The 51,357-nt window shown below is 39.8% G+C and carries 46 protein-coding genes; 30 read left to right on the top strand and 16 right to left on the bottom strand.

The window, feature by feature from the left end; genetic code table 11:
- Positions 1-64: 64 nt before the first annotated feature.
- Positions 65-535, bottom strand: a complete 471-nt coding sequence (locus tag FMM05_RS20335) for a hypothetical protein (RefSeq protein ID WP_143375265.1) — start codon at positions 533-535, stop codon at positions 65-67.
- Between the two features lie 344 nt (positions 536-879).
- Here FMM05_RS20335 and FMM05_RS20330 point away from each other — a divergent pair, with 344 nt between their 5' ends.
- Positions 880-1,191 (top strand): hypothetical protein, encoded by a 312-nt coding sequence (locus tag FMM05_RS20330; RefSeq protein ID WP_143375264.1) that lies wholly within the window; start codon positions 880-882, stop codon positions 1,189-1,191.
- Positions 1,192-1,634: 443 nt separating this feature from the next.
- Here FMM05_RS20330 and FMM05_RS20325 read toward each other — a convergent pair whose 3' ends face one another.
- The 3 genes from FMM05_RS20325 to FMM05_RS20315 all read right to left on the bottom strand — a co-directional run bounded on the left by FMM05_RS20325 (position 1,635) and on the right by FMM05_RS20315 (position 3,994).
- Positions 1,635-2,156 (bottom strand): hypothetical protein, encoded by a 522-nt coding sequence (locus FMM05_RS20325; RefSeq protein ID WP_143375263.1) that lies wholly within the window; start codon positions 2,154-2,156, stop codon positions 1,635-1,637.
- A 240-nt stretch (positions 2,157-2,396) separates the two neighbouring features.
- A complete protein-coding gene (locus tag FMM05_RS20320) occupies positions 2,397-2,729 on the bottom strand; it encodes a hypothetical protein (RefSeq protein ID WP_143375262.1) in 333 nt (110 codons plus the stop codon).
- An 8-nt stretch (positions 2,730-2,737) separates the two neighbouring features.
- Positions 2,738-3,994, bottom strand: coding sequence for a hypothetical protein (locus FMM05_RS20315; protein ID WP_143375261.1), 1,257 nt, complete (start codon positions 3,992-3,994; stop codon positions 2,738-2,740).
- Between the two features lie 588 nt (positions 3,995-4,582).
- Here FMM05_RS20315 and FMM05_RS20310 point away from each other — a divergent pair.
- From FMM05_RS20310 to FMM05_RS20295, 4 genes are read left to right on the top strand one after another with little or no spacing between them, the layout of a single operon-like run.
- Positions 4,583-5,488, top strand: coding sequence for a hypothetical protein (locus FMM05_RS20310; RefSeq protein ID WP_143375260.1), 906 nt, complete (start codon positions 4,583-4,585; stop codon positions 5,486-5,488).
- 1 nt (position 5,489) lies between these two features.
- Entirely contained in the window at positions 5,490-5,891 is a 402-nt protein-coding gene (locus tag FMM05_RS20305) for a hypothetical protein (RefSeq protein ID WP_143375259.1), read from the top strand.
- A 58-nt stretch (positions 5,892-5,949) separates the two neighbouring features.
- Complete coding sequence (locus FMM05_RS20300) at positions 5,950-6,765, top strand: hypothetical protein (RefSeq protein ID WP_143375258.1); 816 nt, start codon at positions 5,950-5,952, stop codon at positions 6,763-6,765.
- Between the two features lie 11 nt (positions 6,766-6,776).
- Positions 6,777-7,412 carry a hypothetical protein gene (locus FMM05_RS20295; protein WP_143375257.1) on the top strand — a complete coding sequence of 212 codons (636 nt, stop codon included), beginning with the start codon at positions 6,777-6,779 and terminating at the stop codon, positions 7,410-7,412.
- On the opposite strand, the gene FMM05_RS20290 is transcribed toward FMM05_RS20295, so the two are convergent.
- Positions 7,390-8,241, bottom strand: a complete 852-nt coding sequence (locus FMM05_RS20290) for a LytTR family transcriptional regulator DNA-binding domain-containing protein (protein WP_143375256.1) — start codon at positions 8,239-8,241, stop codon at positions 7,390-7,392. The two genes, FMM05_RS20295 and FMM05_RS20290, sit on opposite strands and share 23 nt — an antisense overlap.
- Positions 8,242-8,390: 149 nt before the next feature.
- Here FMM05_RS20290 and FMM05_RS20285 point away from each other — a divergent pair, with 149 nt between their 5' ends.
- Positions 8,391-8,771, top strand: a complete 381-nt coding sequence (locus tag FMM05_RS20285; protein WP_143375255.1) for a hypothetical protein — start codon at positions 8,391-8,393, stop codon at positions 8,769-8,771.
- Between the two features lie 116 nt (positions 8,772-8,887).
- A complete protein-coding gene (locus FMM05_RS20280) occupies positions 8,888-9,487 on the top strand; it encodes an RNA polymerase sigma factor (RefSeq protein WP_143375254.1) in 600 nt (199 codons plus the stop codon).
- 236 nt (positions 9,488-9,723) lie between these two features.
- Here the strand turns inward: FMM05_RS20280 and FMM05_RS20275 are convergent, their stop codons facing one another.
- The gene (locus tag FMM05_RS20275; protein ID WP_143375253.1) at positions 9,724-10,008 is read right to left on the bottom strand and encodes a hypothetical protein; all 285 of its coding nucleotides are present in this window, start codon (positions 10,006-10,008) and stop codon (positions 9,724-9,726) included.
- Positions 10,009-10,221: 213 nt separating this feature from the next.
- Between FMM05_RS20275 and FMM05_RS20270 the strand changes: the two genes are divergently transcribed.
- The 5 genes from FMM05_RS20270 (at position 10,222) to FMM05_RS20250 (ending at position 18,949) form a co-directional block, all read left to right on the top strand.
- The gene (locus FMM05_RS20270; protein WP_143375252.1) at positions 10,222-11,385 is read left to right on the top strand and encodes a FecR family protein; all 1,164 of its coding nucleotides are present in this window, start codon (positions 10,222-10,224) and stop codon (positions 11,383-11,385) included.
- Positions 11,386-11,723: 338 nt separating this feature from the next.
- A complete protein-coding gene (locus FMM05_RS20265; RefSeq protein ID WP_143375251.1) occupies positions 11,724-12,101 on the top strand; it encodes a hypothetical protein in 378 nt (125 codons plus the stop codon).
- 309 nt (positions 12,102-12,410) lie between these two features.
- Positions 12,411-15,872: a SusC/RagA family TonB-linked outer membrane protein gene (locus FMM05_RS20260; RefSeq protein WP_185965644.1), complete on the top strand. Its 3,462-nt coding sequence runs from the start codon at positions 12,411-12,413 to the stop codon at positions 15,870-15,872.
- 77 nt (positions 15,873-15,949) lie between these two features.
- Positions 15,950-17,332, top strand: coding sequence for a RagB/SusD family nutrient uptake outer membrane protein (locus tag FMM05_RS20255; protein ID WP_143375249.1), 1,383 nt, complete (start codon positions 15,950-15,952; stop codon positions 17,330-17,332).
- Positions 17,333-17,401: 69 nt separating this feature from the next.
- On the top strand, positions 17,402-18,949 hold the full coding sequence (locus FMM05_RS20250; protein ID WP_143375248.1) for a TlpA family protein disulfide reductase: 1,548 nt from the start codon (positions 17,402-17,404) through the stop codon (positions 18,947-18,949).
- A 48-nt stretch (positions 18,950-18,997) separates the two neighbouring features.
- On the opposite strand, the gene FMM05_RS20245 is transcribed toward FMM05_RS20250, so the two are convergent.
- The 5 genes from FMM05_RS20245 to FMM05_RS20225 all read right to left on the bottom strand — a co-directional run bounded on the left by FMM05_RS20245 (position 18,998) and on the right by FMM05_RS20225 (position 22,302).
- A complete protein-coding gene (locus FMM05_RS20245; RefSeq protein ID WP_143375247.1) occupies positions 18,998-19,360 on the bottom strand; it encodes a hypothetical protein in 363 nt (120 codons plus the stop codon).
- 12 nt (positions 19,361-19,372) lie between these two features.
- A complete protein-coding gene (locus FMM05_RS20240) occupies positions 19,373-19,828 on the bottom strand; it encodes a MauE/DoxX family redox-associated membrane protein (protein ID WP_143375246.1) in 456 nt (151 codons plus the stop codon).
- A 487-nt stretch (positions 19,829-20,315) separates the two neighbouring features.
- A complete protein-coding gene (locus tag FMM05_RS20235; RefSeq protein WP_185965643.1) occupies positions 20,316-21,068 on the bottom strand; it encodes a LytTR family transcriptional regulator DNA-binding domain-containing protein in 753 nt (250 codons plus the stop codon).
- 359 nt (positions 21,069-21,427) lie between these two features.
- A complete protein-coding gene (locus FMM05_RS20230; RefSeq protein ID WP_143375243.1) occupies positions 21,428-21,889 on the bottom strand; it encodes a hypothetical protein in 462 nt (153 codons plus the stop codon).
- A gap of 128 nt (positions 21,890-22,017) precedes the next feature.
- On the bottom strand, positions 22,018-22,302 hold the full coding sequence (locus FMM05_RS20225; protein WP_185965642.1) for a hypothetical protein: 285 nt from the start codon (positions 22,300-22,302) through the stop codon (positions 22,018-22,020).
- Positions 22,303-22,459: 157 nt separating this feature from the next.
- Between FMM05_RS20225 and FMM05_RS20220 the strand changes: the two genes are divergently transcribed.
- From FMM05_RS20220 to mobC, 4 genes are all read left to right on the top strand, one after another.
- Positions 22,460-23,398 (top strand): toprim domain-containing protein, encoded by a 939-nt coding sequence (locus FMM05_RS20220; protein ID WP_143375241.1) that lies wholly within the window; start codon positions 22,460-22,462, stop codon positions 23,396-23,398.
- Positions 23,399-23,597: 199 nt separating this feature from the next.
- The gene (locus tag FMM05_RS20215; protein WP_143375240.1) at positions 23,598-23,987 is read left to right on the top strand and encodes a plasmid mobilization protein; all 390 of its coding nucleotides are present in this window, start codon (positions 23,598-23,600) and stop codon (positions 23,985-23,987) included.
- Positions 23,975-25,261: a relaxase/mobilization nuclease domain-containing protein gene (locus tag FMM05_RS20210; RefSeq protein ID WP_143375239.1), complete on the top strand. Its 1,287-nt coding sequence runs from the start codon at positions 23,975-23,977 to the stop codon at positions 25,259-25,261. Before FMM05_RS20215 ends, FMM05_RS20210 begins: the two co-directional genes overlap by 13 nt.
- A 17-nt stretch (positions 25,262-25,278) precedes the next feature.
- Positions 25,279-27,264, top strand: coding sequence for a conjugal transfer protein MobC (gene mobC, locus FMM05_RS20205; RefSeq protein WP_143375238.1), 1,986 nt, complete (start codon positions 25,279-25,281; stop codon positions 27,262-27,264).
- Between the two features lie 11 nt (positions 27,265-27,275).
- Here the strand turns inward: mobC and FMM05_RS20200 are convergent, their stop codons facing one another.
- Positions 27,276-27,713 (bottom strand): hypothetical protein, encoded by a 438-nt coding sequence (locus FMM05_RS20200; RefSeq protein WP_143375237.1) that lies wholly within the window; start codon positions 27,711-27,713, stop codon positions 27,276-27,278.
- A 377-nt stretch (positions 27,714-28,090) separates the two neighbouring features.
- Here FMM05_RS20200 and FMM05_RS20195 point away from each other — a divergent pair, with 377 nt between their 5' ends.
- The 3 genes from FMM05_RS20195 to FMM05_RS20185 are packed head-to-tail and all read left to right on the top strand — an operon-like array spanning position 28,091 to position 37,032.
- Positions 28,091-31,453: an RHS repeat domain-containing protein gene (locus FMM05_RS20195; RefSeq protein WP_143375236.1), complete on the top strand. Its 3,363-nt coding sequence runs from the start codon at positions 28,091-28,093 to the stop codon at positions 31,451-31,453.
- A gap of 12 nt (positions 31,454-31,465) precedes the next feature.
- Entirely contained in the window at positions 31,466-36,652 is a 5,187-nt protein-coding gene (locus FMM05_RS21110) for a DUF6443 domain-containing protein (protein WP_221932291.1), read from the top strand.
- A gap of 11 nt (positions 36,653-36,663) precedes the next feature.
- Positions 36,664-37,032 (top strand): hypothetical protein, encoded by a 369-nt coding sequence (locus FMM05_RS20185; RefSeq protein ID WP_143375235.1) that lies wholly within the window; start codon positions 36,664-36,666, stop codon positions 37,030-37,032.
- 69 nt (positions 37,033-37,101) lie between these two features.
- Here the strand turns inward: FMM05_RS20185 and FMM05_RS20180 are convergent, their stop codons facing one another.
- The 3 genes from FMM05_RS20180 to FMM05_RS20170 all read right to left on the bottom strand — a co-directional run bounded on the left by FMM05_RS20180 (position 37,102) and on the right by FMM05_RS20170 (position 40,129).
- A complete protein-coding gene (locus tag FMM05_RS20180) occupies positions 37,102-37,350 on the bottom strand; it encodes a hypothetical protein (RefSeq protein WP_143375234.1) in 249 nt (82 codons plus the stop codon).
- Between the two features lie 92 nt (positions 37,351-37,442).
- Positions 37,443-38,960, bottom strand: coding sequence for a hypothetical protein (locus FMM05_RS20175; RefSeq protein ID WP_143375233.1), 1,518 nt, complete (start codon positions 38,958-38,960; stop codon positions 37,443-37,445).
- 926 nt (positions 38,961-39,886) lie between these two features.
- Positions 39,887-40,129: a helix-turn-helix domain-containing protein gene (locus FMM05_RS20170; RefSeq protein ID WP_143375232.1), complete on the bottom strand. Its 243-nt coding sequence runs from the start codon at positions 40,127-40,129 to the stop codon at positions 39,887-39,889.
- 99 nt (positions 40,130-40,228) lie between these two features.
- On the opposite strand from FMM05_RS20170, the gene FMM05_RS20165 reads away from it, so the two are divergent.
- From FMM05_RS20165 to FMM05_RS20125, 9 genes are all read left to right on the top strand, one after another.
- Entirely contained in the window at positions 40,229-40,858 is a 630-nt protein-coding gene (locus tag FMM05_RS20165) for a DUF1566 domain-containing protein (RefSeq protein WP_143375231.1), read from the top strand.
- Between the two features lie 5 nt (positions 40,859-40,863).
- Complete coding sequence (locus FMM05_RS20160) at positions 40,864-41,337, top strand: hypothetical protein (protein ID WP_143375230.1); 474 nt, start codon at positions 40,864-40,866, stop codon at positions 41,335-41,337.
- Positions 41,338-41,707: 370 nt separating this feature from the next.
- Positions 41,708-42,184: a tyrosine-type recombinase/integrase gene (locus tag FMM05_RS20155; RefSeq protein WP_235894438.1), complete on the top strand. Its 477-nt coding sequence runs from the start codon at positions 41,708-41,710 to the stop codon at positions 42,182-42,184.
- A gap of 355 nt (positions 42,185-42,539) precedes the next feature.
- Positions 42,540-43,103, top strand: a complete 564-nt coding sequence (locus tag FMM05_RS20150) for a hypothetical protein (protein WP_143375229.1) — start codon at positions 42,540-42,542, stop codon at positions 43,101-43,103.
- Between the two features lie 3 nt (positions 43,104-43,106).
- Positions 43,107-44,780: a hypothetical protein gene (locus FMM05_RS20145; protein WP_143375228.1), complete on the top strand. Its 1,674-nt coding sequence runs from the start codon at positions 43,107-43,109 to the stop codon at positions 44,778-44,780.
- 93 nt (positions 44,781-44,873) lie between these two features.
- A complete protein-coding gene (locus tag FMM05_RS20140) occupies positions 44,874-45,773 on the top strand; it encodes a tyrosine-type recombinase/integrase (protein ID WP_143375227.1) in 900 nt (299 codons plus the stop codon).
- Between the two features lie 19 nt (positions 45,774-45,792).
- A complete protein-coding gene (locus tag FMM05_RS20135; RefSeq protein WP_143375226.1) occupies positions 45,793-46,659 on the top strand; it encodes a tyrosine-type recombinase/integrase in 867 nt (288 codons plus the stop codon).
- Positions 46,660-47,167: 508 nt separating this feature from the next.
- The gene (locus FMM05_RS20130) at positions 47,168-48,016 is read left to right on the top strand and encodes an RHS repeat domain-containing protein (protein ID WP_143375225.1); all 849 of its coding nucleotides are present in this window, start codon (positions 47,168-47,170) and stop codon (positions 48,014-48,016) included.
- Positions 48,017-48,022: 6 nt separating this feature from the next.
- Positions 48,023-48,535: a hypothetical protein gene (locus FMM05_RS20125; protein ID WP_143375224.1), complete on the top strand. Its 513-nt coding sequence runs from the start codon at positions 48,023-48,025 to the stop codon at positions 48,533-48,535.
- A gap of 99 nt (positions 48,536-48,634) precedes the next feature.
- On the opposite strand, the gene FMM05_RS20120 is transcribed toward FMM05_RS20125, so the two are convergent.
- Complete coding sequence (locus FMM05_RS20120; RefSeq protein ID WP_143375223.1) at positions 48,635-48,898, bottom strand: hypothetical protein; 264 nt, start codon at positions 48,896-48,898, stop codon at positions 48,635-48,637.
- A 707-nt stretch (positions 48,899-49,605) separates the two neighbouring features.
- Here FMM05_RS20120 and FMM05_RS20115 point away from each other — a divergent pair.
- Together FMM05_RS20115 and FMM05_RS20110 are read left to right on the top strand one after the other, a co-directional pair.
- Complete coding sequence (locus FMM05_RS20115; protein ID WP_143375222.1) at positions 49,606-50,016, top strand: prepilin-type N-terminal cleavage/methylation domain-containing protein; 411 nt, start codon at positions 49,606-49,608, stop codon at positions 50,014-50,016.
- A gap of 483 nt (positions 50,017-50,499) precedes the next feature.
- Positions 50,500-51,357: GspE/PulE family protein (locus tag FMM05_RS20110; RefSeq protein ID WP_185965641.1), on the top strand; the 858-nt coding region annotated here is incomplete at its 3' end.

Genomic DNA, 51,357 nt, shown 5'->3' with positions numbered 1-51,357 from the left:
TATCCTTGTCACCTTCGCCTTTCGCACCGGGCTGGACAGGGAAGCGCACTCCGCTATAGGGCTGTTAATCTGCGTCCCACAATAGGTCCACCTCATTTTCTGTAAGGGTAACAGCGCCATATTTTTCACACTCCGATACGATCAGTTCATTGACCGAAGAGCGTAAGGGTGATTTTTTTACATTGGGGTATTCTGCCAGTACCAGGTGCAGGTACTTTTTAAATTCCTGCTTATCAGCATTTCTTTTAGAGGCATCGGCGATAATAGTATTAAGCCTGCCGATCAGGTGCTCTACCTCTGCAAATTCATCGTCGTCATCGGCCTTTTCATACGATTGGCTGGTCGTGGTTCTTTCTTGTTCAGTGGTTATTGCATGGCCCGCAGGCAATACTGGTTGAACCTGTTTTTTGACTTTGCCTGAGAGCAGGTTTTTAAGGTCACCGGTATAATACCTGATCCCGACAAAGCAGTAATAAATCCCTGATACTATGGCTGCACCACCTAGGTACTCTGCCCAAGAAATGTTGGTAAACATATGCGCTCATTTTTTATCGTTTCACAATCAACCCATTCATTAAGAGCGGGTTGTTTAACTGATTTCTGAGAGCAAAGTAAGGGCGTAAGAGAAAGCGGGGCAATTACAACTTTTTGTTGTAACCTTTTTGTAACCCTTGTAACCCGAGTGAAATCAGGGGGTTTAAGCTGGTTTTTAAAATACAAAAGGGCAGACTAAAAACTAGTCCGCCCTTTTGTACGATATAATTGTAAGGCAAGTGCCTTACAATGTACCCCGTTTCAATATGTAGATGCCAAAATAAAACCTTGCCTTTGGTAATTCATGCCCCATTTTTAAATTGCCAAAGCTCTATTTAGCTACTTTTGTCATTAATAGTAAATGATTGGGAGATGGAGCGTGCCATGATAGCAGACCTGATACTAAAGGAATTATATGAGTTTCACATGGATGAATTCTATTCCCTAACAAGAGTGCTTCTGAGCGCAAAGATCTTTACAAAAGGCTATAATGATTTATTCCTGGTAGCTAAACAGATGGAATGGGACAATTATATTGAATTGAAAGGGTCTGACTTAAACCCCCTTGCAAAGCTTTCACATAAAGGGATTTTATTCTGCGAGGTTTCTTCTTATGCCTATCCTGATTACCCTATTATTACCCATAAAGGGACATGAGTTACTTTTCTGGGTGATAAACTACAGGTTAGGGGTAAACACATAGGTTAATATATCCATTGCAAACCTGAGTAAAATTCGGAATTGTGGATAGCATTCCTGCTTAATAGTCTTTATGCCATCATTTGATTAGATCCTGCAAAAAAAACCTCCCTACGGCAGTAAGGAGGCAATAACAAGTACAGGCTAATTTTTTCTCTTCCCTGCTGCATAACACAAAATACCCAACAGTAGGCAAAAATGCATGGCAACGGGAATTACATCATAAGATACTGATAAACGCTGCGCGTCCAGATTCAGCTTAAGGTGTGTTCTAATCATAATTTGATATATTAAGTTAAATTATGCTCTGCGCAGAACAATCGTAAATTTATTCATTCTGAAGCTTTCTCAGCCCATTTAAAGCTCCCTTTTATTAACACCCTGGTTAAGTATGTAAAGTATTACGATTTATTAATGTCCCGCAGCACCCATTGGTTATCTTCATAGGTAAATTCAGCATTGTGGCGCTCCTCCTTACTGTAGTCCCTATCCCTTAGCTGAGTGAATGGGGTCGGATTTTGATACCTTGTCGTATAGTAGACCGTCGCGGCATTCCGATCACTATTCTGTGAGATGGATGTAATTTCCTTGACGATCTGGTCGAAGATGACAACACGCATGATACCATAGACCATGTAATCATCCGGGCTTTGTAGCAGGTAAGGCTCTGCTTTCTCAGTAAACCTGATATATCCCCTCCGGCCTGGCTTGTGCATACTGTCAAGATAGATGAGGCCTTGCTTTTCAAATCCCAAATCCATCAGCCTCCCTCCTTCATATTTATTCTCCAAGTAGATAGTATCTTCGATTTTCTTTGGATAGTGCTCTTTAAGTAAATGTAATGCCTCTCGCCTGGTTAATTCATCGGACGCACAAGCGATCAGGTTCATGGCCAATAGCAAAAGGAGTGATAAGTTTTTCATGGCGTTATCTTTAAAAGTTTTACAATTTTTACTCAGTACGCTTTTGCAAAATCCAGCCATTCTTATCAGAAAGGGCAAATGTTGCTGATTTCTCTTTTGCAGGCGCGTCAAGCTTCCTGGTTGATAGGACGGCAAAAGGCGTCAGGTTTGTGTAATGCGTGGTGTAGTTGACAGTTGCGGTCTTGGTGGCACTGTATGAAACAACGGAAGTTACCTTTACAATCTCCTCGTCAGCGAGTTTTACACGCTGGATTTTGTCTTTCCGGTCTTCTTCAGGTGTCGGTAACAGGTAAGGTTTTGCCTTGTCCGTGAATTCATAATTGGCTTCTTTGCTATCACATCCCGTACGGTAAGGTTCTCGTTAATAGTTACCATCCCGCTTTTTTCAAGTCCGGCAGCGAACACCTTCCTGGCATGACCCTGATCCCGGCAAAAGATGGAGCGGTCTACGGTTCTGGGATAGCCCAGCTCTTTCTTTAAAAGCTGCAAAGCTTCATCTTTGGACAATTCTTTTGAATCACAGCCGGTAAGCAGTATAGTGGCGAATAGTAAAATAAATGATAGTGTTTTCATAGTTGGTCTTATTTAACGTTAAACTCCTTAATCCTTTCAATAATACGTTCCAGCGTTTCAATAGCTATTTTTTTATCCCGCTCTTCCGCAACATACGACTGTACCCGCATGCCCTCATAGGACACTGTTTCACTATAGGGCGTGGAGAGGTGTGGTGCAATAGACCTGAACACCTCACTTAGTGAGCGTGCTACGATGATCCGAAGTTCATCCGCTGCCCGGAAGATCAGGCCAGCCTGGTCGGAAGAAAGTTGAACCAGTACTTTCTGCAATACTTTCTTTCGGTCCTTTGGTGCCTTCTTATCTTCTTCAGGTTCCTGTAAAGTTACGGAAGACCATTGAAGTTTTTTCTCAAAATACCTGATTTCCTGTATGAACCAGTTGCTTATTACGGTTTCCAGGTCATGGTAATTGGGGTTGTATTTCAGGCCAGGTTTGGGATGTAGCTGGTTAAAGGCCTTATGCCAAAAGAGCAATGTATCTATCTTATCGACGGTATTTTCACATTCGCTCACTTTTCGCTCCATTGTTTCAATAAGGAACTTGATAAATGCCTTACTGTTAAAGTTCATGCAGATCAGTAGTTCGCAAAGTTCATGCGCCAGGGCATCGGTATTTGCATCCCAATTGAGTTTAAGCAATTCCCTTACAAGCTCCCTGTGGTAAATGACCTTCCTAAATGTTGGCTCATACAGCCTCTTGGGCTGGGCGCTGAAATTATCCAGGCTCCTGAGTACCACACCGGCAACGGGTTGCAGCACGGGCCGCACATTGATTTTCCCTTTTAGTACATATAAGGCCTTGCGGACATCTTTAATTGCAGTTGATAAATAGGTCGCCGGTACCCGCTCGTCCATCCCGAGATAGTTTGCAAACCTGTTTTCAATAAACAAGAGCAGGCTGTCAAGGCAATCAGTAAGTGTGTTATAGATGCTCCGAACGTGTGCATTTTTGGGTGGGATGCTTTTTCGGTGTTGCAGGCTCTGGTCCAAAAGGCTATCCAGTTCCCCGTGGTACCGTTTGACCAGCAGCTCGACTTCGTTACGTTTAGCCATGCTGAAGACCTGGGTTTTAATAAGTAGCTGGAGCCTGTTCTTTTCTTTATCCAGTTCGTTGCAAAGGGCTTCGGCCTGCTCGGTGGTAATAGCAGCAATATTTGATTTTGCCGGGTTCAATGTTACTGCGATCATCAGGTCAAGGGCTTCTAAGGGATATTGGCGTATATCGGATAAAACCATAGCAGGTGATGTGTTGGTAGTTTCCATAAATAGTGCATTTTAAAATTTCCATAAGAAATATTAAGCCCACTGAAAATAACAAAAGCATAAACCGCCTTAAAGTCGTTGAAAACGCGGTTTTTATCGTTGGGAGTTCAGGGGATTCAATTCTTGTCAGGGGGAATTCAGCCATTTTACGGAGGAACCCAGCATCCATTTTGGTGTTGTCGGCTAATTAAAATCCTTGCAGGTATCATTCAATCAGGGCATTATTTTACCTGTCCACTTATAGATACGGGCGCTGTACCTTAGATCATACAAAAAGCACCAAATAATTAGATGGGAGTAACTGCCAGTCGGCAACTTTTCGTAATTCGGTTGATGTAATAAACCCGTGAAGCTTAAAAAGAGAAAATACCCATTAATGGGTATTTTTTAAAAATAACTATTTGTTAATTAGAAGATTAACTTTAATAATCCTATATTTATCCTACCTTACTAGAACACGTAGTTCATATACTGGTCTTTTGCGCCGGAGAGCTTTTCGTCCTTTAATCTTGATGAATCCGGTGCATTTTCAGATTGTTCTAATCTGGTTATTATGCAAAGCTTTTTAAACTAATAACCTTATATATCATGAAAAACATAACCTTATCCATTTTTCTGGTGGCCTCCCTGATCCTGCAAGGGTGCGCTAATCTGGAACATGTAAGCAGCTTCTCCACTACTGCTGTAAAAACGATCAAAGCCTATGATGATATAGGATATACCTTTACCAGTAGTTACTACGATTATTCTCTTGGGCAGAATGCCTTTGCCTTAAATGGGGATATGACCACCAACAGCCTGAGCCTACCTACTCCGTTAACCGTCCCAAATGAACCCGCAACGGCAAATGAGGCAGACAAGGCCATCACCTTCTATACAACAAGTATCGCATCATACTTTGAAGCACTGGCGAAGCTTTCAGATAAGGATCTTGTAAACTATAATTTTGATGATGTGGGTGCTAACCTTAAAGCTGATGCAACATTAAAAGCCAAGCTCGGCATTACCAGTGATGACAAGATCGACGCGGCAACTAAAATTGCCACGGTTTTTACCAATAAATTGATGGGAGCCTATAGGGAGAAGAAGATCCGTAACGTAATGATCGATTATGACACGGACGTTTCCAAAAGTATTCAGACCTTGATTGATATTATCAATAAGGCTGTCCTGCCCGCCATTAAAAATGACAACGGGCTGGTGGATGTAAAATACCAGGTGATCTTAAAGAACCCCAAAGTAGATATATCTAAAAAAGCAGAACTGACCAGTAGCTATAATGATGAAAAGATCAAACTGGATAAGTATAAGATACAGATGGAGCAACTGGTCAAAGCCCTAAGTGCCATAAAGGATGAACATACCAAAACGGCAGCATTGCTTAAGGACCGGAAACTAACGGCGCAGGATGTTAAGGACATCATTAACAAGCATGCCGCCGAGGTGTACCAATTCTATAAAAATATCAAATTACTAACCACAAAATCGAATTAAAATGGCTGATCAATACCAATTAAAAAGTTTAGCAGACACCGTTAGCGCGGCTGCTTTTGCCATCAACAAACGTATAAAAGACGAAATACAACAACTTAGTTTTGAAGAAGTCCAGGCGCTTAGTAATGAGTCAAGGGATCTGTTAATTGCCGGAAAAACATTGTATGAACTTACCGCTATTGAAATTGCGAAGAGTGGCAAGGATTCACTTAAAAAACTGGAAGATGCCACGGATACTATAAATAAGGCCATCAAAACGATCAAAACCGTCCAGACCGTCATCAACATAACCGCAAAGCTGGTCGTACTTGCCGGTTCAATTTTCGCAGGTAATTACACTGCTATACCGCAGAATGTATCAGATATTATAAGTCTTTTGTCACCGGCTGAAGAAGAAGGATAGTTTGCAGTTAGAACTACTTCCGAGAATCATCATCATTAACCTATAATAGTTTTATCAAATGGAACCTAACCTTCACATTAATGACCCGGCGGTAAAGACCGATAAGGAGAAAGAGGCAGGTAACGAGCTGGTGTTATCCTACCTTACCCTTCGTAACCTGATAGGATTCGGGGGTATGCTGCTGCCGATCGTACTTGCCGTGCTTCCTTCAAGGTCATCTGAATACAGGGGCTTTGAGCCCTCTATCAGCGATTATTACTTTACAGACCGGGGTGATATTCTGGTAGTGATGCTTTGCATCATCGGGGCTTTCCTGATCACTTACTACGGCTATAGCTTTAAAGAATGGTTACTTACTTTTATTGCCGGTATTTGTGGGATGGGTGTGGCATTCGTACCCACGAAAATGGGCTGCGATGCCTGTGACTTTACTGTTCATACCAAATTTGGCGGTGTATTTAAGACACTGGCCGGGACAGGATGGCACTTTGCCTTTGCTGCCACGTTCCTTTTTAGCCTCGCTATAATGTCACTTGTCTATTTTACCAAGGGCGCGCCCGGCGAACCGGCTATAAAGGCTGTGGGGAAACCCACACAGAAAGCCCGGCGTAACCGCATCTTTAAAATTTGCGGCTGGACGATTATAGCCTCTCTTGTTATTTTAGGGATATACTTTATCCTTAAGAATTTCATTGAATTAGACCTGCGTCCATTTCCGATAGTTTATGCATTTGAAACACTGGCCGTTGAAGCTTTCGGGTTCTCATGGTTGGTCAAAGGGCAAACACTTTGGCCAGATGGAGAGCACTATTTAGTTACCGGTTTCAAATTATTTAAGAAAGCTATGAGCGCCAAATCCGATCCGCAGATTTAATAATAGCTACTATGAAAAAGAACATTGAACTCACGTTGATCTTAATTGCGGCAATTAGTATTATACTGGCTCTTATTGCAGGGTTTTATGGCCCTTCCTGGTATGAAAGGGCGATCAAGTATGCAGCGGCAGTCGTCGTCTTTAATTTTTTCATGTACAAGCTCTTTGTTGGCTGGCTTATAATCAACCTCACCATTAAAGCTGAAGCACAGCGACTGCCTGTAAAAGATGGAACTGAAGACCACTTAACCATTAAAATAACCTTGTCAAAAGGAACCACCGACAGTTTGTGGCTGGAAGATATACAGGTAAGGATCAGCGAAGTTACACAGCCAGAAAATATACCGGTGGTAGTGGAGCCTGTTATCCATCCCGTTAATTTTAAAAAACGTACCTATCTACCGGGCGTTACACCTGAAAAGGATGATTGGTGGGGCGGCATTCCGCAAAAACATTATACCCTGTCATCAGGAGAAGAAACGTTTTTTACTGCTTACACAAGGGCAAAGCCTGATACTGTATTGTGTGCTGAAATTGTCGTGATAGGCACCAGGCCCTTTTACGCCGTCGAGCGAAAGAAAAATCCAAAAATCCAGTGGCGTGCCTCCTTAATGATACTTCCGCTTAGCGGTCCATCCACAACCTAAAGGCAGCTACCCTGTCCTCACTCACGATGGACAGCCGCTCATGTTCCGATGGCACTTTAGCACCGGCTTCGTATAGTACAGGGGATAAGACAAGCTCAAGGGTTTTGTTTTTACCCTGTTTGTACGAGTCACACGTATTAAAATTTACGATCATCCTGCGGTTGATGCGGAAGAACATTCTCTTATTCAGTAATTCTTCAAGGTTCTTTAGCGGGATGCCGATCTGGTAGCTTTGGCTAAGGGATGACATCTCGAAAGTTCGCATGAATACAGCGCCGCCCAAAATGAAAAAATAGGCTGCCGTGTCAATCTTAACCGGGATAGAACGCGTGGGCGTATCGACGATAAGTATTTCACGGGAGGGGCTTTCTGTAGCACGGTTAACATTCCGGGTTACCAGCCGGTGTAAAAGGAATGAGTGCAGGCCAAAATAATAAATATTGATCACCAATATCATCAGTACAACCAAAGTGTAATCCTGGCTGAGATAGCTTGTCTGGAAAATATTTCGGTCAAACACCCAAAAGAAAAAGGCAGCTAAAAGGAAGGCCAGTATTGAGGGAGCCCCAAATGCTACAAGCAATTGCCATAGAAGGCGAAGTAGTGTATTGTTATGCCAATCATATTTTCTGTCAAGGCGGACAGTCACGTAGTACACATATTGTATGAGTAGCATTGCAATGATCCAGCTTCCAATAAAGCCCCTCAAATAGGAAATAGTAAAAAGCGCCTCAAAAAAGCCTTTATCGATATTGTACATGACAATGATATGGGCTGCCATTGCTCCAAGAACCAACCTGAAATATCCGTCTTTATATTTTATTTCCAAATCACTACACTTTTCGCTTCGTTAAATCGATACGCACGAATTTAACACTATCATTAAAAGCAATTATAATTAAACTGTCAATTAATAAAGTGTCGCTTGACTCCGTATGGCTATTTAAGTATTATTGTTTTACATCAACATTTACACTTATGGCAAAAGCACCTTTCACTCCCGATGGCGTAGCTGCAAAAGTCGCAGAACTTTACGCCCTGAACCAGACACAATTAAATGCCCAGGCAGATTTAGTCCTTTCCAACTTCAAGGATTGGGTTGACGACAACTTTAATCTAACAAGTGCGCAAGGCACCTACGTAAATGCCCTTAACGGCACGTTTCTTAACGAATTAGCTATTGTAACTTCAGATAGCCTGCGAAAGCGGCACACCGTTAAGCTTGATGCTGAAGATGGCGGTGATGGCGGCGAAGGAAGTAAGTTCTTCAGGTTTCAAAAATGCCTTAGGGGTACCTACAGTGCCGGGGCAGTAAATGAGGTTGTTGGGGAGCTGTTGTTGACTATAACCTATGAGTAGCCCTCGCATCCATTGAAAAACCAAGATAAAGAGGCATAACACTATCGTTTATGCCTCTTTATTTTTTTTATTTACTATATTTAACAATCGCTTAATACTATTGACTTATTGACCGGATGAAATTGGTACCCCTGCATGATGAACTGGACCTGATCGTAAGATTAAGGGATGGTGACCATGCGGCCTTCGAGGAAATCTACCACCTCTATAAAGCGAAGATGATCGCCAATGCACTGCGGCTACTTAAGTCCCGGGAACTTGCCGAAGAACTCCTGCAAAACCTTTTCCTTAAAGTATGGGAACAGCGTACAAGGATCGATACCACACAACCCCTCAATGCCTTTCTTTATAAAGTTGCCCAGAATATGGCTTATGATCTTTTCCGCAAGGTTAGCCGGGATAAAAAGTTGCAGGAACATCTGATCGCTGCAACCATAACTTCATACGACCATATTGAGAAACATATTTTCAGGAAAGAGAACCTTGAAGAGTTAAACAAAGCGCTCAGCTTATTACCACCACAACAGCAAAAGGTGTTTACCTTATGCAAGCTCGAAGACAAAAGCTATGAGGAAGCGGGACGGATACTAAACATCACACCAGGTACCATCAACAACCATATGCACCGCGCCAACCTGTTCCTAAAAGAATACTTCTCCAGGCGTTCGGGTATAGCTGTTACATTCATCGCATCAGTTATTTGTGAGAGTCTATAAGATAAAAGCCCCTCGAAGAAGCTTTTACTCTACGGATATGTAAATCTCCCATAAATACTTATCAGTAATATTGTAATTGTAAAAATTTAAATAACTGGCTTGACTAAATCAGGAGTATACCATATAAAAAAAGCCTGCCCTAAGGCAGGCAAAATTTCTCCCCAAAAACAAAATTAAAAATGTGCTGATGGAAAGGTATGTCTATCCAAATGAAGTACAATATATACATCTCTTAATTAAGTATAAAATATGCGGTTCCATACTGTGAGAACCCAAGTTGTCATTTCTTTACGTGTCTCCATCGTAACAGGCATCCTTTCATTTAGCATATACTCAAGCTTGTAAAATGTATCTATACTTGTCAGGCCTTTTTGAGCGAAGAAAACGTTGATAAAATTAAGTACATGGTATCCGTTTTTTATGTCGATCATATCATCATCATCTGACGAGGTTATTTCAGTTGCTCCGCTTTCCGGCCACTTGTAGGTGTATTTTAAGGACATCTTTGTAAATACAGGCATTCTTTGGATGGATTAGGTTAATACTCAATGTTGTTATTGTTTTTGGAGGGTTACAAATTTACTTCATTACAAAATTTTTATGTTACGGATTTTCCACACATTTTTATCTGTAAGGAATTTTGGGCTTTTAAACTGAGACAATTTTCGTGGTAAAAAACATTTTTTGGCTGTATGTTTTTTTCACGCGCTGCGTATTACCAATAAAAAAGAACGTTGGAAAGAAACGAGCACATCAGGGGCCTATTTGATAAGTACCTGGCAAATCAGATATCTGAAGAAGAGCTAAATGAGTTACTTGGCCATTTTAATATATCTCAAGATAATGGTATCTTAATGGAACTGATAAGCCGGGAAATATCTAAAGAAAATACGATTGACAATCAAGAGGGCCTTATCCGTGATATTGATTCCAGCCTGCAAAATAAAATCTTTGAAAGAACAAGGCCTGTAAGCCGAATTAGAAGATTACTTCCTGCAATATCAATTGCGGCAATGATACTATTGGGGCTGTCCTTTGTTGGGATCATGTTGGTGATGCGGTCAAAAAAGCAGCAAAATGTAGTAGTTGTAAAAAATCGAAATGACATCGCTCCGGGCGGTAGTGTTGCCACTCTTATACTTAGTGATGGCAGTAAGGTTGATTTGAATAGCACAAAGGATGGCTCCATAGCACAACAATCGGGTACTACAATTTCCAAAACAGCAGATGGACAGGTAATATATACTAATACAGGTAAATCATTAGCACTTCAGTACAATACCATTGAAACGCCTAAGGGTGGCGAATACCAGGTAGTACTTCCTGACGGAACCAAGGTTTGGCTGAATGCCGCTTCCTCTTTAAAGTACCCGACTTCTTTCAGCTCACTTAAGGAGCGAGATGTCGAACTAACAGGTGAGGCCTACTTTGAAGTTACCCATAATAAAGCGCAGCCCTTTCGGGTAAAAACAACAAAGCAGACCGTGGAAGTATTGGGAACGCATTTCAATATCATGGCATACTCTAAAGAAGCAGGTACGAGTACGACATTATTGGAAGGCTCTGTAAAAGTCATCAATGGTAAAAACTTTAAGATTATTAAACCGGGACAGCAAGCTGTAGTGCAGCAGGATATAAAAGTACAGCAAGCTGACACGGATGCTGCCATAGCCTGGAAAAATGGCCGCACTTATTTTAAAAACACAGATATCCCAACTATGATGCGTACCATCAGCAGGTGGTACAATGTCGAAGTAGTTTACCAAGGCGAGGTAACCCATGAATTGTTTACGGGTGGTATTTCACGCAAATCTAATCTATCGAGCCTTTTAAAAATTCTGGCATCAAGTGGTATACATGCCAGCATTGAAGATCATAAACTGATTGTAAAACCATAACCAATTTGCCTATGCTCAAATAAAAGATCAAGTTTAGTTAATGCCCAATAAGGGCTGGGATTACTTCCAATAGTTCCGGCCCGGCACTGGGGCTCTTAAATAGGAGCAAAAATAAATCCTTCTAACAAAATACTATTAACTCTAACACGGAATGAAACCTCTCTGAACTCCAACATAAAACACCTGCGAAAGATGTCCGAAGTTTAGTAAAATAACTTTTCTCATTCGCAATTCACCACATTTTATCTATAAAATTTAGCTACAGAACCGTGGCATGCCCATGCTATGCCATTTACCCAAGTTTCAAAAATTAGAATACAAATTTAAAAATCAGAACTATGCCATTACAACCATTCACCCCGGCTGGGGTAACCGCCAAAACAACTGAATTATATGCCTTATCTACGAGCCTACTTAATGCTCAGGCGGATTTAGTAGAAGCCGATTTTAAGGATTGGATCAAAGACAATTTTTCATTGACTTCAGCCCAAAGCACTTTCGTTACTAACATTAATGACCATGCCGCAAAATACTACGGCGCACAATGCTCGGTTGCTTTCAGGTCACGACTCACAGTGAACTTAACGGTACAATCTGAACCAATTCCACCAACAGTAAAGTATGTAGTGTCGCAGGATTCCTTAGTAACATCTACTAATGCTTCCGGTGTGCTTGAAACCATCGGCTCATTGACGTTCAAAATTGAATACCGATAATTAAAAATCTTATTCACAGACCCTTCTGTAGGCTGTATGTTTTTTTTCACAGATGCGTATTACCAATATAAGGCCGTATGCAGTTTTGAACTACAGATTTATAAGGTCTATGAAGAGACAAATCACATTTATACACCCACATAAAAATGGCCGGAGAGTGCTTCCAACACTCACCGGCCTAAAGTTGGGCAACTCTGGGAAACCAGATAAAATCCTTCTAACGATTTAACTATTAACCCTAACTAAAACAAAAGTATGCAAATTTTTACGCTCTCCCACAGGGGGCGGCTTATTAAAACACTCTTGACTATGAAGCTAATTGTACTTCTTATCTTTCTGGCCTGTTTTAATGTGTCTGCTTCCGTCATTGCGCAAACCATCACCCTGCACGAAAAAAATGCGCCACTGGCTAAGGTTTTTCGGCTAATTGAGAAGCAAAGTGGTTATAGCTTTTTTTATAAGAATGAACTTTTAAAGAATGTAAATTCCATTACTATTCAAATAAAGAATGTATCTCTAACTGATGCTTTGGACCAATGCTTTTCCGGCCAGCAGTTGACCTACGAAGTGGTGGACAATACCATCATTGTAAAGCCAAGGGGCAAAAGCTTAACCCAAAAGATAAAAAGCTTCCTGAATATTCCTCAAAAAGTAAATGGTAAAGTCACCGACACTATTGGAAACCCTCTTCCGGGAGCAAGCATTCATATTAAAGGTAATGAAGCAAATTATACCTCAAACGCTGACGGGGAGTTCAGCTTTAATGCGGAACCTGGCGACGAGATTACCGTAACATTTGTTGGATATACCCCTTATATCTTTACGGTTACGGAAGGGTTATCCTACCAAAATATCGTATTACGACTGGTAAATAACGCCTTAAATGAAGTGGCTGTAGTTTCTACAGGTTACCAGGAAATTCCTAAAGAGCGGTTAACAGGTTCTTTCGCCCAGCCTATAAAGGCACAATATGACACCAGGGTTTCTACCGACGTACTATCTAAATTAAACGGCATAACAAGCGGATTGGTGTTTAACGCCAACACCTCAGCCTCCCAAAATGGGTTGGATATCAATATCCGTGGCCGCAGCACCATATTTGCAAATGACCAGCCCTTAATTGTAGTTGACAATTTCCCTTATAGCGGAGATATCAATAACATTAATCCCAATGACGTCGAGAGCGTAACAATTTTGAAAGATGCGGGCGCTGCAAGTATTTGGGGTGTGCGGGCGGGTAATGGCGTTATCGTAATTACTACCAGCAAAGGAAAATTGAATCAGCCTTTGAAAGTTGGATTTAACGCAAACCTGGCTGTTTTTAATAAGCCAGATCTCAATTATAATCCCAACCAATTAGATGCAGCAGCATACATTGAGTTAGAGCGATTCTTATTTGATAATGGCTATTATAATTCCAGTTTAACCAATACGGCTACTGGCCCGGTCATCTCACCAGCCGTACAAATATTGGCTGCTAATAGTAGCGACCTGAACAATCAATTGAACACTTTACGCAGCTATAATGTCAATGACCAGCTAAGTAAATACTTTTACCAAAAAGCGGTTAATCAGCAGTACGCCCTTAATTTGTCGGGAGGTTCCGGCAAAGCAAGGTATTATTTCTCGGCGGGATATGACCATAATTTGGCAAGCACAAAGGAAAATACTAATAAGAGGATAACCATCAATTCTCAAAACACCTTCTTCTTACTGAAGAACCTCGAACTGACGGCCGGTGTAAACGCGGTACAGGCGAACTCGCAATCCGATAATACGCTAACGGCTATCCGGGACCGCATTTTTCCCTATACACAATTTGCTGATGCCAATGGAAATCCCCTGGCAATCCCTTATCAATACAATGGATCATTTATACAAGAGCAACTTTCAAAAGGCTTTTTGGACTGGTCATATACGCCATTGAATGAACTTGGTGCATCTGATAATGCCGGTAAGCTTATGGACATACGTCTGAATGCCGGATTGAAATACACTTTTATAAAAGGATTAAGCGGGGAACTAAAATACCAATACCAGCGCAGTAACAGGCAGAACAGGTTGTATCAAAACCAGGAAACATGGTATGCACGCGATTACATTAATCAATTCTCTATTGTCAGTGATGACAGAGTAACAGGGTATAACGTACCATTGGGTGGTATTCTAAATTTATCCAATAATAACACGATATCGAATAATGCGCGCGGGACGTTGAATTACAACTATGCTTGGGGGGATCATAGCGTTGCGGCTTTGGCGGGTTACGAGCTTTCACAAACAACGGGTGATTATAACAGCTCGGTTCTTTATGGGTACGATGATAACCTTGCCACCTTTACCAATATAGATCCGATAACGGCGTTTAACACTAACCCCTCCGGCAACAATACAATAAGCAGCGGTTTAAATATCAATTCTACAATTGTACGCTTACGTTCCTCATTTGCAAACGCAGCTTATACTTATAAAGACCGTTACACGGTAACGGGAAGCGCAAGAATTGATGGGTCAAATTACTTTGGAGTAACAACTAATCAGAAGAACGTGCCATTATGGTCTACAGGAGCCAAATGGGATATAAGTAAAGAAAATTTTTATAAGGTGGATTGGCTGCCGGACCTGGCGTTGAGGGCGAGCTATGGTTATAACGGGAACCTCATACAATCTATAACAGGGGTAACAACTTTTCAATATTTGAGTAATGCACGTTATACGAATTTAAATTATGCCGTGATTTCCAATATCGGCAATCCCGACTTACGATGGGAAAAAACAGGTATAGCAAACTTCGCGATTGATTTCGGTACCAAAGGCGGTGCCATCACAGGAAACGTGGACTATTTCATTAAAAAAGGAACAGATCTCTTAGGCTTCAAAAGCTTTCCCGCAAACAGTGGCATTACGACAATGCAGGGCAATTATTCAAATATGATAGGCAAAGGTTTTGATCTTGTTATCAATACCCGGAACTTAAACGGCTCTTTTAAATGGAACACTACGTTACTTGTCAGCCATGCTACAGATAAGGTAACCCACTATGATGTTGCACCACTCGGCAATCAACTGGTCGTAAGCAGCGGGTCAGCCGTGCCAAATATTGGCAAACCGGTATTCGGTTTATATGCATTTAAATGGGGAGGCCTTGACCCATCCACTGGCAATCCAATCGGCTTTGTAAACGGCGCACCAAGCCAGGATTACGCAACAATTACCTCGGCCACACCCATAAATGATTTAGAATATATCGGTCCGGCCCGACCAACTTATTTCGGCGGTCTGAATAATCGCTTTACTTACAAGGGCTTTAGCTTATCGGTACAGATGAACTATAAGTTTGGATACTATTTTACGGCTCCTACAATATTCTATAGTGGAATGGGGTCAAACGGGAACGCTTTCTTACGGGTTCATGAAGATTACAATCGTCGCTGGCAAAAGCCCGGTGATGAACAGCGCACCACTGTTCCTTCAATTGTGTATCCTTTCAATTTAGAACGCGACCAGTTTTACCAATATAGCACTGCGAATTTTCACAATGCCAGTCACGTACGCTTACAGGATATAAGCCTGAGTTACGACTTCAACAGGTCTGTTTATCGAAAGATCCCATTCAGCAACTTACAGATTTACGCCTATGCCAATAATGTTGCTATGCTGTGGAAAGCGAACAAGGCAGGGCTTGATCCGGATGCCGTACCGGGCTTCGGGATAAGCGGTATAATGCCAACCCCGCGCTCAATAGCTTTTGGTTTAAAGGGAAGTTTCTAATGTGATAATGCCTGTAGTGGCGTTTTTCAAACCACTTTGCTGTATGGTACAGCAAGTTACTAACGAAAGGTAATGATATGAAAAAAATAAAAATTAGCGCTCTGTATATATTATTGGCTGCACTGACATTAAATAGTGCATGTAAAAAGGAATGGCTGGACGCCAAACCGGATAAATCACTCGTCGTACCGGAAAAGGTCGCGGATTACCAGGCACTGTTGGACAACATAAATTTGATGAGTGATTATTTGCCTACCATAAGTATGGTGGGTGATGGTGACTACTATGTAAACGATGCTACTTACAATTCCCTTGGTTTTATCCAGGAAAAAAGCGCCTATCTTTGGGCGCCAACACCTGAATTTTATGGTGGGCAGTCATCTAATGACTGGAGATCAGCGTATTTACGAATATTGCAAACGAATGTTGTTTTAGATGGGCTCTTAAATTTACAGGGCGACGCAACAAATGCGGAAGCTTTTAATAATGTAAAAGGCTCTGCTTTGTTTTTTCGAAGCCTCGACTTCTATAATTTATCACAAATTTATTGCAAGCCATATGATGTAGCTACGGCAAGTACAGACTTAGGATTGCCTTTGCGGATATCCTCGAATGTCAACATAAGTTTAGCCAGGTCTTCTTTGCAGCAGACCTACGACAAACCGATAAATGATTTGTTACAAGCACTTCCACTTTTGCCCGTTACACCCTTATTTCCGACCCGTCCTTCAAAACCGGCCGCATTCGGCTTATTAGCCAGAGTCTACCTTTCACAAGAAAATTACCCCAAAGCCTTACTATATGCCGACTCCTGCCTGCAATTAAAAAGTGCTTTGATGGATTATAACGAACTCTCATTAACAGTTTCAAGCCCCATAGCGAGGTTTAACAAAGAAGTGGTCTTTCATGCGAACTTAGCCAGTTATACAAGTGCGACACCCGGAATGCTTGAAGTTGATCCCGGTTTATATCAGTCCTACAGTACCAACGATTTAAGGCGGGATATCTTTTTTAGGATACTTTCCGGGGTTTTAACGATGAAGGCCAGTTATGGAGGAAGTGCTTTTTCAGCTGTGTTCGGAGGAATAGCAACTGATGAAATGTACCTTATCAGGGCCGAATGCTACGCTCGTGCAGGAAATAGTGGTGTCGCAATGAGTGATTTGAACACGTTATTGAGAAACAGGTATAGAACAGGAACATTTACTGACCTGACGGCACCTAATGCCGAAGCTGCTCTGTCACTAATTGTTAAAGAAAGGCGGAAGGAACTTTGCTTTCGAAACCTTCGTTGGCAGGACCTGCGCAGGCTAAATAAAGATTTCCGTTTCCACATAACACTTCAGCGAACAGTAAACGGCCAGACTTATACGCTGGTGCCAAACTCCCCGCGCTATGTTTTACCGCTCGACCCTATTGAAACCACGTTAGGTGGCCTGCAACAAAATCCACGGGATTAATTAGCCACAGGGTAAATAATAAATTTATGACCACGACTGGCTGTCGTTAATAATTAAATATTTAAAGCAATGAAACTACTAAAAAACATACTTTTACTAATGCTGCTCAGTAGCAGCACTGATCTTCTGCTTGCACAAGAAATTGCCGGCACGGCCAATACCCAGCGCATTACTTACATCACTGGTAAGGTTGATAAAAAAGTAAAACATGATTCGATTCTACTGGTTTTACAAGGTCCCTTTTTTTCTTATGGAACGATGCACCCGGAACAATTTTCACCGGGAACTTTAAAGACAATAGTGAATAAGGACGGCGAGTTTAAATTTAAAATTATAACCGTAAATTCACCGTTCCATATCTCATTATACATTTCCGATAAAAGAGATACAACATTTGGGCTTCTAAACAGTTGTGGCGATATCGACAAATACCTGATTGAAGCCGGGGATAGTGTCCATATCGCTTTCGCTACTTCTTCAAGAACCTTTACTGGTAAAGGGGCTGCGCTTTTTCAGACGCAATACCAGGTGGAACAAGCCGACAAAGACAGGAAAGAACTGATGAGTGACCCAACCGACGCTTTGCACCATAATGTTAAGCACTGGCTTGCCCGCAAGGACTCCCTTCTGAATGTAAAGCTCAATGTCTTGTCGCTAAATAAACTGGAATTGTCATCAACGTCCTATAATATTGTTCGTGGTGATATCATCAGCGACAATCGGTTCGCTGTATATAACTTGCTATACTCTTGCCTGCCTCTTTTTGCGACCCAAGGAAAAATACCTCCTGATTTTGCAGTGGTGTTTGACGAACTAAAGGGTCGGCCTGATTACATTGATCATGCTGACAGGGCCGCGCTTTCACCCAAATACGTCGACTATTTATACAATAAATTACGGTTCGAGGCGAAATACAAATTGCTATTAGATAGTCCGAGTACCCATTTTGACCATAATCTATGTAATGATATTAATGAGCAGTTTGATGGTTTACTTCGGGATAAACTCTTGGCATGGTGGCTCTACGACGTTAACTCCCTAAATCGCCTTCAGCCCGAGTATTTGGCAAATGCATTATCAGTTATGAAGACACCCAACTTCATAGAAATGGCCGAGGAGCTTAAAGCAGTTTTTGCTCAGGGACAGCCTATTACCGATTACGACTTTAAGGATGCGAAGGGCAGGACCGTCCATCTTGCTGATTTTAAGGGTAAGGTGGTTTTGGTTGACTTTTGGTTTTCGGGATGCGGTGGATGCATTAACGTTGCCAAAGGTTTACCGAAGGTAGAAGAAGCTTTCAAGGGTCGTAACGATGTGGTTTTTGTTTCCATGTCCATTGATAAGAATAAAAACAAATGGCTGAGAAGTATTTCCAGTAAACCCACAGGAATATATTATACGCATTATACTACACCGACCACTGTATATCTTTACACCGGTGGAACCGCAGGTAATAATCCTTTCATAAAAAAATACGTGCCGCTTGGTGCTTATCCGTTTCTGTTGTTGATTGATAAGGGCGGCAAAGTATTTTCTTCAACGCCACCAAGGCCTGTGGGTGAACAGAACCAGCTGGCCCTTATTAAGGAGATAAAGCGTGCTTTGGACACAAGGTAAAATAAACGAAACGTGAGGCCATGAGCCTCACGTTTCGTTATTTAAGTATTATTGGCCATTATATGTGCCCAGATCCGAAAGATTTGAAGAAAAACTCGGTGAGCCAGCATCACTTGGGGTTTGACCATTGGTTGGGTTACTGGTAGTTGTCCATCGCGACTTGCAAATATTATTGTTTGAAACGCAGTTTGCATCATTTGTGTTTGAGAACACATAATGTGAAGGGTTAGTGTCTGTAGCGGTACTTGCAAATGTTGCAATGCGGAAATACGTGTTGGTAACGCTTACAATTTCGCCCTTTGCATTGCGGTTAACAGTCATCTCGTTTTCAGGGCCGCTTGTAAAGGCGCTAAAAATAATTGCCATAACACCTACCATCAGGCTTACAGCGAATTTTGTTTTTGTTTTCATAAAAAAAAGTGTTTAATGATTTTTTGATTTGCTGAGTCGCACTGCTATTATCGCAAGGATAATACAGGCGAGGTTGAATAACAGGTGCTGCCCCCAGCTAAGTTTTTCAATGAACAAATTGCAGTGGCACGGGAGCTTATCCGCCCATATCATCATTCCCCCAATATAAAATGTAAAGACGATCATAAGACTTGTGAAAGCATAAAGGCCGAGCTTCTGTGTTTTAGGAATGATAAGCAGGATTCCAATGAGGATTTCCATTAGAGGAACCAGCCAGCCGACAATCGGTGCTAATAAACCAATGGATAAAACTTTTGATAGGCCATGTACAAAACGTTCGTGTTCGACGATCTTGGTATAAGCCGATGACAGGAACAAAAATATACATGCCAGGCAAATATAAAAGACTATCGCATTGTAAGTTTTAGCACGACGTACTGAAGGTGCTGGAAAAATAATAGTTCCCATGCTACAAGTTCAATTGTAAATTGCTATGAAGGATGTATGAAAACAAGGCAGGAAAAGTTATCCCCTTAGCAGGCATCACTATGTGCCCGCCTTGTTTGTTATGACCTACGATTACAAGGTGCCGTTAACTAGCATCTGCATACGTTAAGATTGTGTGGCGAACTTATTTTATCTGTCGCCGAACCAGTTGATGATGATTGCAATTATCACTTTAAACCAAGTATTGAAGACTTGAATCTGAAACCAACAACGTTGTTTACTTCATTGAGGTAAAGGTAAATACATAAGTTTATCATATGCAATAGTTAATTCTGGTTCTACCAAAAATCACCCTAAATTCCGATAAAATGCTTAATAAAATTGTTGAAATACATGATCCAGTTTTTTAACATTTCTGGTCCTTGTCTGAAACCGCCTTTTTCGTGTCTGGAACCGCCCTTTTTTTGTCTGAGATCTTCGCTGAAAAACTGGTTTTGGCTGCGCTTTTTCAATTTTCTGCGTAAAAAGTCGAAAATTGCTTTTTAAATGATTCTATATATTCATTGGTGACAGTAAAATCAGTTGCTGTGTATTGCATAAATAACTCGCTATAATTTTCATTTAAGATAAGTTCCAACGTGTGTTTGCGTTCTCCGCTTTTGTATCCCTTTACAGCTTTAAGGTTAATAATAGCTCCTCTGTTTAACTGGGCAAAACCGTGTTTGCTTAAAGTTTTTGCAAGTTCGGTAATACTATACTGGCAGGAATAATCTTTACCCGTCATTTTTACGATATGCGATTTGCGCTCGATGCGATGGATAAATAAGAACTGGTGTATTAACAGCCGTATCTGGGTATTTTGAAACTTTACAAGCAGTGTATTTGTTGCTATATCATTTTCTCCTTCGTAGTGCGTTTCTTCTTTTTGTTCAGGTGCTGTAGAAGGATGTAATTCATTTCTTTCTACCCAGGCTCGAATTATGATGCTGTAAAGTATATAAAATGCGTTCAGCAGAAGGAGCATAAACATAATAATAGGAAAATCCCTTCCCATAAACCCATTGGTAATGATGTTTTCGCTGTAAGGTAGAAAGTACAGTGATATTAAAACCAAATCGAAAATAGCAGGTGCCCCAATTCCTACTACAAGTTGTATCATGGCCTTAATGGGAAAAGATGATTTTATGGCATCTACGGTATCGATCCATACCGCTATGATATGAACTGCTTTGACCATTAAGAGCGCGATAATGAAACTCACAAAAAAGGCAATGTAAAACCTGGGATTAAACAAGGTATGTGATAAACTAAACGGTTGTTGCCTGAAAAGCAAAAATATAGTGGCGCTTAAGGCGAGAATGTAGCGCAGAAATTTGTTAGGATAAGGATTGTATGGCATGATACTATTAGTTATGTAAGGGCTGCAAAGAACCGGGCAAGTAACTAGCAATATTCTTTACTGCCAATCCATAGCATTACGCCCGGTCAAACCATTCCTGGCTCAACCAAAAAGATAATTTGAATAATAACTTATAAATTGACAACTACAGCTTCAGGTGAAATTTGCGTCGAAGGATATGATAAAATTTCTTAGGTATAAACCTGATGGAGTATGTTCAGTTAATCACTGTGTGGCTTAACACGTTTATGTTTTAAGTAGAGCAGCATATAGTGTAAACAATAATAGGCGTTCCAAATAAGTAATAAAAGGATTACTATCGGAAAATCAATCAAAAAAAAGTTATTAGTCCTAATGTCCTGACCAAGCGCGAGAAAATATATCGATATAATTACCACATCGATGAATGCCGGTGCTAATAAACCGAGGTTTATCTGATAGGATAACCTTACAATTGGATCTTCTTCCCAAGGGCACATCTTGTCAAGGTGTAATGTTACTTTGTGAATGGCATGGACCAATAAAAGTGCTACTAAAAAATTAACAATAAATGCCGGATAGAAAATTGGTACAGCAAGTGCCGCAATAAGGTCAAAAGGCCGACCATTAAATACGATTATCAGGCTACCGGCCAATGCGGCAAGCAACCTAAACCATTTGTTACGGTAAGTAGTATTTTCCATAGGTGTAGTAAATAAAGTTGGATGTATGGAAATTACTAAAGACGAAGCATTTGTGATTTTCTCATGGTTAGTTTAACAATACTTTAACCATAAACAGACTGGAGATGGTTCCCCAGTCTGTCGAGCAATCATTTTACACTGTCTAACTCACTTAGCCTTTGGCTAAGTTCTACCAAACTCGCCTTTTGGAGCGCCTCATCGGCAAGTGATTTTAGCTTCTGTAAATCATCCGCAGGAACATTTGCCAGTATGCCGGTCTTATCATCTCCTTTATCAGACAATCCCTTCTCTATAATTGCGTTAAGGAGCAATACGTCTTTTCGTGAAATCTTAAGGTCGATCTTCACCACATCATTCATTCCAGGCGTACTCAATATCGTATCGAATACCTGGGCCACTACATTTGCCGTCATAATTACACGTGTTTAATTGAACAATAAATTACTCTTGCAAAAGTAGTTTGCCTGTAAATACGCATCCTAATCGAAATTCGACCAGGATGGGTAAAATCCAAAAGGCCGCTTTACTTTTGCTTATGGGAACTGAATATGAAAGTGAAAATGTGCGGTTATGGAATTCAGGAAAAAGAGGCTTACGGTAAGTGAAGCCAAAGAAATGGACATGGTACATTGCCTGTCCCAATTAGGTTTTGAACCGGTAAATATCATCCGTAATGATCATTGGTACCCCTCCCCATTACGCGAGGAAAGGACACCATCTTTTAAGGTCAACTCGGCACTCAACAGATGGTATGACCACGGCACCGGCAAAGGTGGTAACCTTGTAGATTTTGGTGTTCTGTTTTGGGAGTGCAGTGTCGCAGACGCACTGGTAAAACTATCCGGTGATTTTTCTTTTCAACAGCAACGAATCCCGCCGGTCAGATCAGGTGTTGAGCATCATGGGAAGATCAAAATTTTAGACAGCTTTTTATTATCTTCATGGCCATTGCAACTTTATCTTCAGCAGCGCAAAATCCCTCTCGAAATTGCAACCCTGTTTTGCGGCGAAGTGCGCTACGAACTTGGCGAAAAAGTATGGTATGGCATTGGTTTTAAAAACGACCTTGGCGGTTACGAGATCCGTAACGCTTACCATAAACTAAGCAGCTCGCCAAAGGCTATTACCACAATCAAAAATGGCGCGGAAAACTTGGTAATCTTCGAGAGCTTTTTTGACTTCTTATCTTTCATAGTAATCTGCCAAAGTAATGAACAGAATTATGCCGATTACATTATCCTAAACTCCCTTGCCTTTTTAGAGGCTATCCATCCAATATTAAACAGCTATAACAATATAAGCCTCTTTCTTGATAACGATAACGCTGGCAAAAATGCGTGTAAGCTTGTATTGACTTGGGGCAAACAGTGTCAGGACGAAAGCAGACTTTATGAAGGTTATGACGATTTGAATGAATGGCTGGTTTATTCGCCGCAGGCACAAAAGTACCAGCATTCCCAAATTACAGCAGGCAACCCTATGTCTGAAAAACCTCCAAATGTACCATAGCCACAAATTGGGCTTTTACAGCTAACAGATATTTTTTAAGTTTTTCAGGATTACCTGGAAGCAATCAGTTTGCCCGTACCAGCAAACGGCAAGATGAACCGGTGTCATACACCGGATATCTTGCCGCCCTTTACTCCGGAGTCGTGGGCGGGGCTGATGAATAGATTTTTGAATTTGAAATGTGATAAATGATGATGTGATGGAAAATGAAAATTTAAACAGGACAAAGCGTATTATCTTCCGAATGAGCCCGGAGGAATACCAAAAGATCGAGCGCAGGTCAAGTGCCTCCACCTGCAAAAACCTCAGTGATTATTTGAGGCACTGCTTATTTGATAAGCCTATAGTAACGATTTATCGCGACGGTTCAAAGGATGACTCCTTAACAGAAATGGGCAAGCTGCGACAGGAACTTAACGCTATTGGAAACAACTTTAACCAGGTAGTCAAGCGCCTCCACACTATAGACGAGCTACCGGAATTCAGGAGTTGGTTGATGGTCTTTGAGGTGGAAAAACGTACACTTTCCAATAAGATAGACAGCATAAAAGAGCACGTCCAAAAACTATCTGAATCATGGTTACGGTAGTAAAAACAGGCCGCTCGATCCACCGCGTTCTCAATTACAATGAGAACAAGGTTAAGGAAGGAAAAGCAGAAATAATCGGCGCGGGAAACTATCCCTTTGACCCTGAGAAAACAAGTGTCACTATGCGGCTGAACAGGCTGCTCAGGCAGGTGGAATTACGGCCTGATGTTAAGGTGAACAGCGTGCATATCTCACTCAATTTTGACCCTTCGGAAATCAACTTGCCTAAAGAAAAACTGATGCAGGTTGCAGAGGCTTATATGGAAAAATTGGGCTTTGGGAACCAGCCTTTTTTAGTATACCAGCACCATGATGCCGGGCATCCACACCTGCACCTGGTTACCACGAATATTACATCGGATAGTAAACGCATCAGCCTGCACCATATAGGTATAGAAAAATCGGAACCGGCACGTAAGGAAGTTGAGGAGATCTTCGGCCTTGTTGCAGCCCAGGGACAGAAGAATAGTGATGGAATTAAGCTCCAGCCTGTTTTGATGGGAAAGGTTAATTACGGGCGCGTGGAATCAAAAAAAGCGCTTCAATTGATCCTGGAAAATATTGTAGCAGATTACAAATATACCAGCCTTGCAGAACTCAATGCAGTGCTTCGACAATATAATGTTCAGGCTGACCGGGGCACTGAAGGATCAAGGATATACAAGACCGGCGGATTAGTCTACCATATCCTGGATTCGGGTGGAAAACCCATCGGCGTTCCCATCAAAGCAAGCGCTTTTTATAATAAGCCAACTCTTAAAAGCCTGGAGGAAAAATACAACAGCAATGAAGTAAAGCGCATCCCCCACAAAGGAAGGGTTAAGAATGCTGTTGACGTTGCCTTACTCGGCGGTAAAACCCGCCTCAAGGACTTTGTTAATGCCCTTGAAAAGCAGGGCATCCATGTTGCCATACGCCAAAATGAATCCGGGCTGATCTACGGTATTACTTATATTGACCATACGACTAAATGTGTATTCAATGGCAGCGCGCTCGGAAAGCAATACAGTGCTAAAGCTATTCAGGAAAGATGCCTGCAAGAAGTACTGCCGGGACAGCAATTGCCGGGGCAAGCAGTCCCTACACAAACTGGGTTACAGCCACACGCTGGCGCCGGTGCGGCAGAAACCAAAGATGAAGCAATTTCATCCAGTGCTGTTAACATTTTAGATGCATTAATGCGACCTGAGTTTACCCCTGACTACCTGCCACACCAATTAAAAGGCAAGAAGAAAAAGCGAAGGAAAAATAACCGAAACAATAACAACCTGTAAAATCTAAAGCTATGGCCATGCAAACCGGAGAAAACGAACAGGCGCTGAGGAAAATACTGGATATGACCCGCCTGATAAGCATTGTGATCTTAGTGATCCATTGCTACTACTTTTGCTATGCAGCCTTTTACTACTGGGGGCTGACCAGTACTTTTAGCGACCGCCTGCTCGGCAACGTCTATAGGACGGGCTTGCTTTCCAATTTTTATAAATCCAAGCTCATCGCCCTGGGCTTTTTGTGCATTTCCTTAATGGGTGCCAAAGGTCGTAAGGATGAAAAGCTGAACCATAAAACGGCATTTGCCTATGTGATCACTGGCCTGCTTTTATACTTTGCCAGTTACCTTGCCTTGGAGATGGTTCTCGAAGTGGACTATCTTGCTATCGTATATATAGGTGTTACCGGCATTGGTTACCTGCTTGTTCTTACTGGGGGTACCTTGCTTTCACGCATTATTAAGAACAGGCTGAACAATAAGGATATTTTCAACAAGGAAAATGAAACGTTCCCACAGGAAGAGCGCCTCTTGGAAAATGAATATTCAATCAACCTCCCGGCCCAGTACATGCTAAAGGACAAACAGAGAAAAAGCTGGATAAACATCGTCAATCCATTCAGGGGAATTTTGGTATCGGGCACCCCAGGTTCGGGAAAATCCTATTTTGTGATCAGGCACATCATTACCCAGCACATTCGCAAGGGATTTACCATGTTTATTTATGATTTTAAGTTCGATGACCTTTCGCGGATTGCCTATAATACCTGGTTGAACAATAAAGACAAGTACAAGAAAGCACCGTCGTTTTATGTTATCAATTTTGATGACCTCTCACGTACCCATCGGTGTAACCCCTTAGAGCCTTCGGACATGACCGATATCACCGATGCAGCTGAATCAGCGCGTACAATATTAATGGGCCTGAACCGCGAATGGATAAAGAAACAGGGCGACTTCTTTGTGGAATCTCCCATCAACTTTCTAACCGCTATAATCTGGTACCTAAAGCGCTACAAAGATGGCGAGTTCTGTACCCTTCCCCATGTGATTGAACTGATGCAGGTGGATTACGATAGCCTCTTTACACTTCTCAGGACAGAGAAGGAAATCGAAGTACTAATCAATCCGTTTGTCAACGCTTACCTTGCAGATGTGATGGAGCAATTAGAGGGGCAAATAGCCTCAGCCAAAGTAGCAATGGCGCGGCTTTCTTCGCCTCAATTATATTATGTATTATCAGGCAATGATTTTTCTTTAGATATTAATAACCCTGATGACCCCAAGATAGTCTGCATGGGTAACAACCCGCAGAAAATACAGATTTATGGTGCGGTGCTATCACTTTATGTAACCCGTTTAGTAAAGCTTGTTAACAAAAAAGGCAGGCAGAAAAGCAGCCTGATATTCGATGAGTTTCCGACCATTTACCTTAATAATATGGACAGCCTGATAGCTACTGCGAGGAGCAATAAAGTTTCTACTTGTTTAGGCATCCAGGACTTTAGCCAGCTTCGCAAGGATTACGGACGTGAACAGGCCGATGTTATCGTAAACATTATCGGGAATATTGTCAGCGGACAGGTAACCGGCGACACGGCCAAGCAATTGTCCGAGCGCTTTGGTAAAATTATGCAGGACAGGGAGAGCCTTTCAATCAATAGCGGTGATACTTCCATCAGCCGCTCAAAGCAATTGGAATCTGCAATACCGCCTTCTAAAATATCTGCTTTAAGCTCGGGTGAATTTGTGGGTATGGTAGCTGATGACCCTGACGATAAAATAGAACTTAAAGCTTTTCATAGTGAGATATTGAATGACCACGCGGCGCTCAAAAAAGAGCAGGACAATTACAGAGAGATTGAAGTGATTCGTAAGCTGGATAATACCATTGTCCAACGTAACTATCTTCAAATCAAACAGGACATTCAGGATATTATCCGTTTTGAAATGGAGGCTTTACTTAATGATCCGGCAAAATCGCATCTTGTAATTAAGAAAAAGTAATACTGATTGACTTATTTAATGATGGTTAGATAGTCGAGCTTGTTAGATTTCCAAAGTTGTAATTCGTTCTCGTTAAGCGGAGTAATTGATATTATTTCAAAGGCTTTGTCCACTGTTCCATCATCATTCATGTTTAGTTTTCCTTTTTTAATAGGTAACTTTTTTAAACGCATTCGTACAATATCATTTTTCATCACCCTTGAAGGGAACAGCTCATTGTATGACTTTAGCTTAAAAAAGCCAGCAATTTTATGGAGAGCCCTAATATTGTATTTAACCCTCGACTTTAAATTCTCGACACTGCTAATATAACTGTCACCAAGATCTATTTCCTGAGAAAGCTTAAGCATAGACAAATACGGCTTATGCTTAATCCTCATTTCCCGAACTCTTTCAATCAAAAAATAATCAAGTTCCAATATAATAATCTCAAAAAGCTCCTCTTCCATAAAAAATTAAAAGAGGAAAGGACGCTTATATATCCTGTATAAACACACATATATATATGGTTATTTTTAATATTTAGTTTGCTTGTTTTTAATGTGCGGGCTATTATCCAACGTAGACTTATTAACAATGGATATCATCCTGCTATGCCACTTAACAACCTATAATAAATTTTTACAATATTAAATCTTAAAATCTTGATAATTTATTTATCAAAATACTGATTTTCAACATTATTTAACACTTTGTGTAATTTATTTGAGATTTATTTCTTGTTAATAACTTCTTAAAAAATAGCCATCAATAGGGATGTATAGCTTTTAATATTGTGATACTTTTCCAACAATAAATTATTAGTCCCTCACCAACCTAACTTACTATGCTATCATATTTTAAATTGCATTGTAAATACGTATTAGTATTTATCCTCATTTCATGGCCATGCCTATCTCAGGAACAACCGAATATTAACGCAGACCTGCCAAAAATTTCACCCCCTTCGCCATCGGTTGCTGCATTGATGAAATTTGAAGAAGTTCCGGTAGATAACTATAGCGGTATTCCCGACATTTCAATACCGATATACAGTATTCAGTCGCGATCAAAAGATATCGCGGTTAACTTATCTCTCAATTATCATCCCCTAAGTATTGCGGCTTCAGAAGTCGCAAGTTATGTTGGGCTTGGGTGGAATTTGATGGCGGGTGGAACAATATCTCGAACCGTTAAAGGATTTCCTGATGAAATATTGGAGTCAGGCAGGATCGGTATATACCGAGATAATAATGACGTTAATCAAAGAAATATGTATTACACAATTCGCAAAGCTGCTTTATACGGTACAACGTATGATCAGAATGCTCATAATGAATATATGTACCAGGCTAATGAAAAAGGCAAGTTTGACACCGAACAGGACTTCTATCAGTTTAACTTTATGGGGCATTCTGGGCGATTTTATATAGAAAAAGACCAAAATACTTTCAAGGTTGTACGACTTGACAATACAGACGACCTTAAAATTGAGTTTAATATTAATACATCAACTTATAAAGTAAGTTCATTTACTATTCGTGATGATAAGGGCAATCAATTTTTATTCGATATAAATGAAGAGACGAGCGAAACAGGCAATTCAGGTTCACAAGAAGGTGGGCCAAATAATCCTACACCTACATCAGTTTATTTTAGTGCATATCAGTTATCTCAAGTAAAAGATATAAATGGTAAGGTTCTTCTAACTCTTAGCTATAACCCTGACAACGAAATCCTCACAGAGGTTGTAAAAAGTACGGTTAATAAATATAATTATGCACCAAACTACAATGCGGATTTAGTAGTATTAACGCAATTTTGTGACAGAAGAACTTTAATGTTACCAACACAAGTTTGGAGCGGTTCAACACGGTCAACCAAAACCAAAAAATTAAAACAGATAATTGTTGAAGGGAAAGCAAAAATTGATTTTGAACTTGAGGGTGGAAGACAGGATAAGGATAATACCAGCGCTTATCGCCTAAAAAGCATTGCCGTTAAAGATCTTAATGATGTAGGAGTAAAACGATATGTACTTACACATGGCTATTCAACCATAGTTGACGAGAGTGTTAATTCACGTTTTGGGACGAGAATGATATTAAAAAAGGTTAGTGAAGGTAACTTTACAGATACCATCACTCAATCGCACAGATTTTACTACAAAACTAAACAGGGCTACGATGAAAGTCTTGTTTACCAGGACTATTGGGGCTACTTTAATTACAATACGAGCTGTTTAACCGGTTACTATAAAGAGCCGACCCCTGGCTTTACAACAATGGATGTGCTCCAAAAAATAAAGCTGCCAACTGGCGGTTGTAAAATCTTTAATTTTGAGTCTAATACTTACTCCTTTATAGGAAATCAGGCATTAACAAATTTTGATGATAATCCTGACAATTGGACGGATGACGCACCACCGCCATTTGTATTCACTCAGCTGGTAACGAATCAGAATAGTGCTTATACATTTACAATAAATACCCCTCAAAAGGTTTGTATCTCGGCTGGGGGCAATTGGAATAGCACTGCCATTTGGATGATTGGAGTACGTAAAGTTAACGGCAGCGGAAGTATTCCTGTTACCGGATTTAGTAATGACCCTCAGGATCCAAGTTTATACCCAAAATATGTGCAATTGGACGTTGGGACTTATTTTATAACTTTTAGCACCCAAAATATTGACTATCCAAATAACTTTTCAATGAGCGTTACCGTCGGTAGAAAAAATAAGAATTTATTTCAAAAGCAATTCCTATATGGTGGTGGAATTCGAATTAAAAATATTGGCTATTTTGATCAGGATGTAGTTGCTGACTATTATAATCTTCCAAATCAAACAATAGTTCCTGCAAAACAAAAAGACTTTAAATATCATTTTTTCGATAATAGCAGTAAAAGTAGCGGCTCACTTGTATTTGCTAAACCTGTATATACCTATAATCAAGAAGTGAATGTACTTTATGAATGTGGCGAACTTAATCCACCGCCTCCCACTTCGATTACATTGTTTTACATTGTAACGGCCGACCAAAACAATTTAATGGCACAAAAGACCCGTGGAACAGATGTCGGGTACAAAAATGTTACTGTTTCCGAAACAGGCCTTGGCTATTCAAAGTATACTTACTCTTCCCCCATCGATGTTCCTGAAGACTCTTATGAGCACTATTATCCTTTCTTTCCAACCAAAAATTATGACTACAAGAGAGGACTCCTCAAAAACGAAAAAGTATTTCACAATAATGGGAGAATTCTTACCGAGACCACTCAAGAGTACGATTTTGAAGAAGCGGAAGATTTAACAAGTATAAAGTACTGGTCTCCACAAAATTGTGTCTTTACAGGGCCGTATAGTACTTACGCAACTTATATGGATTATGTTAGTACATGTACATCGGGAGATTGTGGCTGTGGTCCGGTATATAGTTTTGTTACAATGTCAACAATATACGAAGCATTTGGATGGGCAAAATTAAAAACTATAACTAAAAAAGAGTATTTCTACAGGTCTGATAACACTCAGGATATTGTTTCAACAAAAGAAGAGTACACATATAATCCTATTAATAAAAAGATAGCTACTTATCTAAAAGAGGTTTATGGCACGGCTGAAAAATTAAAATCAGAGTATACATATTATACTGATCCAGGCGCAGCAAGTAACAATAATATTGGTCAAATCCAGGAAGTCAAACAATACGATAATAACAATTTAATATCTACTCAACATATCCTTTACGATGCATTTGCACGTCCTAACTTTATAGCCGTATCAAAAGGAAATGAGAATCTTGAGAATAAAATACAGTTCCTCTCCTATGATACTGATGATAATCCACTTGAGGTAAAACAAATAGATGGGATAACAATCTCCTATATCTGGGGCTATAATAAGACTCAGCCTATAGCAATGATCGAAAATGCTTCTTATGCTGAAATTGCAGCGGGACTCGGTGTCTCAATTGCAACTGTAAATGGTTACACACAAACTACATTACCTACTAATTTAAGGACAGCACTACCCAATGCAAAGGTCACAACGTACGAGTACAGTCCACTAATTGGAGTTACTAAAGTTACTGATCCAATGGGAACATTCACAATCTACGGCTATGATAATTTTGGACGCCTTCAATGGGTTAAGGATTCTGAGAATAACTATTTGTCCGAAAATGATTATAAATACAAAACCCAAAATTAAAAGCAACAGATCATGAAAAATTTCATACACGTATTGCTGCTTTTCCCACTACTGGTAATCGCACAAACACCTGCGACAAATTACGTAAAGACGGCAACTTATAGTGCACCAACAACATTAAGTAGTCCCAACTTGGCACAGACGGTGGTGACCTATATGGATGGTTTAGGACGTGCATTACAAACAGTTAGATCTAAAAGCGGTAGTAATGATGAGGATTTGATTACACCTATCCAATATGATGCATACAATAGGCAGATAAGGGAATATTTACCCTATGCAACGCCAAGTTCAGGAAGCATTTTAGCACCATATTATCCAAACGCGCTAATTGACACATCTATCGATGGTATAGCTAATTTCTATAATACCGTAAAATATGAAAATACGTTAAATCCTTATACAGAAAGTTACTTGGAAATGAGTCCTCTTTCGAGGATTTTAATGCAATCTCCCCCAGGTAATGATTGGAAATTACCAAATGCTAATTTTGCTGATTTTACTCAAAATTTAACAGTAGCAAACTTATTTGGAACAGGTGGTAGTTTTGTAGCGACTAAGAGAATACGAATATTAAATAACACCCTGCATTTAGATCTTTTATCAGAAGAATTTTTATCCAATCCTGTTGCATTATCCAGTGCAGGTATAAATTTAAATAATTCTTCCTTACCTGATATGTTTGTCGGCGCGATAACTGACTATTATGGAGAATTTACAGGATATGAAGCAAAGATTCAGGGTGGGAATTTATATTTCTTTCCAACCACGACAGGCATTTATCCAACTGTAAAAAGTTTTAATACTAGGCTGTCAGTTAATCTTGGATATGCTATTCAGGATGGCCATACAATTAAATATGATTACCAAACTAACACTGCAGGTGAAGTAAGGCGTTTTATAGTTAACTTTTTAAATGACCCCGTTACAAGTTTAGTTGATACGGAACGGACAACATTAACTACTAACGGTTATTACGCTTCAAAACAACTATACAAGACAATTACCAAAGACGAAAACTGGGTGCCTACCGATGGTAAAAATAAAACCACCGAAGAATTTAAAGACAAACAAGGGAGGGTGGTTTTAAAACGAACTTACAACAATGGCGCTAAACATGATACCTATTATTTGTATGATAGATTCTCTAACCTTACCTATGTAGTCCCGCCATTGGCATCCGATGCTATCGTAACAGCAAATTATACTACCGCGAGCACGGGAATAAATTATGCATGGGTATCAATGTCCAGGGTTACCCAGCAACTTGCAGACAATTATAATCATGAATTGCAGGACTATGATAACAGTGAAATACTTAATGTAGACCTGTCAAGCCAATACGGCGGACAAGGGGGCTTTACATTATCAGCCGATACTGATGGCATTGTAACACTTAATGTAAATATTACTACGGCTTCTGCCATGCCGTACCGTACAGGTATTATCACCAGCCTTTCTACGTTGGGCACCTTTGCAGACAAGGAAATTGGACACATTAAAGGCACTGCTTATGAATACTATTTTTTAATCCGCAACAATAACCTTGAGGTAACAGGAAGTGGCGACGTACCATCACTTAATGCCATATTTACGGGTAGTACGGCGCTTTCCTATAGTAAAAATTACCCATGGACAAAAATGGCTAAAGGAGACCCTGCTGTGTTAGCAGCTTACGACAATACTATTGCAGGTCTTGATAATGAGGATATACTTACTACATACACCCCTAATAGCTACGGTGCTTCAGGTGGTGTTTCCATTGGGGTAGATGAATACGACACGGTAACCGTTTCACTAAACATTAATACTTCAACAGTCCTTGAACTTAAAAATGGTTCAGTATTCCCATTGGATATAGAAAGGGCCATTGCCGACCGTGACCTTGGCACCGCGCAGGGTTATACCTTCAGAATACAAAATAATAACCTCTATATAAGCGGTAACGGCCCTTTAACTAATATCACCCTTGTAGCCACAAAATCGACAGTAGCCTCATACGATATTGTTGAAGAAGCAGTAAGTGGACTTTGTTACATTTATCATTATGACAAACGCAACCGTTTGGTAGAAAAGCACATACCTGGTAACGGATGGACATATCTAGTTTACGACAGGCTTGACAGGGTGACTATGACCCAGGATGAAAATCAGCGTGTTCCAAATGTTAATGACTGGCTTTTTACAAAATATGATGTATATGGAAGGGTAATTTATACAGGTAATTTTTTAAATTCTAAAAATGAAACCCGTAAAACGTTGCAAACCATATTTAATAATACATATTCCGGAAATGCACTGAATGAAATAAGAACAATCACCCCTTTTCAAAATAGCGACACAGATATTTACTACCAGGGAACAGCAGTTTATCCCATAAATACTAATGAATATCAGGTATATGCAATTAATTATTATGACAATTATAATAATATAAATTTAAGTGCCTCGGATGTATTAAGTACGCCTGTGCCTAATCAAAATTATTACGGTAGGATGATTACCAATAAACCTATAGGACTTCTAACCGTAACCCGGACCAAAATTCTTGGCACTAGCAATTGGGTCACATCAGCTACAGCATATGATAATAAGGCAAGACCAATATGGATATATACCAATGATACATATCTCGGTACTAGGAACAAGGTAGATAGTGACCTTACCTTTACAGGCAAACCCATAACAGTTCGTACAATGCATAACAGGGCGGCATCCGGTTCTATACCGGCAACCTCAGCTACATATATCGACTCGTATACTTACGATAATTCTTTAAGGCCATTAAAAATTACCCGACAGATTGGTGGTGTGCAAAGGCTTCAGTCCTGGAACAAATATGATGAATTGGGTAAGTTGTTACAAAAGAAAGTAGGCGGCGTTGCAGGGACAAGCTATGATGCTACACCAGGGCTTCAAACAGTTGACCATTCATATAATGTTCGCGGTTGGTTAAAAGGTATTAATAATGCCGATGAGAACCTTACCGGTTATAACGACCTTTTTGCTTTTAAGATAAACTATAATCTAAAAGACCTACCCCAGTCTACATCGCTTTACAACGGCAATATAAACGAGACCCACTGGAGGAGTATTACTGATAATGTTATAAGGAGCTACAGTTATAATTATGACGCGCTCAACCGTCTTACCGATGCCGATTACATGGGGGACTATAAACTGGACAGTGGCCAGGCAGAAAATTACAAGGAAGGTCTAATAAGCTATGATAAGAACGGAAATATAAAACACTTGGAGCGTTGGGGCTTAAAAAATAACAATGTAGTAGACAAGATAGATGTGCTTACCTATGAATATGCGCAGTTTACTAACAAACTCGAAGGGGTAAGCGATACTGCTGGTGATGCAGGATTTATAAACAATGGTACAGGTACTAATGCTGATTATATTTACGATGATAACGGTAACATGACCAGCGACCAAAATAAAAATATTGTAAAGATAACTTACAACCACCTTAACCTTCCCGATACCATTGTATTTACTGGTGCTAACAGGTTTATAACGTATTTATATGATGCAGCCGGAGGTAAGGTAGAGAAAAAGGTTAATGATGGAAGCAATATTACAATAACACAATATGACGGCGAGATTATTTACGATAAAACAAGCACCACCGCCACGATTCAATCTATCATGAACCCGGAAGGGTATGCCAAAAGGAATACGGACGGAACTTATTCGTATATTTACCAATACAAAGACCATTTGGGCAATGTAAGGCTAAGCTACAGCGACACTGATAATAATGGTATTATAAACGACAGCCAGACCTTTAAGGATGGTTTTGAAAGCCAAAGCGGGTGGGATGGTGACGTACCCATGTTGGCTGACATCGCGCAGCAGCATACCGGCAGCAGATCGGGTAAGTTTATAAATACTAATACCGACGGCACTGAGAAATATCAGTTTATGGATGTATGGGTGCCTATAAATAATACCAGCACTACAAATTACACTTTGAGCTACTGGGTTAAGAGCAATGGCCCAAGTGCAGAGGCCTTTTTATATACAAAAGATGCTGCAGGTAATGTAAATGTACCTTATGTAAATGGTCCGTCAGATCAAGTTACCACAGTGGGTAGTTGGGTACAAAAAACAAAGAGTATTAGTGTACCTGTAACGGCCAGGTACATCAGGTTGAGGCTGGATAATAATGGGCAGGCGAATAACAATAACAGTACTAACAATACCGTTTGGTTTGATGATATACAGCTAAAAAGGGCAGCAGGTAATAGCGAGATCATAGAAGAGAACAACTACTACGCTTTTGGGATGCAGCATAAGGGTTATAACAATGTTGTCAGTACAAATGGTAACCCGCAGGCGCAGAAGTATAAGTACAACGGCAAGGAACTGCAAGACGAGCTGGGGCTTAACATGTACGACTATGGCGCAAGGAATTATGACCCTGCATTAGGTAGATGGTTTAATATTGACCCGAAAGCTGAAACATCAAGACGATGGTCGCCTTATACTTATTGTTACGATAATCCGTTAAGGTTCACAGACCCTGATGGAATGCAAGCTGACGATTGGGTTAAAAAAGGTAAAAGTTTAGTTTATGATGAAGCAGTTACATCAAATCAACAAGCAGTTGATAAATATGGCAGTGGCGCGCAAGTTGTAAATGATGATTCTACAATCACCCCTGTAAACGGATATTCATATGGCTATACGCTAAAAGGAGACGGTACTGTAATAAACTCTGCGGATAATAGTAAAGTTAATCTGTCTAATGGTGGTTTTACTACTCCTGGAGGATATGAAATATCTACTGCTGAAGATGGTTTGGATATTGGTAATGTTTCGGATGCCGTTGGTTTAGGAATGGCGGTACAGGAAGTTGGACTTACGACAGCACAGAAAACAGCAGATGCCGCAGCAGAAGTGGCTGGTGAAGTTAGTAGTTTTAGCAACTCAGCTAATAAATTATTAAAGGCTACGAAAGGTTTAGGAGCTGTGGCTGGTGTAGTAAGTGCAGGAGTAGCAATCTATGATTTGACACAAAATCCTTCTTCTCCTGGAGCTTGGGCAAAGGCCATAGTAAATACTACTTTGGCAGTGGGGGGGTTTAATCCTGTTGTTGGAATTGTTACAGGGATTCTGGATGCGACAGGTGTAACGGATAAGATATATCAGGGAATTGATAAGGGAATGCAAAATTGGAATTATTAAACACAAAAAAAATGAAATACATTATATACAGTTTGTATAAATATTATGATAAAGGTTCAAATAAAGAAATAGCATACGAAAAAACAATTCTAGTAATTTTACTGTTTGTTTTAATGAATATATTTACTATCTTAATTTTATTAAATTCACTTTATCTCCTTGATAGTTTAAAAGATAAAAGTAGGGTTGTAAAGTATATTATTTTTGCAGTATTATATTTTGCACCTGGCTACTATATATTAAGCAAAATAATGCCAAAGGCCGAAATACAAGACGAAACGTTAGTTAAAAATTATAAGTCAACTCATGGATTAATTATGATTGCTTACATGGTTTTGTCAGTATTATTTTTAGTAATTGCAATAATAAAAAAGATGTAATAATGCATATCTGTAAAAATGTAAATTTCGTATGTCATTAATTTTTTGCTTAACATAAAAACCATTCTGTTAAGAGTGGTTTTTATGTTTTTTTAGAACCCACCAAATACCTGCTGCAAGCATTACAATTAAAGCCACCAGCCCCTTTAAAACCGCACCAATTAACCCTAGGTCATTACTTAGTGATACTGGTGCGTTACGCTTGTGGTGGTTCTCTATGCCAGTCATAAATTTGCTGGCCACTATGTCGTATTTGAGTTTAGTTGATGGTAGGTTATCCGTAGGGAAACCGTTTAAATTTGGTAAGTCGTTGTTCATAGGTATAGGCTAAGTGCCAGGTATAAAGATAGTAAACGGCAATATATAAAACAACAATCTCCCCCGTTTCCGGGGGAGATCGTTGTTTATAGTTAAGCCCTACTAACCGATTCTAAGATATGGTTAAAGAACCCGTTAAATTCCTCTACAGTCTTATGGTCAAACGCTGTTAGCATAGTCCTTATATCAGATTCCTTGCCTTGGTATCGTTCATGGTTTATCATGGTGCGCAGCTTGTTTTTTATAGTTTCAATTGGTAAAAGTTCAGGGTTATGTTGTTCCGTGGCCTTTACACTGGTCTTAACCCCATGCTCCAGTACTATCCTGTTCATGACCTCGATTACTACAGTCTTATCTTTTTCCTCACATACCAGCGCATCATAAACATACAAAACCTGTAAGCCTTTAGCTTTGAGGTTTACAATTACATCATTCATTATATTAACCTCTGTCTCAAACATCCTTCTAGAAGTAACCTTATAACCATTGGCCTTTTTATCCCTCTCAATGTGCTTTAACATTGTCGGCTCATGCTCTGAATAGTATTTGTATAGCGGTGATATTTTCATCCCTGACCATCTTTTATTAAAGAATGCCAGATGCTCTACCTTAACTATTTTCTCATCAATAGCGGCCTTTTTAGCCACCTTCTGGTGCGTGATATAACTTTCCTTGCCTCCATATAGTTTAATGGCTATATTAGGGTGTAATGCGGTGTAATCGCATTCGGCCAGCCTCATACCATCAATGGTTATCTGTTCACGAATCCAAGTGGGCATTAGGGTAAAACTATCTACAACACGGCCACCGCTGGCAGCATCACCAGCACTTGGTATCATAAACCCACGGCCTGTAAGGAACTCAAACAGATTAATGTTATCCTCCACAAAGCTTCGATTCTGCCAGTCGCTCCAATAGTGGTTCTTATGCTTGTTACGCATGGTAAGCAGCTTACCCTTCTTAGTTGTGCGGCCTTCCTTAACTAACGTTTTACCGATGGCCAGCAGTTCTACCGAAGTAGGCAGTTCTATCTTTGCGTACATCCTTACCAAGTTGGCACAAATAGGGTTTGTCATGGCATTGGCCAGCTGTTGGTAAAAGAGCCTGTTCCTTCTGGCAATGATACTAGTATCCTTAATAAGGTATTCTGTAAGGCCAACATTAAGGTACTGGTCTGTATAGCGGTACTTTTTAGATTGTACCCCCACCTCATAAGAATCGCCCATCTCTATAAAAGCACCTTTATTAGTGCCTGTTTTAAGCAGCTCTATAATCTTTATATATATAAAGGTGTTGCTGTTGCCTTTAGTCTGTTCATGCAGTATGGCAGAGCTTAAAGCCTTCCAAGGGTCTTCTGTGTAGTAGGTACTGGCAAGGTTTGAAAGCACCAGCAAGCACTTTTCAATAGCTATATCCGTGTTGGGGTCTATCTCTTTAAGCAACGCCTTGGGTACGTATTTAGAGAGGTTATAATGGGCTTTCTTTGGAATCAGTAGGGAGTTGACATTAGGGAATACCATTGCCAATTCAGAGAGCTTGTAATCGTTTTGGAGGATGTTTATATCCTCCGTATCGCCAGATAAGGCGATGTAATCATTTTCAGTAGACATTTTGTTTATGCTTCTATTCACCCACCAGTTGTATAATCTGGTGCTTATTTTCTCGCTTCGTTTGTTTTTACTTGGTAGAAGCAGCTGGGGTAATCACTTCCCAGCAACCAAGAATTTTACAGAGTTTATTCTCATACGTTTATTATACTAAAAGATGCCAAAACAGTAAAGGTTATAGCTAAACTATATTTTAGTTAGCGCAAATCAAGCATAGGTATATTATAGGGTATCTCTGGTAACACCTTATTTTACTGGCACTTTCACTCTATATAGTGCTATACTATTAAGTAACATATATGAGAGATAGTAGTAGATAGAAAGAGATAGAAAGAAGTAGAGATAATAGGAAAGGATAGTTAATAACTTATAGTAATACTGATACTAACTGTGTATAATTAGTTAGCGCAGTATTACCATAAGTATACGCTACAGATAATAATACTATACCACATAATAGGGTACTCGACCGTATTCTTATACGTCCCTTAACCCTTAACATTAGCACGTAACATCCAATTAAAACCCTTCATGCCAGTGTTTAAACGGATATATTTGGTTTTATAAGGGTTAGGAATGCCATAAATACGGATAGCTTCGTCCCCTCCCTCCCTGCCAGCCCTATTTATGCTCAAATTGCGCTGACCGTATCTCGCCTCTCCATAGGGAAATTCAACAATCACCATGTGGCATTCGGATAGGCCAATAAAAATTCTAAAATTTTTTTTTGATTTTTTTTTGAAATAGTGCGATTCGATAAGTGCTGGCTACTATTTATCAATAAACAGAAGTATGAAAATAATGATGACCTTAGAGCAATTAAAGATGGTGCTAACCACCGAAAAGCCGAAATATCCTATTACCGTTGTGATGAAGGGAATTGATAAAGAGGAACTTAAGGACGTGGTCAAGATGCTAAAAAAGAAGGGTTAATCAATTGGTAATGACAAACCTTTTAATAAATCAGTAATTTCTACTTCTAATGCTTTAGCTATCCTTAGAAGTAGATTTATTGTTATACCCTGTTTGTTTAAAAGTATACGCCTTATAGTACCTTCCGTGCAATTAGAGGCGCGAGCAAATTCAGATTTATTATCCCCGAATTTTTTTAGGAACAGTTTATATATCCTTTTGGATAGTTCCAGTTCTATTTCCTCTAATGTATTAGGCATAGGACAAAGAAATCACACCGACTATAGAAGTTGCAAGGATTTTTTACGTCTTAAAAGACGAATTTTATATATTTGCCGAATAATATAAATCATTAACCAATGAAAAGACACTTATTTTATTCGGCTGCAATGGCCTTAACTCTATTGTTAACCGCCTGTTCAGGAGATGACAATAACCCTACAGTTGACAGCGTTACAGACCCTGACACCAACAATCCCAACCCCACACCAACGTATGCACTTGGAAATACTGGCCCAGGGGGAGGTATAATTTTTTACTTGGGTACAGATGGCCACGGTTATGAAGTCGGTGCCAGTTTAGGTTTAGCGAAATGGGATGATGCTGCAAACCTTGATAATGTAGAAAATGTTACTGGCCTTGGTACGGAAATGGGAACTGGCCAAGCCAATACAGACCTTATTGTTGCCGCCATAGGAGATGGAACTTACGCAGCTAAAATGTGTGCCGACTATGAGCAGGGTGGCAAAGATGACTGGTTTTTGCCAAGTAAGGTAGAACTACAGACCATCTATAATTACTTCCGTAATTGTGGTTGTATGGGTTTAAGCCCATCAAATAACTACTGGGCATCTTCACAAGGCGACCATTATACAAGGGCTTGGAATACTGATTTCTCTGTTAATTCTGCAACTACAGAGGTAAATAACTGGACTTTTGAAGTGCAAAAAGACCAAACCCTATACGTTAGGCCAATCCGTAAATTTTAATTTGTATGGAAAATAATGTAAAACTCTCGTTCGGTCTGAAGTTACTTTTCATTTTTGGTATATTATGTATTGGCATGGGAATAGCTAAACTCGTTAAGACATTTACTCCCAATGAAACATTAGGCTGCAAAGAAATCCAGTCGTGGAAAAGCGAAGCGGATATTATAAAATCCCTCCAAGGCACTTGGGAAATGGACCATGACGAATATTATGGCAAACGCAGGTTCCAGTTTTCGGGGAGGTCAGGAAAGAGCTGGATAATGCGCAAAGGGTCTAACCGATGGGAAGATGATGGAGTAATTAACTTTGAGTACTATAAGACATACGAGCATAATACCCAAAGAAACTATGGCACGGAATATTATATATCCTACGATGCGGAATTAGGTTCCATATCATTTGAGGCAGATTGTATAATCGGCCTCGGCACAACCGCTGGGGGCGTTGAACACGGCATGACAATGCACAAAATAGACTGACACAAAAAAAGAGCCGGAAACGGCTCTTTTTTATTACCCTATACATAGAACCTCACATCAAAACAGCAGCCAGAACCCAGCAAACCAGGAAAACCAGGATTTTCCTTGTTTACTCAAAACCAGGGTATTACATTTGAACTTTCACTTTTAGTAATAAGTGAAACGTTAGAAAAAGCGTAAGTTATACAATATCAACAGCTTACCAAAAACAGAGAATTAACCCCTTTCACAAACGGTAAAAACCATACAAAAGTGAAAGTAAAAACAAGAAATATGGCACTTAAAGGACAGAAGACAACAAGCGATTTTTTAGAGTGGAGCAAGATGCAATCACTGGTGTTAAAACTGGAGCGGGATGGTGATTTAAAGTTTGCGCTGCTTAGCTACTGGGAGCTACATCGGGCTTAGGATTTCTGACCTGTTGCAATTAAGGTGGGAACAACTGCTTAATCAGGATTATTTTACCATAGTTGAGAAAAAAACCAAGAAGACCCGCAAGGTTACTATAAACGGTGAACTACAGGTTATACTTAACCGCCTGTACAAGGCACTGGGTGCAGGTGAAACAGATTTTATGTTTGTAAACCGCTTTGGGGAGAGGCCATTTAGTATACAGTATGTAAATGCCAAGCTAAAAGAGATTTTTACCAAATACAGCATACGCGGCCAATACAGTAGTCACTTCATGCGCAAGACCTTGGGGCGCAGGGTTTGGGAAATGAACAAGTATAGCGACCAAGCCCTATTACTGCTATCCCAACTCTTTAATCATACCTCGGTAAGCACCACCAAAATATACTTAGGCATAAGGGAGCAAGAAATTAGTAACCTATATTTAAGTGTTTAGCGTTAAAGTTATGTTAAATATAGGCAAATATAATACTATATTTACTAAAGTGTCTGGCAGTCAAATGTTTAGAGTGTTACAAGCTTTTTATCAAATATTTACATCCCAAAACTATTGTTTTTTGTGTGTAGCTTTGCAATAAGAATTTCAATAAAGTAATTGCTATAAAGCAGTTTGTACCCGCCCCTATACCCATGAGGGCGGCGTTAGTAAGGGAATAAGGTCTGGGTAACTTTATTTCCTGCTACATAAAATAGTCAAAATCTCTCTCTCAAAATCTCTCCATTTTTTAATTCGGCTAACCACCGAAGCAGGATAACTATTGCCAATTTTTAACCCATTAACACCCATGCTTATGAAAAATTTAGACCAGCTATTCCAGTCTTTTGAGACAGGTATTAGAAGCGCAAAAGCGGATAAGCCCAAAGAATACCTAAAAAGTATTGGGCTGGATTATACAACGTTGCGGATAGGTTTTAATAGTGGCCAGTTCCATCATAGAAAAACGCAGGAACTCAGAGACAATTACGAAGCCTTGGGGTTGCTGACAAAAAGCGATGTGGGTGTGCGGGAAAAGGACATGGTGGCCTATACAGTATTCGGCCGGTACGGCCTCATATTTCCTTTGATGGACAAGACAGGCCAGATAGTGAACTATTACGCCTTACGGTTTGATATGGCTACCAAGCGGGAGGATTACCTAAATAATATCGGTTTGTACCCCAATTATCCGCATAACAGTACCAAGCGGCTGTTTATCACGCCTACCCTGATGGATTCGGCCAGCCTGTTACAGAGCAAAGCCCTTGACCAACGGGAAGCGGTACTGGCATTACACAATGGCAAATTATTGCCCCAGCATCTGGAGGCCATAGAGACCCTGAACGATTTAGAGGAAATCATAATCATTAAATATTAAATTATGGAAGAGATACAACTACAGTTACAGCAGGTAAACCCCAATATCACCATCAACACGGTACAGTTGGAAGATGGCCACAACCTGAATAGCCTATGGCTGGCCTATGGTACAGAAGGTGTTGCAGAACTCATTAACAATTATGAGCGCAAAACCAGCAAGGCTAATGAGCTTGAAATCATCAACGAGCATAAGATAAAATTCATTGGTAAGACAGCAGAATATTTTGTAATAGGCCATTTGCCGAATGATATGGGTACTATGAAGGTATCGCTCCAGATAATAGATAACCAGACCGAGAGAAAGCACAGGGTGAAAATCGACTTATTTGATTCACTGAACATTAGTAACCAGTGCAGGGAGTTATCAGATAAATACAACTTTGATATTAACCTGATGGAATTAGACCTGATACATTTGGCAGACCTTCTGGAGCAATATAGGGAAAGCCTTTTTGAAGCCGATACCAACCCTCTGACCGACCGATATTCAGAAAAGGAACTCACACCTAAAGCAGCAGAGAAAGCGGTGGAATTCCTTTCTAATCCAAACCTGTTACAAAACATTGATAAGCTTCTGGAACAGTCGGGAATTATTGGGGAAGAGGCTAACAGGATAAGCATATATGTAATGGCCTCCAGCTATAAAATGGATAATACATTGCACGGTATGATACAGGGAACAAGCGGGGGCGGTAAAAGCCATATCATTAATGGCATTACCGAGTGCATGCCACAGGAGGACGTTAAAGACTGGACACGTGTAACCCCGAAAGCCCTATATAACCATGGTGAAAAAGACCTTACGGATAAACTTATTATTATTCAGGATTTTGATGGGCTGGATGGAGATGCCCAATTTGCTTTTAGGGAGATACAGAGCAATAAAAAACTGGGCAGCTCTACTGTTGTTAAGGACAGGCAAGGAAATATTAAGACGAAGGACAAAGTTGTACTTGCCAATTTTGCAAGCCTCGTAGCAACCACTAAAGCAGAGGTATATCTTGACAATGCCAGCCGTTCGGTTTTGCTGGGTATTGATGAAAGCATTGAGCAAACCCAGCGCATCATCCAAAGACAGAACAAAAGACGGGCGGGTCTTATCCATAGTGATACCGAGCAGGAAGCTAAACAACTGCTTAGGAACTGCATGCGTGTATTAAAGAAATACCCTGTTATTAATCCTTATGCAGATAAGATAAACCTGCCATTGGATGCTAAAATGTTACGTAGGCTTAACGAACAGTTCAACGACTTTATTGGCCAGATAACCTTGCTGCACCAGTTCCGGCGAAAAGCCGATCCGCAAGGACGGCTTATCGCCACTACAGAAGATATACGGGCAGCAACAGAGATATTTTTTAACGCTATCGTCCTGAAAGTAGACGAACTGGATGCAAGTTCCCGCCAGTTCTTTGAACGGCTGAAAGCTTATGTAAAGGCACAGGCCACAGGTACAACCTATAAGTTTACCCAAAGGGAAATAAGGCAGGAAACCAAGCTGGCAAAAACCACCGTGTTTAAATACATGCAGTTGTTGCAGGAATTGGAGTACATCCAAGCGGTAGAAGGTTCGGTTAACAAGGGTTTTAAATATGTAATATCCTATTGGGATAATATGGAGAAGTTGAAAGCAAGGATTAAACAAGACCTGAACAAGCAACTGGAAACATTGTAAACCACTAAAAAGAACACGCCAGCACCAGTAAAATAAAGGCATACAACGTCAGCGTTCGCAATTTTCTGGAAATAGCATAAGAGAAAAATAAAAATGAAGCAAGAACTACAGACACCAGCCTACCAGAACCTTTACACCGCCTATGATAGCTTTATTAAGGTAAGGAGCTTAAAAGGCAGGATGTACCAAAGGAACGTAAATGTGTTTTTAATCTGGTTAGAGCGGTACGGCATTACCGACATAAAACAGGTAACTACTAAAATAATGCTGGTGTACTATCAACATCTTATAGAACGGCCAAACCTTACAAGGGGCGGTACTTTGGCCGATAACACCATCAAAGGGCATCTGTTATCTATTGCGATGTTTGTGGAAAACCTGCTGACGACTGGTATAATGGTGAAAGCGTTTGATATACCAAGGCATGGCAACCAAGACCAGAAGCCACGGGATTACCTTACGATAGAGGAAATAAAACTGGTATACCAACACACCGAAAACCCATTGGAAAAGGCAATACTATCTGTTGGTTATGGATGTGGTTTAAGGCGTTCCGAGATGGAAAACCTCAATGTGAGTGATGTACAGCTTTCCAGCGGTATCCTAATTGTAAGGAGCGGTAAAGGGGATAAAAGGCGGCAAGTACCCATGAGCGATACAGTACTGGCAGATGTAAAACACTATGTAACGGAATACCGATACCAGAGGCTTGCAGACAGGCAGCACCAAAAAGCTTTCTTTATCAATAAGAAGGGCAACCGTATGAGCGGGGAAACAGTTGGCAAGGAATTAAAGAAAATCCTTATCAGGACAAACAGCCCTACTATTTTGGATAAGGAAATAACCCTGCACAGTTTACGGCACAGCATAGCCAACCACCTGATGGAAAACAGTGCAGGCATAGACTTTATTAAAGACTTTCTGGGGCATTCTTTTATCAATACCTCCTATATCTATGCCATTAAGAACAAGAAACGGTTTAAGCCCATCTAAACAATTTAAAACACAAGCAATGAAAATAATTACCCTCACAGAATACCTTAAACAGCATCACACAACCCAAACAGCCGCTGCCTATAATTACACTATTACCCACTTCTTAAAATTACACCCCAAAGCAAAGCGTTACAAATACCAGCAATTGGTAAACTACTTTGCCGAGGTCAATCAACAATACCAGAACATCCAGACCCGAATAAAAATCCTATCCGCTATCAAGCGTTACTATAGTTATCTGGTTTTTACCGAGCAAAGGGAAGACCACCCCTGCAAGACCCTGACCATGAAAAAAGGGAGCAGCCAAGCGATACAATTACAGGATTTATTTAGCAGCAGCGAACTGGAGCAGCTTACCCAACGGGAGAACCGATATAAACTTTTGGAATCACGCAATAAAATCCTGTTAGGTTTGCTTATCTACCAGGGGCTTACCAGTGATGAGATAATACGGCTGGATGTGGATAATATAGACTTGGACATTGGTACAATAGACATTAAAGGTTCTAAGAAGTTAAACAGGAGAACCCTCACTTTACAGGGTAACCAGATACAGCCCCTTTATCGCTACATTAATGAAACACGGCCAGCAATGCAGATGGTTAAAACGGATAAACTTATCCTTAATAAGCTTGGTAAACCTATTACAGTTGACGGGATTAGTGCAATGATTGAGCCATTGAATGTTTTATTCCCTGATAGGCCGTTACACCCCAGAAGCATACGCATGAGTGTTATCTCCAACTGGTTAAACGAAAAGAAACTCCCTTTGGAGCATGTGCAGGAACTGGCTGGCCATAAGTGGCCAAGCACCACCGAGAAGTATATCAAGATGGATACTTTAAAGCAAAGGGAACTAATTAATAAGTTTTTTCCGCTTTAAAAATACAATTTCAGGATTATAATGTTAAAATCTCTGTGAACGCCCGCTACCATTGGCGTAACTTTTGGACAGTTTCGTAAAAATATTTCTTAATTGCTATTTCCGAGATTTAATATAAAAGGGACAAAAAAACTTTTCCATTATTTGTCCCTATACAAACCCTTGCTACGACTGGAAACTTGTATTTTCAGGCCATCTCTAAAAATAGTAATTGTTTGATTTATAGCTTATCCATTTTTTAGAGTTCAAAAAACCATGTCTTATTTTAAATCTGGTGACTTATTTACTTTGGTACCGTTGATTTAAATAATATAGATATGAGCGATTTTCAATGTATACTAATTTTTATAGCTTTTTTTATAGCTATGCTTATAATGTTTCCAAATAGGGGAACTATAGCTACCAAAAACATAGTTTCGATTATGAGAGCTATGCCATTAAGTAAGTTGTTTGAATCGGTAAAATATTTACGGAATAAAAAGCCTTAGTAATATGATGTTAGGTATATTTGGGGTACGTTCTTACAGGTAAAAGCAGGTTTACAAAGGCTTATAAGTATAAGTACAACGGCAAGGAGCTGCAAGACGAGCTGGGGCTTAATATGTACGACTATGGGGCAAGGAATTATGACCCTGCACTGGGCAGATGGATGAATATTGACCCAAAAGCAGAGCAAAGCAGAAGATGGACACCATACAATTATGCATACAATAATCCAGTATATTTTGTAGACCCCGATGGAATGCAGGCTACCGATTGGGTCAAAATGGTTGACGGGGAACAGAAACAAGTTTATAATCCAAAAGCAAACGGCGGAAAAGGAGCATATACAAAATATGCATCTGCGGAAGATAAAAAAATGGGTGATGGATTACGTAATTCTGGAGAAACTGGAGCTGCACAGTTCAATAAACTCGTAAAATCTGACACGAAAATTACTGTACTATTTGGTGGTAGTAATAATTCTGAAGAATTCGGTAATACATTAGGATTCACTGATTTTGAGCCTTCAGATTATTCAGAAAAGTCTGATGGAAGTGCTGTTTTAACAAAAGCTGCTATAAGTATTTATACTGATGGTATTGGCGAATTTGTCGGCAATGTTATGAGCGGTAAAGAAAAAATAGATGGCTACAGTGCAAGACAAAAAGATAGTCTGAAAACTATTAAAGATAATAATATGTCAGCTTTTAGCGTTGCAATAGCAATTTTTGGGCATGAAATTGAACATGCTGCTGACCCCGCTAATCAAAAGATAAGAGGAAATGAAAATCGAGGTACACCACTCAAAGGTTTAGACTCCGAGGTGATGCCTCGCAAAGTTGAAAACACGATACTACATGATTTAGCAAATTAACATATTATGAATAGATTATTATTATTTTTAGTGTTACTAATTTCTCCGCTCAATTTGCTTGCCCAGAATTCGCAAGAGCTAACTTTTGGGAAACTTCAAAGCGATTTGGCAGAGTATCTTTTCCAAAAAAAAGAAATGAATGCCAATCAAATCGAAAAGCATGAAAAAGGTATTGGGACTGTTTTGGTAAATGGTATTCATAACAATATTTATGAAGGTAAGGTTATTAACGGTATTTATGCTTTCTCATTGACAGGAACGATGTCAAAAAGTTACTTCCTGATAGTTGATGAAAAACGATATATAATTTTGGATATTACCACTCGTGAGGGGCTCGATAAAAGTATATCTCTTATATTAGATTTCTGCGATAAATATAAATATTGTGAAACTATTACTACAGATTATGTCGGCAGGTTAGTTAGAGTATATTATAACTTAAATAAATGGCCAGGTCAACGTACAGATTTAAACTGTGAAGAAGGAAGAGGTGTAACTGATATACAAGGTCTTCCGTAATTGATTGATATTAAGTACACACCCAAATATTTTAAACCATCCATAAAAGGGTGGTTTAATTTTATTGAATAACACCGTTTAGAATCTATTGAAAGCGTTTTAAAGCTTATTTTTCCTTGTAATATTTGTTTTATGGTTAAAAACATACCATATACCTCCTATAAGCATTACAACTAAGGCCACCAATCCCTGTAATACCGCACCAATTAACCCAAGGTCATTACTTAGCGATATGGGTGCGTTGCGCTTGTGGTGGTTCTCTATACCAGCCATAAACCTGCTAGCCACTATATCATATTTCAGTTGAGTGCTAGGTGCGTTGTCGGTAGGAAAACTGCTAAGGTTTGGTAAGTTATTGCTCATAGGTTTAGGCTAAATGCCATGTATAAAGATAGTAAACAGCATTATATAAAACAACGATCTCCCCGGTTCGGGGAGATCATTGTTAATACTTAAGCCTCGCTAAACGATTCTAAGACATGGTTATAGAACCTGTTAATCTCTTCTATAGTCTTATGGTCATTCGCTTTAAGTTGTAGCATTATAGAAGACTGCTGCGCTTAGTATCGTTTGCCAGTTATCACACACGTAATCTCTTTTTTATCGTTTCAATTAGTTAAACTTGGGTTTTCAAGCTCATCATCCTCGGTAGTTGGTATAATAGGTTTACCTATCACTTTAACCATTACCATAATAATGTAAGCATTTATTATCTGGTCAATCCAAATGGGCAGAATGATATTTATTTAGTATCTGACCCTTTCGAATTATTTGAGAAAGAATATATAATGAAAAAATATCGTGGTTCATTTAATGAGCGCATAATGAGTTTAAGTAGCGTGGAACAAATTAATTAAGATAGATTATTTGATGTTTTATAAAGAACTAATTTAGTTATATGTCGCCATTCTCAGTTATCACCTTAAAGTATGACACTTGGCATTAAAAGCATAATATTTAATTAAACTGATAAGATTTTAGGATGAAAAGAAATCTCTTTATTAATAAAGAGATTTCTTTATTTTGTCTCAAAATTTTGTAATATTGCCCGGTAGCAAAAACCTAAACTTATGACTAAAAAATATAGTAAAAAGCTGCCTTCCTTTAACTTACAGGAAATGCTTATTGTACTTGCGATTATAGGTATACTTTTACTAATAGCATTGCCTAACCTGATGCCTCTAATTACTAAAGCCAAAAGCGTAGAGGCACAAACACAGCTTAAGGCAATATTCAATGCTGAAAAACAGTACTACTTTATGTACTCTAAATACAGTGCGGATTTTAATGAAATTGAGTTTGATGCGCCAAAAACAATTAAAGACAACGGAACAGCAAATTATGCCTACGAAGTAATCGAAACATCTGATAACAGTTTTAAAGCAAGGGCTACTGCTATTAAGGATTTTAATGGAGATGGCGTATTCAACGTGTGGGAGATTGACCAGGATGGTAATCCCAAACAGGTAACTAATGATTAATGTTGGGCTTAAACTAAGCCTTATTGTTGTGCTACTGTTTATCTTTTGGCAAGACACTAAAGAAAGGCTTGTGCTTTGGTTTCTCTACCCCTTGGTAGGCATTGTGGCTTACACGTTACATGCAAAGACCATTGGTGTGCTCCCATCTATTGTCAACACGGGCCTGAATTTAGCATTTGTCCTAATCATCTTTTCCTTTAGTTACTTATACATAGTGGTAATTAAGAGAAGGAAGTACCTGAATGAAAGTATAGGTGCCGGTGACCTGCTTTTTTTTGTGTTCCTGCCCTTTGCTTTTGCAACTGTAGCGTTTACCTTATTATTTGTCTTTTCCCTGCTCTTCTCGCTATTGTTACATATGATTTTCAAGAATAGGCAAGTTGATAAAACCGTTCCTTTAGCCGGTTATATGGCTTTGTTTTTTGCAGCAGTTTACTGTATATCTTTTTTTACTGAACCCAAGTATTTGTTCTCGTATTAGCTATGAATGTAAATTTTAATTTACCTACCGAATTACAGCAACTGGTTAATGCCCAGCAGGCATACCATTACCGTATAGTTCCGATAGCGAAAGCAGGTGATACTATTACATTTAAAACAGATAATGAGAATTTAGCGGGATTAAGGTCGGAGTTACTAATACTATTAAACCTTGCCGTAGAATTAGCGGAGGATACTACTGAAAACATTAACCGCTACCTTTCTACCAATTATAGAAAATCTTCAAGTAACCGGGTTTCAGAAATTCATTACTCTAATGACTTTCTGGAGAAAATTTTGTTAAGCGCTAAAGAAACCGGAAGCAGTGATATCCATTTTGAGCACTATGAAATGAAAGCCCGCGTTCGCTTTCGATTAGACGGTAAGCTCAAGGAACAGTTTCATTTAAGTTTGGAAGAATACCCTGTTATAGTCAACAAGATAAAGATTCGGGCACAACTTGATATATCAGAAAAGCGCCTGCCCCAGGATGGCAGGATTACAGTTACAACCGAATATGAAGATTTTGATGTAAGGGTATCGGTACTGCCAACCTTATATGGAGAAAAAATAGTATTACGGATACTGAGTAAAGATACCAGCCATATTGAACTGGAGTCGGTGGGTTTTTCTGATGAGGAACTCAAAATATATTTGGAGAGCATTAGGAAACCCAACGGGATTGTTTTGGTATCAGGACCAACGGGTTCCGGTAAGACAACAACATTATATGCCACTTTAAAAAAGTTAAACCAGGACGATACCAATATCCTTACGGTAGAAGATCCTATTGAATATACCCTTGAGGGGATCAATCAGGTACAACTTAAAGAAAACATAGGACTTGATTTTGCAGCCACG

Origin of the sequence: Flavobacterium zepuense (assembly GCF_007097145.1) — a bacterium.
Classification (GTDB): Bacteria; Bacteroidota; Bacteroidia; order Flavobacteriales; family Flavobacteriaceae; genus Flavobacterium; species Flavobacterium zepuense.
Note: the sequence above shows the minus strand (reverse complement) of the source record. Positions and strands in the feature narration are given on the sequence as shown.

Bases quoted from the DNA above. Each gene is read 5' to 3' on its own strand.
- FMM05_RS20335 (WP_143375265.1), bottom strand. From the start codon at position 535: ATGTTTACCAACATTTCTTGGGCAGAGTACCTAGGTGGTGCAGCCATA.
- FMM05_RS20325 (WP_143375263.1), bottom strand. From the start codon at position 2,156: ATGAAAAACTTATCACTCCTTTTGCTATTGGCCATGAACCTGATCGCT.
- FMM05_RS20320 (WP_143375262.1), bottom strand. From the start codon at position 2,729: ATGAAAACACTATCATTTATTTTACTATTCGCCACTATACTGCTTACC.
- FMM05_RS20315 (WP_143375261.1), bottom strand. From the start codon at position 3,994: ATGGAAACTACCAACACATCACCTGCTATGGTTTTATCCGATATACGC.
- FMM05_RS20310 (WP_143375260.1), top strand. From the start codon at position 4,583: ATGAAAAACATAACCTTATCCATTTTTCTGGTGGCCTCCCTGATCCTG.
- FMM05_RS20305 (WP_143375259.1), top strand. From the start codon at position 5,490: ATGGCTGATCAATACCAATTAAAAAGTTTAGCAGACACCGTTAGCGCG.
- FMM05_RS20300 (WP_143375258.1), top strand. From the start codon at position 5,950: ATGGAACCTAACCTTCACATTAATGACCCGGCGGTAAAGACCGATAAG.
- FMM05_RS20295 (WP_143375257.1), top strand. From the start codon at position 6,777: ATGAAAAAGAACATTGAACTCACGTTGATCTTAATTGCGGCAATTAGT.
- FMM05_RS20285 (WP_143375255.1), top strand. From the start codon at position 8,391: ATGGCAAAAGCACCTTTCACTCCCGATGGCGTAGCTGCAAAAGTCGCA.
- FMM05_RS20280 (WP_143375254.1), top strand. From the start codon at position 8,888: ATGAAATTGGTACCCCTGCATGATGAACTGGACCTGATCGTAAGATTA.
- FMM05_RS20275 (WP_143375253.1), bottom strand. From the start codon at position 10,008: ATGCCTGTATTTACAAAGATGTCCTTAAAATACACCTACAAGTGGCCG.
- FMM05_RS20265 (WP_143375251.1), top strand. From the start codon at position 11,724: ATGCCATTACAACCATTCACCCCGGCTGGGGTAACCGCCAAAACAACT.
- FMM05_RS20260 (WP_185965644.1), top strand. From the start codon at position 12,411: ATGAAGCTAATTGTACTTCTTATCTTTCTGGCCTGTTTTAATGTGTCT.
- FMM05_RS20255 (WP_143375249.1), top strand. From the start codon at position 15,950: ATGAAAAAAATAAAAATTAGCGCTCTGTATATATTATTGGCTGCACTG.
- FMM05_RS20250 (WP_143375248.1), top strand. From the start codon at position 17,402: ATGAAACTACTAAAAAACATACTTTTACTAATGCTGCTCAGTAGCAGC.
- FMM05_RS20245 (WP_143375247.1), bottom strand. From the start codon at position 19,360: ATGAAAACAAAAACAAAATTCGCTGTAAGCCTGATGGTAGGTGTTATG.
- FMM05_RS20240 (WP_143375246.1), bottom strand. From the start codon at position 19,828: ATGGGAACTATTATTTTTCCAGCACCTTCAGTACGTCGTGCTAAAACT.
- FMM05_RS20230 (WP_143375243.1), bottom strand. From the start codon at position 21,889: ATGGAAAATACTACTTACCGTAACAAATGGTTTAGGTTGCTTGCCGCA.
- FMM05_RS20225 (WP_185965642.1), bottom strand. From the start codon at position 22,302: ATGACGGCAAATGTAGTGGCCCAGGTATTCGATACGATATTGAGTACG.
- FMM05_RS20220 (WP_143375241.1), top strand. From the start codon at position 22,460: ATGGAATTCAGGAAAAAGAGGCTTACGGTAAGTGAAGCCAAAGAAATG.
- FMM05_RS20215 (WP_143375240.1), top strand. From the start codon at position 23,598: ATGGAAAATGAAAATTTAAACAGGACAAAGCGTATTATCTTCCGAATG.
- FMM05_RS20210 (WP_143375239.1), top strand. From the start codon at position 23,975: ATGGTTACGGTAGTAAAAACAGGCCGCTCGATCCACCGCGTTCTCAAT.
- mobC (WP_143375238.1), top strand. From the start codon at position 25,279: ATGCAAACCGGAGAAAACGAACAGGCGCTGAGGAAAATACTGGATATG.
- FMM05_RS20200 (WP_143375237.1), bottom strand. From the start codon at position 27,713: ATGGAAGAGGAGCTTTTTGAGATTATTATATTGGAACTTGATTATTTT.
- FMM05_RS20195 (WP_143375236.1), top strand. From the start codon at position 28,091: ATGCTATCATATTTTAAATTGCATTGTAAATACGTATTAGTATTTATC.
- FMM05_RS21110 (WP_221932291.1), top strand. From the start codon at position 31,466: ATGAAAAATTTCATACACGTATTGCTGCTTTTCCCACTACTGGTAATC.
- FMM05_RS20185 (WP_143375235.1), top strand. From the start codon at position 36,664: ATGAAATACATTATATACAGTTTGTATAAATATTATGATAAAGGTTCA.
- FMM05_RS20180 (WP_143375234.1), bottom strand. From the start codon at position 37,350: ATGAACAACGACTTACCAAATTTAAACGGTTTCCCTACGGATAACCTA.
- FMM05_RS20175 (WP_143375233.1), bottom strand. From the start codon at position 38,960: ATGTCTACTGAAAATGATTACATCGCCTTATCTGGCGATACGGAGGAT.
- FMM05_RS20170 (WP_143375232.1), bottom strand. From the start codon at position 40,129: ATGCCTAATACATTAGAGGAAATAGAACTGGAACTATCCAAAAGGATA.
- FMM05_RS20165 (WP_143375231.1), top strand. From the start codon at position 40,229: ATGAAAAGACACTTATTTTATTCGGCTGCAATGGCCTTAACTCTATTG.
- FMM05_RS20160 (WP_143375230.1), top strand. From the start codon at position 40,864: ATGGAAAATAATGTAAAACTCTCGTTCGGTCTGAAGTTACTTTTCATT.
- FMM05_RS20150 (WP_143375229.1), top strand. From the start codon at position 42,540: ATGAAAAATTTAGACCAGCTATTCCAGTCTTTTGAGACAGGTATTAGA.
- FMM05_RS20145 (WP_143375228.1), top strand. From the start codon at position 43,107: ATGGAAGAGATACAACTACAGTTACAGCAGGTAAACCCCAATATCACC.
- FMM05_RS20140 (WP_143375227.1), top strand. From the start codon at position 44,874: ATGAAGCAAGAACTACAGACACCAGCCTACCAGAACCTTTACACCGCC.
- FMM05_RS20135 (WP_143375226.1), top strand. From the start codon at position 45,793: ATGAAAATAATTACCCTCACAGAATACCTTAAACAGCATCACACAACC.
- FMM05_RS20125 (WP_143375224.1), top strand. From the start codon at position 48,023: ATGAATAGATTATTATTATTTTTAGTGTTACTAATTTCTCCGCTCAAT.
- FMM05_RS20120 (WP_143375223.1), bottom strand. From the start codon at position 48,898: ATGAGCAATAACTTACCAAACCTTAGCAGTTTTCCTACCGACAACGCA.
- FMM05_RS20115 (WP_143375222.1), top strand. From the start codon at position 49,606: ATGACTAAAAAATATAGTAAAAAGCTGCCTTCCTTTAACTTACAGGAA.